At 63.8% G+C, this 57,671-nt stretch carries 47 protein-coding genes and 1 pseudogene (2 of these 48 running past the window's edge); 16 read left to right on the top strand and 32 right to left on the bottom strand.

Annotated features, from left to right (window positions below; all coding sequences use genetic code 11):
- The 3 genes from OKW35_RS07990 to OKW35_RS07980 all read left to right on the top strand — a co-directional run.
- On the top strand, positions 1-2,630 hold the 3' portion of the coding sequence (locus OKW35_RS07990; RefSeq protein WP_429551637.1) for an SNF2-related protein. 1,135 nt of this gene lie to the left of the window's left edge; the window shows 2,630 of its 3,765 coding nt (coding positions 1,136-3,765); its start codon lies beyond the left edge, outside the window; the stop codon is at positions 2,628-2,630.
- A 381-nt stretch (positions 2,631-3,011) separates the two neighbouring features.
- On the top strand, positions 3,012-3,944 hold the full coding sequence (locus OKW35_RS07985) for a metallophosphoesterase (RefSeq protein WP_429551636.1): 933 nt from the start codon (positions 3,012-3,014) through the stop codon (positions 3,942-3,944).
- A gap of 82 nt (positions 3,945-4,026) precedes the next feature.
- Complete coding sequence (locus OKW35_RS07980; protein WP_429551635.1) at positions 4,027-4,464, top strand: hypothetical protein; 438 nt, start codon at positions 4,027-4,029, stop codon at positions 4,462-4,464.
- Between the two features lie 201 nt (positions 4,465-4,665).
- Here the strand turns inward: OKW35_RS07980 and OKW35_RS07975 are convergent, their stop codons facing one another.
- Positions 4,666-6,024 (bottom strand): tyrosine-type recombinase/integrase, encoded by a 1,359-nt coding sequence (locus OKW35_RS07975; protein ID WP_429551634.1) that lies wholly within the window; start codon positions 6,022-6,024, stop codon positions 4,666-4,668.
- 154 nt (positions 6,025-6,178) lie between these two features.
- Between OKW35_RS07975 and OKW35_RS07970 the strand changes: the two genes are divergently transcribed.
- Positions 6,179-6,562, top strand: a complete 384-nt coding sequence (locus OKW35_RS07970) for a hypothetical protein (RefSeq protein WP_429551633.1) — start codon at positions 6,179-6,181, stop codon at positions 6,560-6,562.
- Here OKW35_RS07970 and OKW35_RS07965 read toward each other — a convergent pair.
- Positions 6,541-7,806 carry an IS256 family transposase gene (locus tag OKW35_RS07965; protein WP_090812446.1) on the bottom strand — a complete coding sequence of 422 codons (1,266 nt, stop codon included), beginning with the start codon at positions 7,804-7,806 and terminating at the stop codon, positions 6,541-6,543. The genes OKW35_RS07970 and OKW35_RS07965 overlap by 22 nt on opposite strands.
- A 793-nt stretch (positions 7,807-8,599) precedes the next feature.
- Here OKW35_RS07965 and OKW35_RS07960 point away from each other — a divergent pair.
- Positions 8,600-9,748, top strand: coding sequence for a hypothetical protein (locus OKW35_RS07960; protein ID WP_429551632.1), 1,149 nt, complete (start codon positions 8,600-8,602; stop codon positions 9,746-9,748).
- A 49-nt stretch (positions 9,749-9,797) separates the two neighbouring features.
- Here OKW35_RS07960 and OKW35_RS07955 read toward each other — a convergent pair.
- Positions 9,798-10,129: pseudogene (locus tag OKW35_RS07955) on the bottom strand (methyl-accepting chemotaxis protein); the annotation flags it as partial.
- 354 nt (positions 10,130-10,483) lie between these two features.
- Here OKW35_RS07955 and OKW35_RS07950 point away from each other — a divergent pair.
- Positions 10,484-11,407 carry an AraC family transcriptional regulator gene (locus tag OKW35_RS07950; RefSeq protein ID WP_429551631.1) on the top strand — a complete coding sequence of 308 codons (924 nt, stop codon included), beginning with the start codon at positions 10,484-10,486 and terminating at the stop codon, positions 11,405-11,407.
- A 6-nt stretch (positions 11,408-11,413) separates the two neighbouring features.
- Here OKW35_RS07950 and antC read toward each other — a convergent pair whose 3' ends face one another.
- The 3 genes from antC to antA are packed head-to-tail and all read right to left on the bottom strand — an operon-like array spanning position 11,414 to position 14,334.
- Entirely contained in the window at positions 11,414-12,442 is a 1,029-nt protein-coding gene (antC, locus tag OKW35_RS07945; protein ID WP_429551630.1) for an anthranilate 1,2-dioxygenase electron transfer component AntC, read from the bottom strand.
- Positions 12,443-12,457: 15 nt separating this feature from the next.
- Positions 12,458-12,946, bottom strand: coding sequence for an anthranilate 1,2-dioxygenase small subunit (antB, locus tag OKW35_RS07940; RefSeq protein WP_090802720.1), 489 nt, complete (start codon positions 12,944-12,946; stop codon positions 12,458-12,460).
- Positions 12,943-14,334, bottom strand: a complete 1,392-nt coding sequence (antA, locus tag OKW35_RS07935) for an anthranilate 1,2-dioxygenase large subunit (protein ID WP_429551629.1) — start codon at positions 14,332-14,334, stop codon at positions 12,943-12,945. Before antA ends, antB begins: the two co-directional genes overlap by 4 nt.
- 333 nt (positions 14,335-14,667) lie before the next feature.
- Here antA and OKW35_RS07930 point away from each other — a divergent pair, with 333 nt between their 5' ends.
- Both OKW35_RS07930 and OKW35_RS07925 read left to right on the top strand, forming a co-directional pair.
- Positions 14,668-16,200: a sensor domain-containing diguanylate cyclase gene (locus OKW35_RS07930; RefSeq protein ID WP_429551628.1), complete on the top strand. Its 1,533-nt coding sequence runs from the start codon at positions 14,668-14,670 to the stop codon at positions 16,198-16,200.
- A gap of 149 nt (positions 16,201-16,349) precedes the next feature.
- Complete coding sequence (locus OKW35_RS07925; protein WP_429551627.1) at positions 16,350-17,657, top strand: solute carrier family 23 protein; 1,308 nt, start codon at positions 16,350-16,352, stop codon at positions 17,655-17,657.
- Positions 17,658-17,719: 62 nt separating this feature from the next.
- Here OKW35_RS07925 and OKW35_RS07920 read toward each other — a convergent pair whose 3' ends face one another.
- Positions 17,720-19,375 (bottom strand): Na+/H+ antiporter, encoded by a 1,656-nt coding sequence (locus tag OKW35_RS07920; RefSeq protein WP_184062702.1) that lies wholly within the window; start codon positions 19,373-19,375, stop codon positions 17,720-17,722.
- Positions 19,376-19,687: 312 nt separating this feature from the next.
- Here OKW35_RS07920 and OKW35_RS07915 point away from each other — a divergent pair, with 312 nt between their 5' ends.
- A complete protein-coding gene (locus OKW35_RS07915) occupies positions 19,688-20,974 on the top strand; it encodes an EAL domain-containing protein (protein ID WP_184062700.1) in 1,287 nt (428 codons plus the stop codon).
- A gap of 35 nt (positions 20,975-21,009) precedes the next feature.
- Entirely contained in the window at positions 21,010-21,726 is a 717-nt protein-coding gene (locus tag OKW35_RS07910; protein WP_429362519.1) for a copper homeostasis protein CutC, read from the top strand.
- A gap of 17 nt (positions 21,727-21,743) precedes the next feature.
- On the opposite strand, the gene OKW35_RS07905 is transcribed toward OKW35_RS07910, so the two are convergent.
- The 8 genes from OKW35_RS07905 to OKW35_RS07870 all read right to left on the bottom strand — a co-directional run bounded on the left by OKW35_RS07905 (position 21,744) and on the right by OKW35_RS07870 (position 32,053).
- Complete coding sequence (locus OKW35_RS07905) at positions 21,744-25,331, bottom strand: indolepyruvate ferredoxin oxidoreductase family protein (RefSeq protein WP_429551626.1); 3,588 nt, start codon at positions 25,329-25,331, stop codon at positions 21,744-21,746.
- Positions 25,332-25,574: 243 nt separating this feature from the next.
- Positions 25,575-26,537: an ion channel gene (locus OKW35_RS07900; RefSeq protein WP_429356491.1), complete on the bottom strand. Its 963-nt coding sequence runs from the start codon at positions 26,535-26,537 to the stop codon at positions 25,575-25,577.
- Between the two features lie 226 nt (positions 26,538-26,763).
- Positions 26,764-27,009 carry a hypothetical protein gene (locus OKW35_RS07895; protein WP_184051250.1) on the bottom strand — a complete coding sequence of 82 codons (246 nt, stop codon included), beginning with the start codon at positions 27,007-27,009 and terminating at the stop codon, positions 26,764-26,766.
- Between the two features lie 77 nt (positions 27,010-27,086).
- Positions 27,087-27,317: a hypothetical protein gene (locus tag OKW35_RS07890; protein ID WP_018419210.1), complete on the bottom strand. Its 231-nt coding sequence runs from the start codon at positions 27,315-27,317 to the stop codon at positions 27,087-27,089.
- A 150-nt stretch (positions 27,318-27,467) separates the two neighbouring features.
- The gene (locus OKW35_RS07885) at positions 27,468-28,376 is read right to left on the bottom strand and encodes a carbohydrate kinase family protein (protein ID WP_187612566.1); all 909 of its coding nucleotides are present in this window, start codon (positions 28,374-28,376) and stop codon (positions 27,468-27,470) included.
- Positions 28,373-29,674, bottom strand: a complete 1,302-nt coding sequence (locus tag OKW35_RS07880) for an AGE family epimerase/isomerase (protein ID WP_429551625.1) — start codon at positions 29,672-29,674, stop codon at positions 28,373-28,375. The genes OKW35_RS07885 and OKW35_RS07880 overlap by 4 nt, the downstream gene beginning before the upstream one ends.
- Positions 29,671-30,657: a LacI family DNA-binding transcriptional regulator gene (locus OKW35_RS07875; protein WP_090805561.1), complete on the bottom strand. Its 987-nt coding sequence runs from the start codon at positions 30,655-30,657 to the stop codon at positions 29,671-29,673. Before OKW35_RS07875 ends, OKW35_RS07880 begins: the two co-directional genes overlap by 4 nt.
- Before the next feature lie 370 nt (positions 30,658-31,027).
- The gene (locus OKW35_RS07870) at positions 31,028-32,053 is read right to left on the bottom strand and encodes a bile acid:sodium symporter family protein (RefSeq protein ID WP_184062690.1); all 1,026 of its coding nucleotides are present in this window, start codon (positions 32,051-32,053) and stop codon (positions 31,028-31,030) included.
- Between the two features lie 555 nt (positions 32,054-32,608).
- Here OKW35_RS07870 and OKW35_RS07865 point away from each other — a divergent pair.
- From OKW35_RS07865 to icmF, 4 genes are all read left to right on the top strand, one after another.
- Positions 32,609-33,145, top strand: coding sequence for a hypothetical protein (locus tag OKW35_RS07865; RefSeq protein WP_316251988.1), 537 nt, complete (start codon positions 32,609-32,611; stop codon positions 33,143-33,145).
- A gap of 504 nt (positions 33,146-33,649) precedes the next feature.
- A complete protein-coding gene (locus tag OKW35_RS07860) occupies positions 33,650-34,735 on the top strand; it encodes a porin (protein WP_184062688.1) in 1,086 nt (361 codons plus the stop codon).
- A 151-nt stretch (positions 34,736-34,886) separates the two neighbouring features.
- Complete coding sequence (locus OKW35_RS07855) at positions 34,887-35,819, top strand: LysR family transcriptional regulator (protein ID WP_184051262.1); 933 nt, start codon at positions 34,887-34,889, stop codon at positions 35,817-35,819.
- 118 nt (positions 35,820-35,937) lie between these two features.
- Positions 35,938-39,318: a fused isobutyryl-CoA mutase/GTPase IcmF gene (gene icmF / locus OKW35_RS07850; RefSeq protein ID WP_429551624.1), complete on the top strand. Its 3,381-nt coding sequence runs from the start codon at positions 35,938-35,940 to the stop codon at positions 39,316-39,318.
- Between the two features lie 38 nt (positions 39,319-39,356).
- Here icmF and OKW35_RS07845 read toward each other — a convergent pair whose 3' ends face one another.
- Positions 39,357-40,316, bottom strand: a complete 960-nt coding sequence (locus OKW35_RS07845) for an NAD(P)H-dependent flavin oxidoreductase (protein WP_429356499.1) — start codon at positions 40,314-40,316, stop codon at positions 39,357-39,359.
- A gap of 314 nt (positions 40,317-40,630) precedes the next feature.
- On the opposite strand from OKW35_RS07845, the gene OKW35_RS07840 reads away from it, so the two are divergent.
- Complete coding sequence (locus OKW35_RS07840; RefSeq protein WP_429551623.1) at positions 40,631-41,521, top strand: alpha/beta fold hydrolase; 891 nt, start codon at positions 40,631-40,633, stop codon at positions 41,519-41,521.
- Between the two features lie 49 nt (positions 41,522-41,570).
- Here the strand turns inward: OKW35_RS07840 and OKW35_RS07835 are convergent, their stop codons facing one another.
- Positions 41,571-42,041 carry an Lrp/AsnC family transcriptional regulator gene (locus tag OKW35_RS07835; protein ID WP_429551622.1) on the bottom strand — a complete coding sequence of 157 codons (471 nt, stop codon included), beginning with the start codon at positions 42,039-42,041 and terminating at the stop codon, positions 41,571-41,573.
- Positions 42,042-42,153: 112 nt separating this feature from the next.
- Here OKW35_RS07835 and OKW35_RS07830 point away from each other — a divergent pair, with 112 nt between their 5' ends.
- The gene (locus OKW35_RS07830) at positions 42,154-43,092 is read left to right on the top strand and encodes a DMT family transporter (RefSeq protein ID WP_429551621.1); all 939 of its coding nucleotides are present in this window, start codon (positions 42,154-42,156) and stop codon (positions 43,090-43,092) included.
- A 299-nt stretch (positions 43,093-43,391) separates the two neighbouring features.
- Here OKW35_RS07830 and OKW35_RS07825 read toward each other — a convergent pair whose 3' ends face one another.
- The 15 genes from OKW35_RS07825 to OKW35_RS07755 form a co-directional block, all read right to left on the bottom strand.
- Positions 43,392-44,309, bottom strand: coding sequence for an MBL fold metallo-hydrolase (locus OKW35_RS07825; protein WP_429551620.1), 918 nt, complete (start codon positions 44,307-44,309; stop codon positions 43,392-43,394).
- Positions 44,306-44,779 carry a MaoC family dehydratase gene (locus OKW35_RS07820; protein WP_187612558.1) on the bottom strand — a complete coding sequence of 158 codons (474 nt, stop codon included), beginning with the start codon at positions 44,777-44,779 and terminating at the stop codon, positions 44,306-44,308. Before OKW35_RS07820 ends, OKW35_RS07825 begins: the two co-directional genes overlap by 4 nt.
- On the bottom strand, positions 44,776-45,021 hold the full coding sequence (locus OKW35_RS07815; protein ID WP_429407668.1) for a DUF1289 domain-containing protein: 246 nt from the start codon (positions 45,019-45,021) through the stop codon (positions 44,776-44,778). The genes OKW35_RS07820 and OKW35_RS07815 overlap by 4 nt, the downstream gene beginning before the upstream one ends.
- Positions 45,022-45,026: 5 nt before the next feature.
- The gene (locus OKW35_RS07810) at positions 45,027-45,548 is read right to left on the bottom strand and encodes a YbaK/EbsC family protein (RefSeq protein ID WP_429407666.1); all 522 of its coding nucleotides are present in this window, start codon (positions 45,546-45,548) and stop codon (positions 45,027-45,029) included.
- 34 nt (positions 45,549-45,582) lie between these two features.
- Positions 45,583-46,509: a hydroxymethylglutaryl-CoA lyase gene (locus tag OKW35_RS07805; RefSeq protein WP_429551619.1), complete on the bottom strand. Its 927-nt coding sequence runs from the start codon at positions 46,507-46,509 to the stop codon at positions 45,583-45,585.
- A 116-nt stretch (positions 46,510-46,625) separates the two neighbouring features.
- Positions 46,626-47,567, bottom strand: a complete 942-nt coding sequence (locus tag OKW35_RS07800) for a 2-hydroxyacid dehydrogenase (RefSeq protein ID WP_429407662.1) — start codon at positions 47,565-47,567, stop codon at positions 46,626-46,628.
- 528 nt (positions 47,568-48,095) lie between these two features.
- Complete coding sequence (bioB, locus tag OKW35_RS07795; RefSeq protein ID WP_429551618.1) at positions 48,096-49,196, bottom strand: biotin synthase BioB; 1,101 nt, start codon at positions 49,194-49,196, stop codon at positions 48,096-48,098.
- A 52-nt stretch (positions 49,197-49,248) separates the two neighbouring features.
- Complete coding sequence (bioD, locus tag OKW35_RS07790) at positions 49,249-49,989, bottom strand: dethiobiotin synthase (RefSeq protein ID WP_429551617.1); 741 nt, start codon at positions 49,987-49,989, stop codon at positions 49,249-49,251.
- Positions 49,986-51,170: an 8-amino-7-oxononanoate synthase gene (gene bioF, locus OKW35_RS07785; protein ID WP_429551616.1), complete on the bottom strand. Its 1,185-nt coding sequence runs from the start codon at positions 51,168-51,170 to the stop codon at positions 49,986-49,988. Before bioF ends, bioD begins: the two co-directional genes overlap by 4 nt.
- A complete protein-coding gene (bioA, locus tag OKW35_RS07780; RefSeq protein WP_429551615.1) occupies positions 51,170-52,531 on the bottom strand; it encodes an adenosylmethionine--8-amino-7-oxononanoate transaminase in 1,362 nt (453 codons plus the stop codon). Before bioA ends, bioF begins: the two co-directional genes overlap by 1 nt.
- 352 nt (positions 52,532-52,883) lie before the next feature.
- Positions 52,884-54,191, bottom strand: coding sequence for a dienelactone hydrolase family protein (locus OKW35_RS07775; RefSeq protein ID WP_429356509.1), 1,308 nt, complete (start codon positions 54,189-54,191; stop codon positions 52,884-52,886).
- A gap of 618 nt (positions 54,192-54,809) precedes the next feature.
- Positions 54,810-55,265, bottom strand: coding sequence for a YchJ family protein (locus OKW35_RS07770; protein ID WP_429551614.1), 456 nt, complete (start codon positions 55,263-55,265; stop codon positions 54,810-54,812).
- A gap of 7 nt (positions 55,266-55,272) precedes the next feature.
- Positions 55,273-56,403, bottom strand: coding sequence for an acyl-CoA dehydrogenase family protein (locus tag OKW35_RS07765; RefSeq protein ID WP_429551613.1), 1,131 nt, complete (start codon positions 56,401-56,403; stop codon positions 55,273-55,275).
- Between the two features lie 33 nt (positions 56,404-56,436).
- Positions 56,437-57,114 carry an SDR family oxidoreductase gene (locus OKW35_RS07760; RefSeq protein WP_429551612.1) on the bottom strand — a complete coding sequence of 226 codons (678 nt, stop codon included), beginning with the start codon at positions 57,112-57,114 and terminating at the stop codon, positions 56,437-56,439.
- A 28-nt stretch (positions 57,115-57,142) separates the two neighbouring features.
- Positions 57,143-57,671, bottom strand: the final stretch of a protein-coding gene (locus OKW35_RS07755) for an acetyl-CoA C-acetyltransferase (RefSeq protein ID WP_184051305.1). The gene runs 680 nt beyond the window's last position; the window shows 529 of its 1,209 coding nt (coding positions 681-1,209); the start codon falls outside the window, past its right edge; it ends in the stop codon at positions 57,143-57,145.

Raw genomic sequence — 57,671 nt, 5'->3', positions numbered from 1 at the left:
AAATAGCGGGGCGCATTGCCGCTGGCGCGCAGTGCTGCCATTGGAAGGGCTTCGATCTCGAAATCCTGGGTGACTCCCCGGATCAAGCCGAGAAGCTGCGCTCCGCGTTAGACAGGCTCGCCCAGCCGCGCAAGATCAAAACGTCGGACATCTTCGATCTGCTGCTGTATTCCGAGCGCATCGAAGGCTTCGGCGTCGAGAAGCCCTACTACTCGCCCTTCATCGCTAAGAAGAGCGACGACGACGGTTGGGTGCCGGAGAATATCGACCTTGGCCTGTGGTTCACTGACCCCAAGGGCGAGGCGGTGGCAATACCGCTCGATGGGCGTGACTTGGACAAGTTCCGTAAGGAGATCGAGCAGGCCGAGCAGGAGAGTCGACAGACTTTCTCATTCCCTGGTTGCCCAAAGCCTGTGCCGATTGGCTGGGCTAAAGAGGCTCTCGAAACCTTGGGCAAGGTCAGGGAAGAAGTCAAAGGCGGAAATTACGATCCCGGCAAGGACAAATCGGGTCGCAATGCGGTCGAGCGCACGGGCTTGGTGGTCAAGCCCAACGTGGATGGGCTCGACTACGAAGAGCGACGTGGAGAGCTGTCGGCGGACAAGGCGCCGCCTGCGATGCCATCGAGCCTGCGTCTCGGGATCGAGCTCAAAGACCATCAGCGGGAGGGCTTGGCTTGGCTGCAAAAGATGTGGCGGCATTCACCGTCAGCATGCCGCGGTGCGCTCTTGGCCGATGACATGGGCCTTGGCAAGACCATCCAGTTGTTGGCCTTCATGGCCTCACTGATCGAGGCTGAGCCTCGCGTCGATCCATTTTTGGTCATCGCGCCCGTTTCGTTGCTGGACAACTGGAAAGCTGAGATCGAGAAGTTCTTCGCTGAGGGGGCGATGGATGTTCTCATGCTCTATGGCTCAAACCTCGCGGCCAAGCGCGCGCCGAAGTCCGCGCTTGATGACGGGCTGATTGAACCGGGTTCGCCCAAGCTCCTCGCTCCAGGCTGGCTGGGGTCGGCCAAGGTTGTACTGACGACATACGAGACCCTGCGCGACTTGGAGTTCTCCCTAGCCGCTCAGAAGTGGTCGGTGGTGGTTTGCGATGAGGCTCAGAAGATCAAGAACCCCAACGCGATGGTGACGCGGGCGGCCAAGAAGCAGAACGCCAGGCTCAAGATCGCGTGTACCGGCACGCCCGTCGAGAACACACTCGCTGACCTATGGTGCCTGTTCGACTTCGTGCAACCGGGCTTGCTTGGCTCTTTGAAGGATTTCGGCAGCAAATACCGCAGACCCATTGAGGCGGAGACCGAAGACGAGAGAGAACGCATCGAGGAGCTACGCGTTCTCATCGAGCCGCAGAAACTGCGTCGCACCAAGGCGGAGGTTGCCAAGGACTTGCCTAGGAAGCTCGTGCATGAGGGCTGCCGTAAGCTCCCGCTGTCCGCACGCCAGCGGGCTCTCTATGCGGATGCGGTGGCCCAGTTCAAGTCGCGCGGGCAAGGGCAGGGCAGTGGCCTGCAATCGCCGTTGGGGCTTCTGCAATACCTGCGCCGCCTTTGCTCAGATCCGCGGCCTCCGGGCCACATCGCCACTACCGACGAATCCGTCGAGGTCACTAGGAAGGCTTCGCCCAAGATGCACTGGATGCTTGGGCGGCTCAAAGAAATTGAGGCGTCGAGATCTGGCGACAAGGTCATTGTCTTCTGCGAGTTTCGGGACTTGCAGCGGGTCATCCAACGGGCCATATCCGAGGTGTTCGGCTTTGTGCCTGACGTAATCAACGGGGATACCTCGACCGAATCCGGCTCCGCCAACAGCCGTCAAGCTCGCATTACGGCATATCAGGACGCTCCGGGGTTCGGCGTGATCATCCTTTCCCCACTCGCAGTCGGCTTCGGCGTTAACATCCAAGCCGCCAACCACGTCATTCACTACACCCGCACATGGAACCCGGCCAAGGAGGACCAAGCCACCGACCGCGCATATCGTATTGGGCAGCGAAAGGACGTGCATGTTTACTACCCGGTCGTGGTCGGCGGCGATTTCGGGACTTTCGACGAGAAGCTCGACCTCCTGCTTGAACGTAAACGCGCGTTGTCCCACGACATGCTCAATGGGTCTGGCGATGTGACGCCATCGGATTTTGCCGACATCCAAGCGCCGGGCGGCGGCTCACCATTTAGCGAAGAGCCTTTCGACGCAGCCGATGTCGGTTCCCTAGGGCCGGATGCTTTTGAGGCCTTCTGCGCGCTGTTGTGGAGCAAGCAGGGCTACTCGCGAACGATCAAGACGCCCAAGACGGGTGATGGCGGCGTGGACATCGTGGCCATCGATGGCAATCGCGGCGCTCTCATCCAATGCAAAAGCTCTGGCGTCGAGGGCAAGGATATGGGCTGGGAGGCCGTCAAGGATATCTCGGCCGGATCGGCGGCATATTCGGCGAGATATCCGGGCGTCGAGTTCGAGCTCTTCGCTGCCACCAATCGCCGGTTCAACCAATCGGCCCGACAGCAAGCGTCGCTGCTGAATGTGACGTTGATCGAAGGGGGCGATCTGATCGATTTGCTTTCCAAGCACCCGACCAAGCGCGGCGAGCTCGATCGCTTCGCGATGGCTGGCTGGTCGCGTTGAGGGCAGACATAGCAACGGCTGGAACGTCTTGGCGCGTTTACCTTGGACGGGTATGTATCACGCGACTGCCATCGTCTCTGAGCCAGGTGGGGGCACAGCCATTCCGGAGACGCCATGCGAAAGGTTGGTGTTTCGCTTGGCCCCGATTTTCCGTTCCGGGAAAAATCGGGCAAAGGGTACAGTTAGTGCACCCGCAGCCTGTTTCGACTCGAAAAAAACTCACCGCAGTCGCGCGCAAGTGTTTGATTTACGGATCGGCGCATGCGTTGGGGTGCGGTTGAGGCAAAGAAAGTGGAACAATAGCGAAAGAATTCGGCGCAAAGTTTCTGGTACTTTGACTTTAAAAATGCTTGGCAGAAAAGCAAGCTTGATGGAGCAACTATGGGCTACGACATAATCGGGGACGTTCACGGGCAGGCGGGCAAACTTCGGGCGCTTCTAGCACGATTGGGCTACGCAAATCAAGAGGGGGTGATGCGACACCCTGAGCGAATGGCCATTTTTGTCGGAGACTTCATCGACCGAGGTCCACATCAGCTTGAGGTGCTCGATATTGTTCGCCCGATGGTTGAGGAAGGCAGCGCTCTTGCGACAATGGGGAACCACGAATTCAACGCTATTGCCTGGTATTTGCGTGACCCCGACCAGGACGACGAGTATCTGCGACCTCGCAAGGGCGAGGTAGGCGAGAAAAATCGGCATCAGCATGCAGCGTTTCTGGCTGAAATCGAGCACAAGCCGGACCTTCACGCAGACATCATCGACTGGTTCCTTTCTCTACCGCTCTGGCTCGACTTGCCCGAGTTACGGGTAATTCATGCTTGCTGGCATCCGGAGTTTATGGCCGAGCTTGAGTCACACTTGAAGCCGGGCCGCCTGCTCGACGAAGACATGATGGTCAAGGCCAGTCGCAAAGGCACAAGGGAATATCACCTCGTCGAAACTTTGCTCAAAGGCATTGAAGTCGAGCTTCCGCCTGGCTGCTCCTTTAAAGACAAGTCGGGACATACACGGCGCGAGGCTCGTACTCGCTGGTGGAATGAGGCTGCGAAAACCTATCGTCTTGCCGCTCTGGTCTCTCCTGAGAGCGAACCACAACTGCCAGATACAGACATTCCCGAGGATGCGAGAATCGGCTACGCCGGTGATAAGCCGGTGTTCGTGGGACACTATTGGATGACTGGCGAGCCCGAGATTCTATCGTCCACGGTTGCGTGCGTCGATTACAGCGCTGGTAAAGGTGGTCCGCTCGTAGCGTACCGCTGGAGCGGCGAGCAAGAATTGACTTCTAGCCAGTTCGTTTTGTCGCATTGACTATAAATACTCCAATGAATTCAACTATATAAGAGTTCGTGTGCAGAATAATAGAAAATTTTCGATGATTTAGGAGGGGACTATGGGGCTTCTGAATATATTTGGGAAGAAAAAGCCGAAAACTGCATGGGACGAACTCAACGATAACCCGACATTTCGTCAGCAAAAAGAGCTGTTTGAGCTGATGAGTCGTATGTGCGAGGATGGAGTCGATGCCGACGAAATGCCGAACGGACGAGGAGTGTTCGGCATGTCCGCTGCCAATCCGATCCCTTGCCATACGACGTTTGGCAGCACCGCGTATCTTGGTCGTCTACGTACTTTGGACGGAGTGAAAGTCGGCTACCATCGTCTTGGCTCTGTCTCTGCGGATGTGAGTGCCCATCCAGTCGACGCGTATGAAATATCTCATCCTGATGGAGAGAAGTTGGCCACGATATTCATATCGCCCTATCAGAAGCGGATTTCGAAAAAAGCGCCAGTCGGCTTTAAGCTTGAGGTGTATCCGTGGGATAAATAGGCAGGAAAGGAGCGTTGGGGGCACTTTTGGGAGCATCTTCCTTCCCAGTTCGGCGGATGGTTGCGCCAGCACTGCGGTCGGGAGTTCGATCCTCCGCTTTTATGGCACGGGTAGCAGAGAATAAAACGCATGCTAGGTGGTCCCGCATCCGAGGGGCTTGACACCAGAAACAGTGGCTGAAGAGGCGAACCGTGCCCTTCTTCAGGGCTCAAACTTGATATTTGCCTGCTCGAGCATCCACACTTCAATCTTGTGATGCCACATGCGTAGCAGATCAAGAGGGCGACGCCGATAGTGTTTCTCAGCAATTGCGGACGGCTTATGCCCTTGGATTTGGGCGACAACGCCCACGGGAACCTCAACCCACTCCGACAGCGTGCCGAATGATCGACGCAGGCCATGAAGCGAGAGGTGCGGCAAACCGGTCGGCGCTAATGCACGGTTATGCGCATGACGCGGTTCGGCAATCTTCCCATCCGACGCGGTCTTGCTGGCGAACACCCACTCCGACGGTTCCCACCTCTCGTTCCTTTGTGTGAGACGCGCAGTTTGGCGTTTGTTGGGAGGGGTTTCGTTCAGCCGTTGAAGGTATAACAACAGGCTCGCTAAGTACGGAGTGAGCGGAATAGTGCGACCGCCGGTACCTTCCACTTTGTCGTTCATCGTCAGGCTCCGCCACCGAAAGTCCACGTCTTCCCAGCGCAATGCGGCTAGCTCCTCCCGACGGGCTCCGGTGATCAGAAGCCCTTGAAGGTATGCGCTGATGACTGGATTGGCGATGCCACGTACCGCGCCAAACCAAACAGATAGCTGTTCGCGTTGTAGGCAGTCGTCCTTCGCGGTACTTCGAGGGAGAATGCCCTTAACCTTGGGCGAAGCATAAGCGTCTTGGGGGATGACGCCCGAGTACATATCGTGAGTGTCGCACCACCGAATGAAGGCCTTGAATAGACCGAAGGCATGGCCGGCATTCGTTGGTCCCCGGGGTATTTCGGCCTCAAGCCACTCGGACATGGATGTTGCCGTGATCTCGTTCAACCTGCGCGGCATGAGGGGAGCCAGAGGTCCACGCACTTTCTCTTTCCCGCCGCGCTTTGCAATACCTCCGCCGGGCGATGAGAGGTTGATATGGTCAAGGATGTACCTCTCCGACCGCGGCTTTTTCGTTTTGGGCGAGATCTTTGTCCGCAGATGCTCCAAGTAATGCCCCCACGCTTCGCCTACAGTTACGTCCTGACGCCGCTTCGCTGCCTGCCGAGCTTCGTGCGCGGCCTTCTGCTCTGCCTCTTTTTCGCGCGGATCAACACCACCATCAATAACCGTCTGGAGACTACGCGCTCGCTCCTGAGCCTGGTCGATTGTCCAGCTTCTCGAATCGCCGATCGTAATCCGCACGGTCGAGCCATGGATCTTCCCCTGAAAAATGTAAGCCTTGGCCCCACCAGCTGTGGCGCGCAAGCCGAGTCCTGGAGTCTTGCTGTCCCAGAGAAACGACTGCGACTTACCCTGTTCGCAGCGATGCGCCTCTACCCGAGCCGCAGTGAAGTTTACCTTCGCCACCTAGCCTCCTCGTTCGTAAGCCGCCGATTCCATGTAACCGCCATGTAACCAGATTATGCGGCAATGAAGGTATGCTGATCAATATCAATGAGATGGTGGCATGATAAGAATCATTAAAATACAAACACTTATCGAACTAAATCAACGAAGATCCATGTCGATAAACGTCGACTTGTTCGCATTCGCAATGCGAAGGTCGGGGGTTCGATCCTCCTCCTCCCACCATAAATTGTTTTGCATTGAGAAACACCTCCAAAACTTCGGCGGCGTCACCGATCCGTTCCTTTATGTGCGATCCACACGCGGGGGAATCACGCTGAGGCACGGCGTCGCTTACTCCCTTCGCCGCTTTTATACACTGTTGCAGCAAATGTCGCGCACCCGCTGGGTCGAGCATATTAAGGCTAATCGGCGTAACCACGCCATCCTCGGTGACGCGGACGACTTGGCGGACTTCCTGTTTTGCGCCGAGCTAACGTCAAGAGTGGTGTATGAACATTTTGATGGCGGTCGATTTCAAGCGGCGAGTTTCTGCTGAACCGGTCGATCGTCTTGCACCGGTTCGCCGTCCTTGAAGGCCACACCCTCGAGCAACAGCTTGATCTTTTCCGGGCCGTTGATACGGCGCCAAGTTTTCTCGGCTTCCTCAATCAGCTTGAATGCCAGGCCGAGGAAGGTAGGTCGCGACACGCAGTTACGCGTACGTGTCGTACGGTGGCGCACCGTCGCGAACGTCGATTCAATCGCGTTGGTGGTACGCAGATGCTGCCAATGTTCGGCGGGGAACTCGTAGAAGGCCAGCAAGCTCTCTCGGTCCTTCTTCAGCGTCTCCGCCGCCTTCGGATATTTGGCCGCATAGATCGACACGAAACGATCGAACGCGGCATGGGCTTCGGCACGCGTCGCGGCCATCCAGATCGATTGCATGTCGGCCTTCGCGCGCGCCTGCTGCGACTTGGGCAGCGCGTTGAGCACGTTGCCCATCTTGTGAAACCAACAGCGCTGACCACGCGTTGTCGGAAACACTTCCTCCAGCGCCGCCCAGAAGCCCATCGCGCCGTCGCCGACCGCCAGCCGTGGACCCGCCTTCAGACCGCGCTTTTTCAGGTCGAGCAACAGTTCCAGCCACGATGCTTTCGTCTCGCGATACCCATCGCCGATCGCCACGCGCTCTTTGCTCCCATCCGGCCTCACGCCGATGATCACGAGCAAGCATTGACCGTCCGAGTTCTCGCTGCGCAGCCCGGTGTGAATGCCGTCCACCCACCAGTACACATAGTGTGATTCCGACAAGTCCCGCTTGCTCCAGGCCGCATGATCTTCAGCCCATTGCGCCTTCAGCCGACTCACCACGTTGGCCGACAAGCCCTTGGCGTCATCGCCCACGAGCACCTTTAACGCTTCGCCCATGTCGCCCGTCGAAATACCCTTCAGATACAGCCACGGCAGGGCTGCGCTTACGCGGGGCGACTTCCTCACGTACGGCGGCACGATCGTCGAGTTGAACTTCACGCCGAATCCTGATCGATCACGCACCTTCGGTACCTTCACCTGAATCGGCCCGGCCGCCGTCAACACATCGCGTTCCGGCAAGTAGCCGTTGCGGACCACCGCGCGCTGTCCATGCATGGTCTTGACGTTCGCGAACCGCTCCATCAGCTCTGCCAGCTCCGCTTCAATCGCTTGTTGAATCACTTGCCGTGCCCCTTGACGAACCAAATCGTCCAGCCCCAGGCCGGCGCCCAATAGACCGACAACTGCTTTTTCCGTATCCTTGCTCATGGTGGATGGTTTGTTGTTTGCTGGTTTCCGACTTCGACAATCAGATTCTCAGCTGAAACCTCCACCGCCTTCAACTTCCCGCCTCAACTCCCCCGTACACCAGATTCGACTTTAGCTCTTTTGCGCCTCGCGTCAGTCACTGACCATCGTTGGTGCACACTTGCGTAAGCTGGACGGCCCTCATTGCTTCTACTGTGGGCGGGGAGTTACCGAGGCCGACGTCGATCACTTTGTCCCATTTTCGCTGTATCCAAGGGACCAAGCTCACAATTTGTGCTCGCGCACCTGACCTGCAATCGCAGTAAATCGGACACGCTTGCTGCTAAGCCTCACCTCGAACGTTGGCTTGAAACACTCATGACCCGAGCTGGCGAGCTGGATGAAATCGGCGCGTTAGCGGGCATGGCGAGTGATGGCATTACCGCACACAGAGTAGCGGTGTGGGGCTACACGAACGCCAGTGTCACGGGCGGCCGCGCATGGCTGTCTGCGTCGAGTTATGAGCGGGTGAGTACCGACTACCTTGGTCTTTTCGAAGACTAGACTTTGCTTGGCGCGGCGCTGCAACGGTGGTCTGCCACCATGACATTCCGGGTTCGGCCAATGAGGAGTCTTCCGCGTAACCGACTCCGAGCGACTGATCGACCTTCTGTTGCAGACACCCATAAGCGTCCACGAAATTCGGTGCGATTCTTAATCGCTGCCTCAACTGTAGCCGTTAGTATAGTTAGTATATTTATCCAGCGTTACTGCGTCCGTCACTTGACCTTGCCCGAACCCCACCCATAATCCAATGACCTACTTCGTTGATATTTTCTCGGTAGATACATTCGAGGGCTTTTCAAATACCCCCAAGAATACTGCAGGTTTCCACCCCAACCGCAAGGCTTGGGTTACCAAAATCAAACCCGGCGACAAAATTCTTTGCTACCTTAAGGGGCTGTCCTGCTGGGTAGGCATATTAGAGGTCATGGGGCCGATGGCGGAGGCGGCGCCGAGCAGCGAAATCCTCAGCGAGTACACGCTGCAATTCCCCGTGAAGCCGATCGTCTGGTTGAAGAAAGGCGCACTTCTACCCATTAAGCGTTCCGACGTTTGGGCCGCCCTATCCTTCACGAAGGACGTAACGCCCGGGGCCGGCGGGTGGAATGCCATCCTGCGTAGCAGTGGCGTTCGATTACGGGAACCCGACGGTCAGAAAGTGGAGGAGCTACTTTCTCACCAGTCCCAGCATCCGACTCCTGATGATATCGCTGACGAGACTTGGGAAAAGCACCGCAGCCTGAAGATGATTAATGCCGTGGGAAAGCTTGTGGCGGTGCAGATTCCCCTTGATGAGCAAGAGGCCGAAGCTCCTCAGCCTGAGACGCTTACTCCGAAACCATGCGACATACCAGACCTTGCAAATCTCCCGCCGCAGGTCCGAACTTCCCACAAGATGCAGGCGTTGCTCGCCGACATTGGGATCGCCATGGGATTTGAGGTCTGGATACCGAAGGCTGACAAGGAAGCTGTTCTTTCAGAGATGGGTAACCACGAGCTGTTGGCGGCCCTCCCCTACACGCAGCTTTCCGAACCGGCCATCAAGACGGTCGAACAGATTGATGTTCTCTGGCTACAAAAGAAGACCATCGTGCGTGCCTTTGAAGTCGAGCACACAACCGCGGTCTACTCAGGGATCTTACGCATGGCGGACCTGCTGGCGCTGCAGCCCAACTTCCACACGAGGCTGCACATCGTGGCGCCGGAAGAACGGCGCAAAAAGGTGTTTCAGGAGCTGATGCGGCCGGCGTTCTCGATTTTCCCGCAGGGGCCATTGTCAGCGCTTTGCAGCTACCTACCATATGAGAAGGTGCAGGACCTGGCCGCTAACCCCACTTTGGAATATCTCAAGCAGGAAGTGCTGGACAAATACGAGGAATTTGCGGAGGAAGCGGAGTGAGTTGCCCCGGGCTTGCTAGGCACTCCCTACAATCTTCGTTTGAAGAGGCGCTGACCTCGTTCATCGTCCTCCCCGCTTCGCCAGCGAGCGCCGAGCCGTCGCAGATCCGGCCGACCGACGTCGCGATCGGGTCCTTGATCTCCTTGGCCGTGCTCGACGAACGTTTCGCAAGGCTGCGCACCTCGCTTGCGGCCACCGCGAAGCTGCGTCCTTGCTCACGGGCGCGCCGTTTCGACGACCGCGTTCAGCGCGAGAATGTTGGTCTGAAACGCAACGCCTCGATGATCGCCGTGATGTCCGCGATCTTCGTCGCGCTGTCGCTGATGCGCTGCGTCGTGTTGACGACCTCGGGCCGGCCACCGCGCCGCCCTTCTGCGCAACTTACGACGCAATGACCGATGAAACAGAAGCCTGCACGGTTTTACGCGTATTTAAAATGCGTGATGAATGCATCGCCTTTCGTTTGAATTTCGGTCTCTTTTCCATTTGGCAGCAATTCTCCATGCCAGCACAGCGGTGCTTTACCGGAGGACAATGTTTTATTCATCCACCCGGACCGGTCACGGTTGAGGTAGGCTTAGCCAATCCCCTTATGTCCCCCGTTCTGCGCCCAGATGGACTGTCTCCCCTCGGGGCACGCACCCCAATAGCTCGTCTCCACGTATGTCAACTCCGGACTCCGGCAACCGCGATCTCCGCGCTGCATTGAGCGACCTAGACGGCGCCCGCAACTGGATGGCATCCATCTGCGGCCCCCACGGCCTCCAGGTCAGTCATCCAGAGCGCTTGCGCTTCCACCAGTCCGGCACCGTACTTCGTTCGATGGCGACGACGATAGGCTACGTCGAATACGGCACCGACGTGACGGTCGCGGTGAGCGAGAGCAGTCCGCTGAACTGCTACAGCGTGAGCCTGCCGATGGTCGGTCAACAGGAGCTCGCAGCACACGGCAAGAGGTGGTTGTCGGATCAGGATTGCGGTCTGATCGTCAGTCCGCAGGAATCGCAGGATCTCGCGATCACCGGCAATTGCCGCAAGCTGCACGTCGCGATTCCGCGCTCCGCGCTCCAACAGGTGCTGCAGACGATGCTGCAACGCCCCGTCGAAGCGCCGCTCGTGTTCCAGCCCGACATGGATGCGGCCGCCGGCGATCAGGCATCGTGGTGGCGCATGGTCAAGTTCCTGGCCGGCGAGATGGAGCGCTCGGGACCGTCGCTGGGGCAGCTTTACATGTCCAGCGAGTTCGAACTGACGTTGCTGAAGGGGCTGCTGCTGTCACAGCCGCATAACTATTCGGAACAGCTAACCAACGCGACCGCGCCGACGCCACCGCATTATCTGACCCGCGCGCGCCAGTTCATTCACGACAACGCGCGCGAGCCGATCACGCTCGAAGACATCGAGCGCGCGTCGGGTGTGTCGCGCTTCAAGCTGTTCGACGGCTTCCGTCAATATTTCGGCGGCACGCCGATCGCGTATCTGAAACGCTACCGGCTCGAATCGGCGCGGCGCGATATTCTCGACGACCGCTCGGTGCGCAATATCTCGTCGGTGGCGCTGGGCTGGGGGATGTCGCATCTCGGCCGTTTCTCGACCGAGTACAAGGCATTGTTCGGCGAGTCGCCATCCGAGACGCTGAAGCGCGCGGCGCGGCGTTAGAACGTCCTATCGCGCGTTGCTTTCGCCGAACTTCTCGTAAAACAGCCGGTAATCCTGAATACCCTGTTCGGTGAGCCAGGTCTTGATCGCTTCGACCATCGGCGGTGGTCCGCACACGTACATGTCGAAGCCATTCGATTCGAAAAACGATCGGTCGAAATGCTCGGGAATCAGCCCGGTCTTGCCCGACCATTCCGGCGCCGGATTCATCACGACCGTCTCGACCGCGAATCCTTCGATGCTCGCCTTGTAGCCGTTGATGCGCCCGGTCTCGCACAGATCGGCTGCATTCGTGACGCCGTAGTACAGATGCACCGGATGCGCGACATTGCGTTTCGCCGAGAAGTCGTCGAGCATGCCGAGGAAGGCGGAGAGTCCCGTGCCGCCCGCCACCATCACGAGCGGACGCTCGACCTGGCGCAGATAGAACGCGCCGAGCGGCGCCTCGAACTCGACCGTATCACCGGCCTTGCAACGTTCGCGCAGATAGTTGCTCATCATGCCGTCGGGCAACAGACGGATCAGGAATTGCAACTCGTTGCGCGCGTTCGGATGATTCGCGAACGAGTACGAACGCCATTCTTCGGTGCCGGGCACCTTCACGCGCGCATACTGGCCCGGCAGAAAATCGAGCTGACGCTCATGCGCGCTCGCATCGACACGCAGAATCGCGGTCGTCGCCGACACCAGCTCGACGCCGACCACGCTCGCGCACACGGTGCTCGTGCCGGCGCCTTCGCACAGCGTCGAGTCGAAGTCGAAATAGAACGACGCATCCGACTTCACGCGCGTCTGGCACGAGAGGATCTTGCGCTGCGCGAGGTCCTCTTCGCTGAGCGTTTCCTCGTCGACGTAATCGAGCGTGTAGTCGCCCGATTCGCAGCGCCCCTGGCAGGTGCCGCACACGCCTTCGCGGCAGTCGAGCGGAATGTTCACGCCGTTCTTCAGCGCCGCGTCGAGCAGCAGCTCGTTCGGGCTCAGATCGAAGAACGCGGTTTTGCCATCGGCAAAGCTCAACGCGACCTTATGTTTCATCGTCGTGCTCCCGGCTCACAGATGGTAGAAATCCAGCACCGCGTTGATGTGGTCGTTCAGCAGCAGCACGTGCTTGCGCTTGATCTTCCAGCTATCGCCCGACGCTTGCAGGTCGTACACCGCGCGGCCGTAGAAGTAGTCGGTCGAGCCGTGACGCGTGTACAGCGTCGACCAGTTCACGTTCGCTTCGACGCTCGAATCTTCGCGCTCGCTCAGTCGCACGTTACTGATCTGATGCATCGTGCGCGGCAGCGGTGTCGACGCGGCCGACTTGCCGGTGCGCAGCCGAAACACGCGGTCTTCGAGACCGGCGCGATCCGAGTAGTAAATCAGCGACATGCCCTGTTTCGGATCGGTCGTGTACACGTGCTCGGAATCCCACTGCGGCACATGGAACACGCTCTGCGGATCGAACAGGTCGACATATTCGTCCCATTGCTGCTTGTCGCACAGATCGGCCTTCAGATACAGAAACTGCTCGACGGAGTGTTGGAGTTGGCTCATGCCTGCTCTCCCTGCGATTCGATGGGTTTGTCGAGACCCTTGAGGATCGTGTCGCGCCAGGTGCCGTGCTGGTTCACGTAAATCCCTTCGTGGGTCAGCTCGGTGCCGGTCAGATTCGGCTCGATGCCGAGCAGCGTGGTGTTCGCGGTCGCGCCGCTGGCCCACTTGTGATGCCCGCGCGAGATGTCGCTCCAGCGTTCGAGGCGCGCCTGGAAGCCGCGCTGCTGTTCGCGGAACTCGACGAGATCGTCGGGCGTGCCCATGCCGGACACGTTGAAGAAGTCTTCGAACTGACGGATGCGGTTCTCGCGATCCTTCGCCGACTCGCCCTTCACGCCGATGCACTGGCTGATGACCTCGGTCTTGTTCCACGCGAGCGGCCGCACGATGCGCAGCTGCGAGCTGATCTGGTCCATGAAGAACAGGCTCGGGTAGACATTCAGATTGCGCAGCCGGTGCATCATCCATTCGGCCTTGTCGTGGCCATAGGCTTCGACGAGCCGCGGCATCACGCTCTCGTAGCCGGGACGCACTTGCGGATTCGGCATGTCGCTGAACAGCACGCTGTGGCCATTCCTGAATGCGAACCAGCCGTCGTCGGTTTCGCTGTCGCCGGCGCCGAGCTTGCTGTAGTCGAGCGTGCCGCCGGGGTTATCCCCTTTCTTCGCATTCGCCTCGATGCGGTGCTGCACGGTCGCTACGTAGTTGTAGTGCACGGTGCTCACGTGATAGCCGTCGAGACCGTTCTCGTTCTGCAGCTTCCAGTTGCCGTCGAACGTGTAGGTCGACTTGCCGGGCAGCACTTCGAGCTCGCCGGTCGGCGACTGCGCGACCATCATGTCGAAGAAGATGCGCGCGTCGCCGAGATAGTCTTCGAGCGTGTCGATGCCGTCGACGTCGAGGCTCACGAACACGAAGCCCTTGTAGCTCGCGATGCGCGCTTTCTTCAGGCCGCGCACCGACTTGTCGAAGTCGTCGCAGTATTCGCCCGGCGCCTTCACCTTCACGAGCCGGCCGTCGTTCTTGTAGCACCATGCATGGAACGGGCACGTGAAGGTCGACTGGTTGCCCTTGGTCATACGCGTGAGCGTCGCACCGCGGTGCTGGCACGCGTTGATCATCGCGTTCAGGTTGCCGGCGCCGTCGCGCGAGATGATCAGCGGCTGGCGGCCCGCGCGCATCGTCAGGAAATCGTCCTTGTTGGGGATCTCGCTTTCGTGGCACGCATAGATCCAGGCCTTCTCGAAGATGTGCTCCATCTCGAGCGAGAACAGCTCGGGCTCCGTGAACATTTCGCGGGCAATCCGGTACACGCCTTCCGCGGGGCGGAAGTCCAGACAGCCGCTGACGAATTCGCGCCATTCCGAGGCGCTGCGCTTCTCGCTCATGATGTCTCTCTCTCCTTGTGTCCAATCGTTTGAACGTGACAGGCTCGATTGAATACCCAAGTGGCGAGGCCAACTATCCAGCCAATTCGCATTTGCTATCCGAATAATTGGACCGCGCCTGGATAATCTGGCGATCGGGCGCAACCCCCGCCGGACGGGACTTCTGGCGTGCCGTTCCGGTGCATGCGGGCAAACACCCGGCTACGCAAACGTTTGCCTGCGCGCCATGTCTGCTACGCTCACGTTTTCGTAGGTCGCGTTTTTGACGGTGATTGCCGAGACGCGGCCGCTTCTTCACGCGCGACGTTCAGCGCATGTCAGAACCAAAAACGCATGGTGACGCGCCGACCGAACAACGTGATTGCGATCAGTGTCTTGCTGGCTGGCGCGATCCTCGCGATCGCCGTGTCGCTGCTCGCACAGATGCGCGAAGATGCGTTGCGGCGCGCGCAGGACTCCGTCGCCAACATATCCCTGCTGGTCCAGCGCGACGTGTCGCGCAATCTCGAGATCTACGACCTGTCGCTGCGCGCGGCGATCGACGGACTGAAGCAGCCGGGCGTGCTCGATCTGCCGCCGGAGATCCGCCAGATGGTGCTGTTCGACGGCTCGATCAGCGCAAAGGACATGGGCTCGGTATTCGTGCTCGACGAGAACGGCAACGTGCGCTTCGATTCGCGCGCGTGGCCGCCGCGCGCAAGTAACCATGCGGACCGCGACTACTTCAAGGCGCAGCGCGCTTCGCCCGACGTCGGCCTGTACATCAGCCATCCGTTCAGCCCGAGCGGCACCGACGATGACCTGCGCATCGCGCTGAGCCGGCGCATCTCGAGGCCGGACGGCAGCTTCAGCGGCGTGGTGGTCGGCACGCTGCGCCTCACGTATTTCCATCGGCTGTTCGACGGCATGAAGCTCGGGCCGAGCGGCTCGATGGCATTGATGCTCAGCGACGGCACGATGTTGATGCGCCGTCCTTACGATTCGAAAACGATCGGCATCAACCTGACCGGCACGGCCAACTTCTCGCGCTTCATCAAGCGGCCGAGCGGCGACTTCTTCGGCACGGCGGCGATCGATCGCGTCGAGCGCTGGTATGCGTTCCGCCATATCGACGGCTTTCCGCTGATCCTCGACGTCGCGCTCTCGACGCGCGACATCTACGTCGAGTGGCGGCGGCGCGCATGGATCATCGGCACGCTGATCGGCGCGCTCGACGTGACGATCATCGCGCTCGCGATCCTGTTCTCACGCCAGTTGCGTCTGCGCCGCGCGGCCGAGGAAGAGTTGCGCGAACTGGCGCGCACGGACGGGCTGACCGGCCTGAACAACCGCCGCGCCTTCGAGGAGCACGTGAACGACGAATGGCGACGCGCGCAGCGCACCGGCCGGCCGCTGTCGCTGCTACTGATCGATGTCGACAACTTCAAGGGCTTCAACGACCTGTACGGCCATTCGGCCGGCGACGAAGCGCTGATCGGCGTCGCGCGCTGTATCGCGCAGAACGTGCGACGTCCGGGCGATACGGCCGCGCGCTTCGGCGGCGAGGAGTTCGCGGTGCTGCTGCCGGACACCGACGCGACGGGCGCGCAGCGGATCGCCGAGCAGATGCGCGCGGCGGTGCAGGCGCTGCAATGCCGCCATGTGGCCAGCACGCATCACGTGCTGACGGTGAGCGCAGGCGCTGCGACCGCGCAGGGCGCGGCGCTCGCGACGAGCCGCGCGCTCGTCGACGCCGCCGACGAAGCGCTGTATCGCGCGAAGGATGCCGGCCGCAATCGGGTGATGCTGTACGGCGCGCCGACGGACCACTCCGCACGCGACGGCGCCGCGGTGACGCCGGACCCCGACCCGCGCCGCGCGAATTGACGCGCTTCCAGGGCTCGTTTCCCGAGCCACTTGTCGGCCCGCTTGCCAGCCCTTATTGCTCTCCGTAAACTCGCGCGTAACTTTTGCCGGACCCACGCCGCAGCGTGTGATCGGCACACACCACGCCGACCCTGAGGAGAATCCCCGCGATGGCCGCATCCTATTTTCCCCGCTGGCGCCGCCAGCCTGCCGGCGCCGAAGGCGGCATCGTCGGCATCGACGAACGGCTCGGGTGGCCGCAGATGTTCGCGATGGGCGTCCAGCACGTCGTCGCGATGTTCGGCTCGACCGTGCTCGCGCCGCTGCTGATGGGCTTCGATCCGAACCTGGCCATCTTCATGTCGGGGATCGGCACGCTGCTGTTCTTCGTGCTCGTCGGCGGGCGCGTGCCGAGCTATCTCGGTTCGAGCTTTGCGTTCATCGGCCTCGTGATCGCGGTGACCGGCTACGGCGGACACGGCGCGAACCCGAATATTGCGGTCGCGTTGGGCGGCATCATCGCGTGCGGCGTCGCGTACGGGGTGATCGGTCTGATCGTGGCGGCGGTCGGCACGGGCTGGATCGAAACGCTGATGCCGCCGGTCGTGACCGGCGCGATCGTCTGCGTGATCGGTCTGAACCTCGCGCCGATCGCCGTGCATGGCGTGAGCGGCAGCAATTTCGAGTCGTGGATGGCGCTCGTCACGGTGCTGTGCGTCGGCGCAGTCGCGGTGTTCACGCGCGGCATGCTCCAGCGTTTGCTGATCCTGGTCGGCCTGCTGCTTGCCTACGTCATTTACGCGATCGTCACGAACGGCCTCGGCATGGGCAAGCCGATCGATTTCTCGATCGTCGCGAACGCCGCGTGGTTCGGCATGCCGCACTTCATGTCGCCGGTGTTCGACCCGCACGCGATGACGCTGCTCGCGCCGATCGCGGTGATCCTCGTCGCCGAAAACCTCGGCCACATCAAGGCCGTCAGCGCGATGACGGGCCAGAACCTCGACCGCTATATCGGCCGCGCGTTTCTCGGCGATGCGCTCGCGACGATCGTGTCCGGCTTCGCGGGCGGTACCGGCGTGACCACGTACGCGGAGAACATCGGCGTGATGGCGGTCACGAAGATCTATTCGACGCTGGTGTTCGTGATCGCCGCGTTGATCGCGCTCGTGCTCGGCTTCTCGCCGAAGTTCGGCGCGGTGATCCAGACGATTCCGGGACCGGTGCTGGGCGGTGTGTCGATCGTCGTATTCGGGCTGATCGCGGTGACGGGCGCGCGCATCTGGGTCGTCAACAAGGTCGACTTCTCCGACAACCGCAATCTGATCGTCGCGGCCGTCACCCTCGTGCTCGGCGCCGGCGACTTCTCTCTGAAGCTCGGCGGCTTCGGGCTCGGCGGCATCGGCACCGCGACGTTCGGCGCGATCATCCTGTACGCGCTGCTGAGAAGAAAGCCGACGCAAGGGCCGGTGGCCTGAGCGTCTTTTATCGGCACTGGCATGTCAAGCGCCGGTGCCGATGCCAATGCGGCAGCCACCTCCTACCTTTTGCGCGCGGTCAGCGCCGTCTCCGACAGATCCACCTCGCGCATCAGCTTGTACAGCGTCTCGTCGTTGATGCGCTGGGTGTCGCGCAGGTCGAGCAGCGTCTTGCGCTCGGCGCGCATCGCCGCGAGCTTCATGCGGAATTCGAGGGCATCGGCACGGCGCGCGAGTTCGCGTGGCGCCTGTTCGTCGTCGAGCGTCGCGAGCCGGCGCCGGTACAGGTCCATCACCCGCGCGGTTACATCGGTCGCATACGCCTGAGCCGATTCCTCGAGGTCCGCGCATTCCGTGTCGTGCAGATGATCGACCGCGCGAATCGCCGACTGCGCGGCGAGCGTACGCGCGAGTGCTTCCTCTGCGGCATGCGGGTCCTTGCCGCGCCGCCAGCCGCGCAGCAGCAGCGGCAACGCGACCACCGCCACCAGCAGCGACACCAGGATCACCCCCGACGCGATGAAGATCGCGAGATCGCGTCCCGGCAGCGGCGTGCCGTTCGGCAGCACCTCCGGCAGCGACAGCACGCCCGCGAGCGTCACCGCGCCGCGCACGCCGGCCACCGTCGTCACCGACACCATGCGCAACCCGGGCACTGCGTTCGCGACGCCGTGCTTCGTCGCGCCGCGGCTCGCGAACCAGCGCAGCAGCCACACCCACGCGAAGCGCATCGCGTACAGCGCGAGCGCCACCGCAACGATATAGCCGATCAGCAGCGCGACCTGCGCGTCGTTGGTTTCGTGCGCGTCGAGCAGCGCGCGGCCGAGGATGTGCGGAAACTGCAGGCCGAGCATGATGAACACCATGCCGTTGAACACGAACTCGATCATCGTCCACGTGCTCGAGGCCCGCACGCGCGAGGCGACCTGCCATTTTTCCGTGATGCTCGCGTAGTTCATCATCATGCCGGCGGAGACCGCGGCGAGAACGCCCGACAGCTCGAAGCGCTCGGCGGTCAGATAGGCGGCGAACGGGATCAGCAGGGTCATCACGACGCCCGGCGCGGGATCGCCTTCTTCGGTGAGATTCAGGAAGCGCGCGGACACGAAGCTGAACACCGCGCTCACCGCCGCGCCGACCGCGAGGCCGCCCACCGCGATGATCACGAAGCTCACCGACGCTTCACGCAGCGAGAACGCGCCGGTCAGCGCGGCGGCGATCGCGAACTTCAGCGCGACGAGGCCTGACGCGTCGTTCATCAGCGCCTCGCCTTCGAGGATATGCATCAACTGGACCGGAATCTTGCCCTTGCCGGCGATGCCGGACAGCGCGACCGCGTCGGTCGGCGACAACACGGCGGCGAGGGCGAATGCGACCGGCAGCGAGATCTGCGGCACCAGCGCGTGCACGAAGTGACCGACCACCAGCACCGTCATGAACACGAGGCCTAGCGCGAGCATCAGGATCGCGCGGCGCGCCATGAAGAACTCGCGCTTCGGGATGCGCCAGCCGTCCGCGAACAGCAGCGGCGGAATGAACAGCAGCATGAAGATTTCCGGATCGAACGCGACGTGCAATTCGAGGCGCGGCCACGCGAGCATCGCGCCGATCGCGATCTGCACGAGCGGCAGCGGCAGCTTGAACGGCAGCGCGCGGGTCAGCATGCCGGACGCGGCGACGGCGAGTAGCAGGATCAGGACGGTAAAGACAATTTCCATCGTGTGTTTCGGGGGATGCAGGGTTGTCCCGGGAGAGGGCGCGATGCGCAGGGTCGAGTGTAGCCCGGCGGCGCGCGCAGTTGCCGCGAGCTTCGCCGCGACGTGGCCTGCGAATCCGTGCACCGCAACGGTGCGTGCGACGCCCACTGGCGGCGCACGAGCGCTGTCGCCGGTGCAATCTTTCGAGCGAGTTATAGCGCAGTGTGCGCCAGCGTGCGCATGGACCTTGCTTAACCGGTAACGATGACGCACATTTTGAGAGCTCGTTGCCGGTCGCGTTCGGACCGGCCGGCTCTCGCGTGAGAGGATTGCATGACGATTGCGCAACAGGACAGGGCGGCGAGCGTGCCGCACGGCTTCGAGGTCGAGGTGAGCTCGGGCCTTCAACGCTATTCGGTGCAGCACGGCGAACTGACGCTTACCAGCGTGTTCCAGCCGATTTTCAGTCTGTCGCACCTGCGCGCGGTCGGCTATGAGGGCTTGCTGCGCGCGCACGACGCGCTCGATCGCGCGGTGTCGCCGCTCGATGTGTTCGGCGAGGCCGCGCGCCTCGGCGACGCGCTGCAGGTCGACCGGCTGGCGCAGACGCTGCATCTGGAGAACTTCAAGGTGCTCGGCGCCGAGCGCGAATGGTTGTTCCTGAACGTGCACCCGGGCGTGCTGACCGACCCGTATCTCGCGGCCGCTTTGCTCGCCAATCTGCGGCGGCTCGATCTGTCGCCACGGCGCGTCGTGCTCGAAGTGCTCGAGCAGAGCGCCGAAGATCTCGATCGACTTGCCGACGCGGTGCGCGAGTTTCGCGAGCGCGGCTTCCTGATCGCGCTCGATGATTTCGGCGCCGGCCATTCGAACATCGAGCGGATCTGGCAACTGAATCCCGACATCGTGAAGCTCGACCGCGTCATGCTGTCGCATGCCGCGCATCGCGCCGACATGGCGACGATCCTGCCGGGGCTCGTGGCGATGCTGCATGAAGCGGGCAAGCTCGTGCTGATCGAGGGCATCGAAACCGAGCACGAAGCGCAGATGGCGCTCGCCTGCAATGCCGACTTCGTGCAGGGCTTTTTCTTTGGCCGGCCGAATCCGGGTGTTGCCGATCCGATCCACGCGGCGGTTTGCATCGGCGAAGTCACCGAGCGTTATCGTGAGCAGGCCGAGGCACGCGAGCGGCGCAGCGCGAGTCGGCTCGCCCCGTATCTGCGCGCGTTCGAGCGCGCCGCGGAGCGTCTCGCCGCCGGTGAGCCGCTCGACGAGGTGTGCTGGAATTTCCTCGCGCTCGATCACGTGGCGCGCTGTTTTCTGCTCGACGCGAAGGGGCGCCAGGCCGGCCGCAACGTCGTGCTGCGCGCCGATCGCGCGGCGCACGAAACGCGCTTTCTGCCGCTCGCCGACGCGCAGGGCGCGAACTGGCTGCGTCGGCCGTACTTCAGCGTCGCGATCAATGCGCCGGAGCGGGTGCACGTGACGCGGCCATATCTGTCGATCAACGAGGCGTTGCCGTGCGTGACGCTGTCGGTGGCGACGCGCGTCGGCAGCGAGACTTGCGTGCTGTGCGGCGATATCGACTGGGTCGAAGACGAACGCGACGCGCGCATCTGACATGATGTCGTTTTCAACGACACCAGGTTGCGCTCATGTCCGTGCTGCTCGAAGTGATTGCCACGACCGTCGCCGATGCGCGCGCTGCCGCGCAGGCCGGTGCCGACCGTCTCGAACTCGTGACCGCGATGGGCGAGGGCGGATTGACGCCGAGTGTGGGGTTGATCGAGGCGGTGGTTTCAGCGCTCGGCGTCCGGGCAGCCGGCGTACCCGTGAACGTGATCGTGCGGCCGCATAGCCGCGCGTTCGTCTACGACGCCGACGACTACGCGGTGATGCTGCGCGACATCCGGGCCGTCAAGGCGGCCGGCGCGAACGGCATCGTGATCGGCATGCTCGATGCGGAGCGGGCGATCGACCGCGAAGGTCTCGCGCGCGCGTGCGAAGCTGCCGATGGACTCGCGATCACGTTCCATCGCGCGTTCGACGAGGCGCGCGATCTGCGCGAAGCGCTCGACGTATTGCTCGGTTTCGAGGCGGTGACGAATGTGCTGACGTCGGGCGGACAGCCGTCGGTGCTGCGGGCGCAAGCGACGATCGGCGAACTGCTGCGGCAGGCTGCCGGTTCGCATTGCACGGTGCTCGCCGGTGCCGGCTTGACGGTCGATGCGGTCGCGGAGTTCGTAAGCAAAACGCACGTCGAGGCCGTGCATTTCGGCTCCGGCGTGCGCGTGAACGGCAACGGACTCGCGCCGGTCGATCCGGCGAAGGTGATGCAGGTGAGGGCGCTGCTCGACGCAATGCAACGGTGAGCAGCGCAACGAACCACTTACTTCGCGACCACCACCGGAATGCCGCGCAACTGTCCGGCGCCCTTCATCTCCTCGAGCGACTTCTTCACCGCGACACCCGTCGCCGCATCGATGCCGAGGCGCGCGGCGAGGTCACGCTCACCACGCTTGACCCCCGCCAGATTCGCCAGCTTCACGTGCCCATACCCGCGCACGCGCGCATGCAGTTCAGCGAGTTTCGCGACGTCGTCGAAATGGCTCGCGTCGAGTTTCGCTAGCGCACGTTGCAGCGTGGTTTCGTAATCGCTCGCGAGCTCGCGCTCCATCTTGCGCTCGAGCGTGCGGCCGAACGGATCGAGCGCAGAGCCACGCAGACCGCGCCATTTCGCGAGCAGGCCGAGCACGGGCCACATCCACTGACCATAGGTTTTCTTCGTCGGCACGGCGCCGGGCTGCGCACGCGTGAGCGTCGGCGGCGCGAGGTTGAAGCGGATCGTGAAGTCCTTGCCGGCGACGCCCTCGAACTGCGCTTCGAGCGCATCGCGGAAAGCGGCATCCGTATGCAGACGCGCAACTTCGTATTCATCCTTTACCGCGAGCAGCCGGTAGAACGTGCTCGCGACCGCGCGCGTCACGCGCTCGCTCGCCGCATCGACGGCGGTTTCCGCGCGCCGTGCCGCATCGACGAGCGAGCGATACCGCTTCACATAAGCCGCGCCGCCATACGCGAGCAGCCGTGCTTCGCGATGGGCGATCAGCTCGTCGAGCGTATCGACCCGCACGCTCGGCTTCGGTGCATGACGCGACTGCCACAGCGATTCGAGCGCGGCGGGATCAGCCGCGGCCATGCGCCCGATCGAGAACGCGAGCTGGTTCATCTGCACGGCGACGTTGTTCAGTTCGATCGCGCGCATCATCGCGGCGAACGACACCGGCACGAGACCGAGTTGCCACGCGAAACCGAGCATCAGAATGTTCGCGCCGATCGTATCGCCGAGAAAACGCGTTGCGAGCGCTTGCGCGTCGCAAGTCGACATACGCTCTTCGCCGGCCGCGTGACGCATCTTGTCAATCAGCGCGTCGGCATGCAGCGTCGCATCCGGGTTCTGCACGAAGCTCGCGTTCGGAATCGCATGCGTGTTGACGACGATGCGCGTGCGGCCATGTCGCACCGTCTGCAGTGCATCGGCACTCGCGCCGACGACCATGTCACAGGCGAGCAGCACGTCGGCCTGCTGCGTGTCGATGCGGACCTGGTTCAGCCATTCGTCGCGGGCGGCAAAGCGCACGAACGACAGCACCGCGCCGCCCTTCTGCGCGAAGCCCATGAAGTCGAGCACCGACGCGCTCTTGCCTTCGAGGTGCGCGGCCATGCTGATCAAGGCGCCGACCGTCACGACGCCGGTGCCGCCGACACCCGTGATGAGGATGTCGTACGGCGCGGCATCGAGTTGCATCGCGGGAATCGGCAACGCGTTGACGTGCGTGGCGAGCGCCTGCGGATCGAACGCGTCGCCCGCGGCTTTTTTCAGCGTACCGCCTTCGATGGTGACGAAGCTCGGGCAAAAGCCGTTCACGCACGAGTAGTCCTTGTTGCACGACGACTGATCGATGCGGCGCTTGCGACCGAGCGCGGTTTCCACCGGTTCCACCGACAAACAGTTCGACTGCACGCCGCAATCGCCGCAGCCTTCGCAGACTTCTTCGTTGATGAAGAGCCGTTTGTTCGGGTCGGGGAATTCGCCCTTCTTGCGGCGCCGGCGTTTTTCGGCCGCGCAGGTCTGGTCGTAGATCAGCACGGTCACGCCGTCGGTGTCGCGTAACTCGCGCTGCACCGCGTCCATCTCGCTGCGATGGTGAAACGTCGTGCCCTGCGGAAACTGGCCGTGATGGCCGTCGTATTTCTCCGGCTCGTCGCTGACCACGACGAAGCGCGACACGCCCTCGGCTTCGACCTGCCGCGCGATCTGCGGCACCGAGATGCTGCCGTCGACCGGCTGGCCGCCCGTCATCGCGACCGCGTCGTTGTAGAGGATCTTGTAGGTGATCGTCGCGTTCGCGGCGACCGCCTGGCGGATCGCGAGAATGCCGGAGTGAAAGTAGGTGCCGTCGCCGAGATTCTGGAATACGTGGCGGGTTTTCGTGAACATCGAATGCGCGGCCCAGTCGACGCCTTCGCCGCCCATCTGAATCAGCCCGGTCGTGTCGCGCTCCATCCACGACGCCATGAAATGACAGCCGATGCCCGCCTGCGCGATCGAGCCGTCCGGCACTTTCGTCGACGTGTTGTGCGGGCAGCCGGAGCAGAAGTACGGCGTGCGCTTCACGCTGTCCGCCGCATTCGACAGGATCTGCGGCGCGACCAGATCGACGACGCGTTCACGGCGATCGAGCGCCGGCTTGTGCTTCGCGAGCCAGTTCGCGAACACCGGGAGAATGCGCGACGGCCGCAATTCGCCGAGCGACGACAGCAGCAACGTGCCATCTTCGGCGTGCTTGCCGATCACGACCGGCCGTGTGCCGTGTGTGCGGTTGTACAGATAGTCCTTGACCTGTTGCTCGATGACCGGGCCTTTCTCTTCGATCACGAGCACTTCGGACAGACCCGACACGAACGCGTCGATGCGCGTCATCTCCAGCGGAAACGACAGCCCGACCTTGTAGATGCGCACGCCGGCCGCGTCGAGATCGGCGACCGTCAGATCGAGCCGGCGCAGCGTTTCCATCAGATCGAGATGCGCCTTGCCGCAGGTGACGATGCCGACATTGGCGTGCGGGCTCGGCGCGATCCATTTGTCGATGCTGTTCATGCGCGCAAACTGGCGCACCGCGTCGAGCTTCGCATGCAGACGCGCTTCGATCGTCAGGCTCGGCAGATCGGGCCAGCGGTTGTGCAGACCGCCGGCTGGTGCTTCGAATTCCGGTGGCGGTGTCCATTCGGTTTGCAGCGCGTCGAGATCGACGGTCGAGCCCGATTCGACGGTCTCCGAAATGGCCTTGTAGCCGACCCACGCGCCGGAGAAGCGCGACAATGCCCAGCCATACAGGCCGAATTCGAGCATGTCCGCGATGTTCGACGGATTCACGACCGGCATGTGCCAGCCGATCAACGCGAAGTCGCTCTGATGCGGCATCGACGACGACACGCAGCCGTGATCGTCGCCCGCGACCACCAGCACGCCGCCGTGCGGCGACGAGCCGTACGCGTTGCCGTGCTTCAAGGCATCGCCCGCGCGGTCGACGCCCGGGCCTTTGCCGTACCACATCGCGAATACGCCATCGACGGTGCGCTCGGGATCGGCTTCGACGCGCTGCGTGCCGAGCACGGCGGTGCCGCCGAGTTCTTCGTTGATCGCGGGCAGAAAGCGGATGTCGCTCGCGGCGAGCAGTTTTTTCGCCTTCCACAACTGCTGATCGACCATGCCGAGCGGCGAGCCGCGATAGCCGCTGATGAAACCGGCCGTGTTCAGGTTGCGGGTCTTGTCGAGCGTGCGCTGCATCAGCGCGAGGCGCACGAGCGCCTGCGTGCCGGTCAGAAAGATCCGGCCGCGCGTCGCGGTGAGATTGTCGGAAAGCTTGTAGTCGGCGAGTGCGGGCGTGCCGTCGATGGGCAGGCGAGCGGTCATGGGGGAGTCTCCAATGTTCTGGCTTCGCGCGCGGGCGGTGGGGTCACGGATGCCGCGCAGCGAAAGAGACTCTATTTTTTAGCGCTCGTGAGAGTGAATTATTTCTTCTTTAATCGGGCGTGCGCGAATGGGCGCGACGAGTCGCGCGTTTCGGCCCGCTTTTGAGCCGGATTTGCCACGCGGCGGCGCGCTTCGGGTATGCCCTAGGGTATCGTGAGGCGGCGAATGGGACGATGGCTATTGCTATTGCGCCGTGTTCGCCGCGATGTCCGGTTGGAGCGGTGCCGCATCGAGCGGCACGATTTCGTCGAAGTGCGCGTAGTCGATGTGGCTCACGCCGTCGCGCTCACTCATGATGTCGACGAACCGGTGCTGCCAGACGATCTGGTCGCAGGTCCACATGTGGCGCGCCTGCATGGTTTGCGACGTCGATTCGTCGATGCCTTCGAGCGTGAGCAGCAGCGAAACGTCGCGGCCTTTCAACGATTCGGCGTTTTCGCCGAACAGCGGGCTCGCTTCGTCGATGATGTGCATCAGCGTCCAGCCGAGCTTGAAGACCGGGTGCTGGTCGCGCACCAGCGCGAGGTCGTAGAGCTTGCGCAGCGTAAAGCCTTCGATCGAGGTCTCCAGACGCATGATGCGCAGCCGCGCGCGTGCCTCGGCGATCACGTTCTGACGCGCGTTGGCCGAGCGCACCATCAACGTCATGCGGCCGTCGATCGGCCGGATCACCGCGTAGCGCGCGAACATGATCTTCGCGTGCGGCCGCGAAAAGCGCGCGAAGATCAGTCCGGTCGCCAACGCGATGCTCGACATGCCGATGAAGATTTCGAGCGTCGCGATCCAGTGCGCGTAGACGGTTTGCGGATGCATGTCGCCGTAGCCGACCGTCGCGAGGGTTTCGACGCTAAAGAAGAACGCACCGCCGAAGCCCTTCGGAAACTGATTCGCGATCGGAGCGTCGCCGAGCATGTAGAGCGTGGCGAACACGATGTTGAGCAGCAGGAACAGCAGCGCGAGCGACACGAAGAACCCCGGCCAGCGCACGCCGAGCGCGCGGTGATACAGGTCTTGCCACAGCGGCGTCGGCATGCCGTGCGCGATCACCACGCGATCGTCGAGACGCATTTCGCGACTGCCGTGCGCGCGGCGCCTCGCGTCGGTGTCGCCGAGCGTGGAAAAACGGTCTGACGGTTCGCTTGCCATCACGCGCTCGTGGGAATGAAGACGTGGACAGCGTAGCATGGCGCGCTGCGCGAGTTTCCGCGCGGTGCGAAGGCAGCGCGGCGCGATGTATCGCCAGGGTGCGAGGTTGCGCGATGCCGTCGTTGAAATGCTTCCGGGCGCGTCCCGGAATTCAGGCTGGGTCAGGTCGCATCACGCGCGGCGTGCGGGTCGGGCGCAGCCGCGCGCCACACCCACCCACTCGCCGTCACGGAAACACGTGCGGCTTCGGAATTCCCGCGCCATGCTCGATATCGTCGACCGCCTGCCGATGCGCACTTTCCACCGCTTCGGCCTGCTCGGCATAACCCGCGTCGCCGCCGACCGTGGTCCACGCCTTGACGGCCTTCTCGCGATGACGGATTTCGTATTCCGCGTCCCAGCGCGCGCCACTGAGTTCGAGCGGACGAACGTGAATCGAATACACGCCGTATTGGAACAGCTGTTCAGCCATGATCGCCTCCAGCCGGCCGATCCGGCAGCGGCGCGCCGATGCGCGAGGACGCGCGACGCGCTGCCCCTTGGTTCGGCCTACAGTTCGATTTCCCCGAGGATACGATGTGCGAGCGCTTTGGCTTCTTCGAGCGCTTCTCCCGGCGTCGACGACGTCGAGTCGACTTCGTAGAGCGTGGTTTCCTGATCGGCGCTGGGTTCGCCTTCGTCGCGCGCGAGGGTGACGACACCTTGCCAGGCGTCATGTGCGACTTCTCTTATCGACGCGGTGGCCGTGTAGAGCCCTTTGGTGTAGGTGACGTCCTCCATGGCCTCGCTCCTTTTCGCAAAGGTTTCGATGTTTTCATCCTAGCACGGCGTGGCGGGATCGGTTCCCGCCCGGGGCAGCTTCGGACCGCGCGACGTGCTCATCCGTTACGCTACGCGCGCCCCAGGGCAGCAGAATTACAGCGCCGCGTTTTATAGCAGCGCGACCACCTCGTCGAGCGTCGGCGCATGCGCGCCGGCGTGGCCGCAAGCCGCCGCGCCGGCCGCGAGCGCGAACGCGAGATGCTCGGGCCACCCGCGTTGCGGCGCGCTCATCAGGCTGAACAGCAGACCGCCGATCGACGCATCGCCCGCGCCGACCGTATCGACCACTTCGACGCGCGGCGGCTTCGCCTCGATCACCGCGGCGCCGTCAAGCAGCATCGCCGCTTCGGGGCCGCGCGTGACGAGCACGGTGGCGGCGGGATTCATCGCGCGCAACTGCGCGAGCGCGGCGGCTTCGTCGCTGGTCTTGAAGATCATGCGCAGGTCTTCGTCCGATACCTTGATCAGATCCGCGAGCGCCGCCATCTTGCGCAGCGTCGGCTCGTAGCCGTGCTCCATCAGGTTGCGATAGTTCGGATCGAAGCTGATCTTCACGCCGTGCGAACGCAACTCGGCGGCGAGTTGCGCCAGTGTGTCGCCGAGCGGCTGACGCACGAGGCTGATGCAGCCGAAGTGCGCCCACTTCACCGCGTTCATCCAACCGGCGGGCAGCTTCGCCGGCTCGAACGCGAGGTCGGCGCCGTTCTCGCCCATGAAGAAGTACGCGGGCGGATGCGTCTGATGCACGATCGCGAGCAGCGGCGGACGCTCGACGCGCTGCAGGAAGCGCATGTCGAGGCCGGCCGCGACGCTCGCGTCCCACAGCTCGTCGGAAAAGTTATCGACGCCGAGCGAGCCCGCGCACGCGGTCGGCAGGCCGAGCCGCGCGACGCAGCGCGCGGCGTTCCAGCCCGCGCCGCCCGGACGCGACAGCCAGTGCGATGCGCCGGTGCGCACGAGATCGGTCAGGATGTCGCCGGCGGATACGAAAACGGGGAGGTTGGTCGTCGCGCTCATTGTGCTTTCTCCGCGGAAGCCGCTGCGGCGGGAGCGGCTGATTCAGCCGCAGCGTTTTCGCCGAGCGCATGGGCGAGCACTTCGTAGCACGCGCCCATCGTGTGATAGTCGGTCTTGCCGGCCGGGCTCTTTTCGTCGCTGTACTTGCGGTTGTCGCAGGTGAGGATGCGATACCAGGCGCCGTACTTGTGGTCCACGAAGTGCGTCCAGCTATAGCGCCAGATCTCGTCGTACCAGTCCCAGAAGCGCTCGTTGCCGGTGCGCTTGCCGAGCAGCGCGGCGGTCGCGAACGTTTCGGCCTGCACCCAGAAGTACTTGTCGTGATCGCACACGGTGCCGTCGGGGCCGAAGCCGTAATAGAGGCCGCCGTGGTCTTCGTCCCACGCGTGCGTCATCGCGGCGTCGAACAGTTCGATCGCGCGCGGCAGCAGCCACGGCAGCGGACGGAAGCGTTCGAGAATCAGCAGCAGCTTCGCCCATTCGGTCTGATGACCGGGCTGGAAGCCCCACGGACGGAAGATGTTCGAGCTGTCTTCCTCGTTGTAATGCCAGTCGACCGACCAGTCCGCGTGAAAGTGCTCCCACACGAGCCCTTGCGACAGCTTCGCCTGGCGCAGCGTGATATTCGACGCCACGCGCTCGGCGCGATCGAGATACACCAGATGACCGGTCGCTTCGTGCGCGGCGAGCAGCGCCTCGGTGGTATGCATGTTCGCGTTCTGCCCGCGATACGTGCTGACATGCCAGTCGGCCGACGCGTCGTCGGCATAGAGGCCGGCGGCGGCGTCCCAGAAGCGGTGCTCCATCAGCTCGAAGGTCGCGCCGATCATCGGCTTCGCTTCCTCGATGCCGGCCATCGCCGCGTGCGAGTACGCGAGCAGCACGAACGCGAGGCCGTAGCAGTGGCGCGTCGCGTCGAGCGTGCGCTGTTTGCCGTCGCGCCATTCGATTTCCCAGTCGTAGCCCTCGTGCTGCGAGTCCCAGTGCGCGTCGCGCAGAAAGCGCAGGCCGTGGCGCGTGTATTCGAGGTGCTTCGGGTCGCCGAACTGCCGGTACGCCATCGCGTAGTTGAACACGTAGCGGCAACTGCTGACCAGGTGGCGCGTGGTGCGGTTGTAGATCGAACCGTCGTCGCGCAAGAAGTGGTAGAAGCCGCCGCTCGGGTCGAGCACGTTCGGCGCATAGAAGCGCAGCGTGTCCTCGATGTGCGTGAGCAGAAACTCGCGCTTGCGGAAGCTGGCGAACGGCGGCGCCTTCGCGGCGTCGCTGGAAAGTTGAAGCGGATCGGTTAGCGTCATGGCGTTTTCACCAAAGTACTGGCACGGGCAACGAGTTGAACGGGCAAGCGGACTTCGAGTTCGGCGGGCGAGTCTTCGAGCAGCAGTTCGACGCCGCGTCGGCCGAGCGCTTCCTTGTCGACCGCGATCGTCGATAGCGGCGGGGTAGCGTGGGCGGCGGCGGGGATGTCGTCGAAACCGATGATCGCGATGTCGTCGGGCACGCTGAAGCCGCGCGCGAGACACACGCGCAGCGCGGCAAGCGCGGCGGCGTCGTTGAACGCGAATACGGCGTCGGGGCGCGGGCCCGGCGCGTCGAGCAGGCGCTGCATCGCGCGCGCGGCGCCGGTGTCGGGATCGAGCCCGGCGTCGATGTTCACTTCGAGCGACGGATCGAACAGCAGCCCCGCTTCGAAGAATGCGCGCCGGTAGCCGAGCGCGCGCTCGGCGATGCTGAAGTGCGCGAGCGAGCCGCCGATGAACGCGACGCGCTTGCGCTGCTGCGCGAACAGATGGCGCATTGCGAGCGTGGCGCCGCCGGCGTTGTCGAGATTGACCGAGCGCAAGCCCGGCGACCATAGATCGATCAGCACCAGCGGGCGTTGCATCGCGACCAGCGTGGCGAGCGTTTCGGGCTCGACGAAGCCGGCGATCGCGACGGCGTCGGGCGCGTGCAGGCGCATCTGGTGAATCACGTCCTCGGTCGGCCCGGCAGTCAGCACCGACGGCACGATGCCGCGCTCGCGGCACGCGTCTTCGACACCGTGCAGCACGTGCGAGAAGAACGGGCTCGCGGCGAAGTTGTTGTGCTGACGATGCAGCAGGAAAGTTAGCCGGCGGATGCGCGGACGCAGTTGCGCCGAGTCGTAGCCGAGCTGGCGCGCCGCTTCGACGACGCGTTCGCGCGTGGCCTCGGAAAGGCCCGGCTGATTCTTGAGCGCGCGCGACACGGTGCCGATCGAAACGCTGGCCGCGCGGGCGACGTCGCGGATGGTTGTAGCCATCGAATGAAGCTGCCGCGCGAGGCGAGGCAGCACGGGTTCAGGTCGGGCGATTGTATAGTAAAACGCAGCTAAAGCCGCCCGCAAAACGCCAGCATGACACCAGTAAATACCCGTATTTTATGGACTTGTTGGAAATTAAGATGTTTAGTAAAACAGACTAAACAGTAGGCGGGCCGCTGTTTTCGAGACGGTCCGAGAATCGTCCTATGCCATCCGGCCGAGGCGACAGCGAGAGCGTTTGCGCGTGAAATAACGACAAAGGCCAGTGAAGAGCCAAAAGAAAAGCCGCCCGAAGGCGGCTTGCTTCACACGATCAAAACGACGCTCAGGGAGGGCGCTTATGAATGTCCTGTTTGCATTGCGTGTGTTTTCAACGGCGCGCGACGGCGGCGGCGGGTCGCCGCGCCGCGGCATTGCTCTCGCCGCTGAGGTCGCGGGCGCCCCAGCGTTGCGCGAGCGCGGCGCAGACCATCAGCTGGATCTGGTGGAACAGCATCAGCGGCAGCACCACGGCGCCGACCGCATGCGACGCGAAGATCACCTTGGCCATCGGCACGCCGGCGGCGAGGCTCTTCTTCGAGCCGCAGAAGATGATGGTGATCTGGTCCGCGCGGCTGAAGCCGAGCCGCTTGCTCGCGAAGATCGTCACGGCCAGCGCGAGCGCGAGCAGCACGGCGCTCACCACGACGAGGCCGCCGAGCGCCGACAGCGGAATCGTGTGCCACAGGCCTTCGGTGACGGCCTCGCTGAACGCACCGTAGACGACGAGCAGGATCGAGCCCTGGTCGACGAACTTCAGCACGCCGCGATTCTTCTCGATCCACTTGCCGATCAGCGGGCGCAGCAGCTGGCCGGCAACGAACGGCACGAGCAGTTGCAGCACGATGTTGCCGATCGTATGCCACGGCGACGCACCGCCGCTCGCGGCCTGATTCGTCACGATGACGCTGACGAGTGCTGGAGTGAAGAAGATGCCGAGCAGGCTCGAGGCGGACGCGCTGCATACCGCGGCCGGCACGTTGCCCTTGGCAATGGACGTGAACGCGATCGACGACTGGACCGTCGACGGCAGCGTGCAGAGGAAGAGGACGCCGGCGTAGAGCGACGGCGTGACCAGCGGCGAAAGGACCGGTTTAAGCGCGAGGCCGAGCAGCGGAAACAGCGCGAACGTGCTCAGCAGCACCACGAGGTGAAGGCGCCAGTGCGTCGCGCCCGCAATGATCGCCTCGCGTGACAGCTTGGCGCCGTGCAGGAAGAACAGCAGGCCGACCGCGATGTTCGTCACCCAGTTGAACCCCACGGCGGCCTGCCCATGAACGGGCAGGAAGCTGGCGAGGATCACGGTGCCGACGAGGCACAGGGTGAAGTTATCGGGCAGGAATTTCGGGCGGGCCATGTCGCAATCTCGATTCAATGACGCGGTGTAAGCATGGGACGGGTCTGTCAGGCGTGGTCCATGCCAATGGAAAGCGGCTATTGTTGTCGAAAGCCGATTGAAAATGCAAATTCATTTGCCGAATCGATTAATGAAGTTTGCGCATTGACTCCCCAATCAGTCCGAGCCCATTCGTGCGACGTGCCAGGTCTCAGTATTGGCGAGGTGCTTTCTCGCGACAAACCGTTTAACCATTGACGTTGCAAGCGGCGTTTATTTGCAACAAACGGCACCCGCGCGGGCCAGGCGAAAACGCCGGCCAGCAAGCCGCCGAGGCGCGTCCGCACGAGGGCTCCGGCGCGGAAAAAGGCCGCAGTAACAGGGTGTTACATCCACCGACGAGACCTAACACTTTTTGGCTCGACACCCTTTGCCCCCGACCATAAATTACTCGTTCAAAGGCCGCAGGGATGCCCTGCGCCGCGACAGGAACGCGGCGCTTTTCTCCTCCCGCAACAGGTCCATCGCAGCTCGAACGGTGGATTTCAGGCAAGTCTTCGGGCGTGAGAGTCACAGGTGGACGGGTTGTCGAGAACGAGGCACTGGGCGTGGGGCGCGGTCATCGCCGTGCTGTGCTCGTTCGCCTATGCGAAGGAGCCGGGTGGGCCGCATGGCGGCGGTGCCGCCGCGGGCGGCGCTTATTCGCGCGACACTGCCGGGCGCGCGCCGCGCATGGAGATGCGTGGCGACGGCCGTTATGCCGGTGCGCGCGGCGCACCTGCTCCGCGCGGCTCGCGCAATGCGATGGCTTCTCGTGACGCACGCGCGCAGCGCGGCAACCCGAATATCGCGGACGCCAATTTCGGTTATGGCTTCGGCAGCTACGAGTCCGGCATGCGCCGTGTCGGCGATCCGTCCGGTTATGCGGGCGCGATCACGCCGGTCAGCGCGGAGTCGCGTCCGGTGCCGCATCCCCCGTCCAACATGCCGATGCGCAACGGCTCGATCCGCGCCGACGTCGCCCGCTACAACGAAGAGCGGGGCGCAGCGCGCCCGATGCAACGCCCAGCCGACGATCCGCGTCAGCCGGGCGGTTCACCGTACCGGAATTAGCTGAGCGCGATTTCGCAAACCACCGCACCGCCCCAACCGCAGTCCCGAAACCCGTCTTCCAGATCCTTCCCGCGATCCCTCGCGCGGCTTCGCGCGCCTTCCTCTGCGCCGTAGCCCCGAATCTGACGTTTCGACGCCACACTTTTTTGAAAACACCCGGCATCGAATTACCGGTCAGCGTCAAATCTTGGCATTCTGCCGCGTCGCGCCATCGGCCCGTCATTTAAGGCGTTCAAGCACGCTGTGGCGCGCCGTTCGCCGCATGCCGCATTGCGTCCAAGGGGCGGCGCCAGTCCGCTCTGAAGCGTCATATCAAGCCGATAACCGACCAAACTAATCAGACCGATATACCCGCAATAAGCAGCGATATTTTTGTTTATAAAAATGGTCCGCAAAGATGGGACCCGCCCAGATTGACTCGACGATCGAACGGATAACAACGACGTTTCGCGCGAGCGCCCCCTTTCGCACAGCCACACCCTTTTGACAAAGATTGGAGAACCCATGAACACAAGCCTCAGCAGCGCGCTGAAGACTACTCTCAAGGCCACCGCATGCGTCGTCGCGCTGGCGAGCGCGTCGTCGGCGTTCGCGCAATCGAGCGTGCAGCTCTACGGCCAGGTCGACGAATGGGTCGGCTCGCAGAAGTTTCCGGGCGGCAAGACCGCGGTGGTCGTGTCGGGCGGCGGCATGTCGACGTCGTACTGGGGCTTCAAGGGGACCGAGGATCTGGGCAACGGCTACAAGGCGATCTTCACTATCGAAGGCTTCTTCCGCGCGCAAACCGGCGAGTACGGCCGCTTCACCGGCGACACGACGTTCTCGCGCAACGCGTACGTCGGCATCGAATCGCCGTACGGCACGGTGACCGCCGGCCGCCTGACGACGCCGCTGTTCGTGTCGACGATCCTGTTCAACCCGTTCGTCGATTCGTACTGGTTCTCGCCGATGGTCTATCACGTGTACCTCGGCCTCGGCACCTTCCCGACCTACACGACCGACCAGGGCGTGACCGGCGACTCGGGCTGGAACAATGCGGTGTCGTATACGTCGCCGAACTTCAACGGCCTTTCAGCGACCGCGATGTACGCGCTCGGCAACACGACCCAGAACGGCGCGAAGAAGTGGAGCGGCCAGGTGCTGTACTTCCACGGCCCGTTCGCGGCGACCGCGGTGTACCAGTACGTGAACTTCAACAACGTGCCGGGCGACCTCGGCAGTTTCGAAACGTCGGGCGTGCCGGGTCTGCGCAGCCAGAGCGTCGCGCAGGCGGGCGTGTCGTACGACCTGAAGTTCGTCAAGCTGTACGGCCAGTACATGTACACGTACAACGACCAGCAGGTCACGAGCTGGCACGTCAACACGGGACAGGGCGGCGTCACGGTGCCGTTCGGGCCTGGCTCGGTGATGGCTTCGTATGCGTATTCGCGTAACGGCGGCGGTTCGAACCAGACGCGCCAGACGGCGGCGGTCGGCTACGACTATCCGCTGTCCAAGCGCACCGATGTCTATGCCGCGTACCTGTATGACCACATCACCGGTCAGTCGAGCGGCAATACATATGGCGCGGGGTTGCGCGCGAAGTTCTGAGCTCGGCCCACGGTGTCACCGCAAAGCCCGCGTTCCGCCCGGAACGCGGGCTTTGTCGATTTCGGGCGCTGCCGAATATGAGCGTTTGCTGCCGTCCTTTTGATAAACCCGGCAAAATGACGTCGATTGATTCCTGAAGCGAGCGACTGAGATGGACACCCTCGTCAGCATGAAAGTGTTTCGCCATGTGGTCGAAGCCGGCAGTTTCGTCGGCGCGGCGGAGAAGATGGAGATGTCGGCGGCGATGGCGAGCAAGCACGTGATGCATCTGGAGCAGCAGCTCGGCGCGCGGCTCCTGAACCGCACCACGCGCCGCGTCGCGCCGACCGAGGCAGGCCGCGAGTACTACGAGCGGCTGAGTCAGGCGCTCACCGAGCTCGACGAAGCCGGCCAGGCGGTCGGCGCGGCAAGCGTCGTGCCGCACGGGCGGCTGCGGGTGTCGTCGCTGTCGGCGTTCGGCCTGAATCACGTGATGGCCGCGGTCGCGGACTACGCCGCGCAGTATCCGCAGGTCACCGTCGATATGACACTGTCCGACCGCGTCGTCGAGCTGATCGACGAGGGCTTCGACGTCGCGATCCGCGCGTCGCCGGGCGGGCTCAAGTCGTCGTCGCTGATCGCGCGGCAGATCGCGACCGCGCATCTGGTGCTGTGCGCATCGCCCGCCTATCTGCGCAAGCATGGCACGCCGAAGAGCGTCGCCGATCTCGCGCGCCACAACTATCTGCAGTACGCGGGCGTATCGGCGCTCGAAGTCGCGACCGGCGACGCGGGCTCGCGTGTGCGCCTGTCGGGCAACCTGATCGTCAATCAGCTCGAGGCGCAGCGCGTGGTCGTGCTACATGGCGCGGGCATCGCGATGCTGGGCACCGAGGTGATCGGCAGCGATCTCGCCGAAGGGCGGCTCGTGCCGCTGCTCGTCGACCAGGTGCCGCCGCGGGAGCTGCCGATCCACGTCGTCTACACGAGCCGGCGGCATCTATCGGCCAAGGTGCGCTCATTCGTCGATTTTCTGGCGGCGCGGTTCGCAAACGAATCGCTGTGGCCGTCGCTCGACCAAATCAAGGCGTTGGCGGTGCGGTAGCGTTTCGCGAAGCACCGGGCATACGTCGCCAATCGCCCGCCCCGCGCCCCGGCGCCGTGTTACCCCGTTTCTATATACTGATTGTGAACACCCATCAGTTAAATGATCTGGGGGAGACATGACCGATCTGTCCACGCCGCAGCGTGCCGGCAGCCACGAACTGCCCGCGGGCCGGCGCCTGCGCTTCGTCACCGCCGCCGCACTGTTCGACGGCCACGACGCGTCGATCAACATCATGCGGCGCATCCTGCAGGCAAGCGGCGTCGAGGTGATCCACCTCGGCCACAACCGCTCAGTCGCCGAAGTCGCGACCGCCGCGCTCAACGAGGACGCCGACGGTGTCGCCGTGTCGAGCTATCAGGGCGGCCACAACGAATACTTCCGCTACCTGGTGGATTTGCTGCGTGCAAGCGGCGGCGAGCGCATCAAGGTGTTCGGCGGCGGCGGGGGCGTGATCGTCCCCGAGGAAATTGCCGCGCTCGAACGCGACGGTGTCGAAAAAATCTACTCGCCGCACGACGGTCAGCGGCTCGGTCTGCAAGGCATGATCGACGACATGATCGCGCGCTGCGTCGAAGGGGCGCGCGCGGCCGACGCGGCGCGGCCGACGCCGGTGCGCGAATGGCTCGCCGAACTGGCCGCGCGGCCGTTGCCGCGTTGCGGTGAGGCCCATGCTCCGCACGCTGGCATTGCTGCTGGCTCGCACCCCGCCGATCCCGCCGCGCCGATCTTCCGCCGCCTCGCGCAACTGATCAGCGCGTTCGAAGCGAACAGCGTCGACGCCGCCGCGCGCGACCAGCTAGCGACGCTCGCGCAAGCGCCACGCATCCCGGTGCTCGGCATCACCGGCACCGGCGGCGCGGGCAAGTCGTCGCTGACCGACGAGCTGATCCGCCGTTTCCGGCTCGACTACGGCGACTCGCTGAACATCGCCGTGCTCGCGATCGATCCGTCGCGCCGAAAATCCGGCGGCGCCCTGCTCGGCGACCGCATCCGCATGAATGCGATCGGCGATTGGGGCGACGGCGCCCGCATTTATATGCGCTCGATGGCGACGCGCGAGGCATCGACCGAACTCTCCGATTCGCTACCCGCCGCGCTGATGCTGTGCAAGGTGGCGGGCTTCGATCTGATCGTCGTCGAGACGTCGGGGATCGGTCAGGGCGATGCGGCGATCGTGCCGTTCGTCGACGAATCGCTGTACGTGATGACGCCGGAGTTCGGCGCCGCGAGCCAGCTCGAGAAGATCGATATGCTCGACTTCGCGAGCTTCGTCGCGATCAACAAATTCGATCGCAAGGGTGCGCAGGATGCGCTGCGCGACGTCGCGAAGCAGGTGCAGCGCAATCGCGGGGACTTCGCGACATCGCCCGACGCGATGCCGGTGTTCGGCACGATCGCGTCGCGCTTCAACGACGACGGCGTGAGCGCGCTGTACCGGCGCATCGCTAATGCGCTGCGCACGCACGGCCTGCGCGAGGGCGGCGCACGGCTCGGCGCGGCCGAAGGCCTGCGCTTTTCGAGCAACCTGCATGCAATCGTGCCGCCCGCGCGCGTGCGCTATCTGGCCGACATCGCGCAGACGGTACGCGGCTATCGAGCGCGCGCCGACGCGCAGGCGCAAATCGCGCGGGAACGCTGGCAGATCGTCGAGACGCGCCGCATGCTCGGCGAGGCGGGCAGCGACGCAGCGTCGCTCGATGCGCTGATCGACCAACGCGGCGCCGCGCTCGGCGAGCGCGAACGCAAGCTGCTCGACGCGTGGCCGCAAACGGTGGCCGCCTATGCGGGCGACGAACATGTGGTGCGCATCCGCAAGCGCGAAATCCGCACCGCGCTGACGGTCACGACCCTGTCCGGCTCCGAAATCCGCAAAGTGTCGCTGCCGAAATTCGTCGATCACGGCGAGATCCTGCGCTGGCTGATGCTCGACAATCTGCCCGGCTATTTCCCATTCACCGCTGGCGTGTTTCCGTTTCGTCGCGAGAACGAGGACCCGACGCGCATGTTCGCGGGCGAGGGCGATCCGCAGCGCACGAATCGTCGCTTCAGGCTGCTGTCGGAAGGCATGCCGGCCAAACGGCTATCCACCGCGTTCGACTCGGTGACGCTGTACGGTGAGGAGCCGCACGAGCGCCCGGACATCTACGGCAAGGTCGGCAATTCGGGTGTGTCGGTCGCCACGCTCGACGACATGAAGACGCTGTATGACGGCTTCGATCTGTGCTCGCCGGATACGTCGGTCTCGATGACGATCAACGGCCCCGCGCCGACGATCCTCGCGATGTTCTTCAACGTCGCGATCGACCAGCAGATCGCGCTGGGCGAGCAACAGCAAGGCCGCCCGTTGACCGAAGCCGAACTCGCCGCAACGCGCCGCGCCGCGCTCGAAAACGTGCGCGGCACCGTGCAGGCCGACATCCTGAAAGAAGACCAGGGGCAGAACACCTGCATCTTCTCGACCGAATTCAGCCTGAAGGTGATGGGTGACATTCAGGCGTATTTCGTCGAACACGGGGTGCGCAATTTCTATTCGGTGTCGATTTCCGGCTATCACATCGCCGAGGCCGGCGCGAACCCCATCTCGCAGCTCGCGTACACGCTCGCGAACGGCTTCACCTACGTCGAGGCGTATCTCGCACGCGGCATGTCGATCGACGACTTCGCGCCGAATCTGTCGTTCTTCTTCTCGAACGGCATGGATCCGGAGTACACGGTGCTCGGCCGCGTCGCGCGACGCATCTGGGCGGTCGCGATGCGCGAGCGCTATGGCGCGAACGAGCGTAGTCAGAAGCTCAAGTATCACGTGCAGACGTCGGGCCGCAGCCTGCACGCGCAGGAGATCGATTTCAACGACATCCGCACGACGCTGCAGGCGCTGATCGCGATCTACGACAACTGCAACTCGCTGCACACCAATGCGTTCGACGAAGCGATCACGACGCCGACCGAGGAATCGGTGCGCCGCGCAGTTGCGATCCAGCTGATCATCAATCGCGAATGGGGGCTCGCGAAGAACCAGAATCCGAATCAGGGCAGTTTCGTGATCGACGAGTTGACCGACCTGGTCGAGGAGGCTGTGCTCGCCGAATTCGAGCGGCTGACAGAGCGCGGCGGCGTGCTCGGCGCGATGGAAACCGGCTATCAGCGCGGACGGATTCAGGACGAGTCGATGCTGTACGAGCATCGCAAGCATGACGGTTCGTATCCGATCGTCGGCGTCAATACGTTCCTGAGCGCGCATCCGCATGAAGCGCCGCGGCCGCTGGTGCTCGCGCGTTCCACCGACGCGGAGAAGCAGAGTCAGCTGCGGCGGTTGCGCGACTTCCAGGCGCGCCACCTCGACGCCGCGCCCGAGGCGCTCGAACGCCTCAAGCGCGCGGTGATCGACGACGGCAACGTGTTCGCGGTGCTGATGGACGTGGTGCGCGTGTGTTCGCTCGGGCAGATCACCCACGCGCTGTTCGAGGTGGGCGGGCAGTATCGGCGGAATATGTAGGCCGCGAGCGGGCGCCCCGGCCCGCTCCGTTCTTCACCTCAGCGCGCGATGCCGAGCCGCGCCTTCGCGTCGTTGTATTCCTTCTTCAGACGCCGCACGAGCTCGGCGACGTCCGGCACGTCGTCCATCAGGCCGACGCCCTGGCCCGCGCCCCAGATGTCCTTCCACGCCTTCGTCTTGTCGCCGCCGAAGTTCATCCTGGTCTTGTCCGATTCGGGCAGCGCGTCGGGATCGAGCCCCGCGTTCGTAATGCTCTCGCGGATGTAGTTGCCGTGCACGCCGGTGAACAGATTCGTGTAGATGATGTCCGACGCCTTCGCGTTGATGATCGCCTGCTTGTAGCTGTCGACCGCGTGCGCTTCTTTGGTGGCGATGAAGCGCGTGCCCATGTACGCGAGGTCCGCGCCCATCGCCTGCGCGGCGAGAATCGAGCCGCCGTTCGCGATCGAGCCCGACAGCACGATCGGGCCGTCGAAAATGCGCCGCACCTCGCCGACCAGCGCGAACGGCGAGGTGGTGCCCGCGTGGCCGCCCGCGCCGGATGCGACCAGAATCAGCCCGTCGACGCCGGCTTCCAGCGCTTTCTGCGCATGACGCAGATTGATCACGTCGTGCAGCACGATGCCGCCGTAGCTATGCACCGCATCGACGATCTCGCGTGCCGGCGCGCGCAGGCTGGTGATGAAGATCGGCACCTTGTGCTCGACGCAGACGCGCACGTCGTGCTCGAGCCGCGCATTCGACTGGTGAACGATCTGATTGACCGCGATCGGGCCGATCACCGCATCCGGGTTCGCGGCTTTGTGCCCGGCGAGTTGCGCCTGGATCTGCGTCAGCCATTCGTCGAGCAGTTCGGCCGGGCGCGCGTTGAGGGCAGGGAACGAGCCGACGATACCGGCCTTGCACTGCGCCAGCACGAGTTCGGGATAGCTGACGATGAACATCGGCGAAGCGACGACGGGCAGCGCGAGGTTTTGCAGAACGGCGGGCAATGCCATGGTGCGAGTCTCCAGGTTGGGCCAACCGGTGCGACGTGCGCCGGCGAATAGATGAATGAGTTTAGCGACACGGCTTGCGGCGTGTTGACCGGCGAATGCGTGTGGCAATCGAACGAAACCGGCATGTCGAAGTCGCGCCAAACATTTAAGAACGGTCGTTCGATTATAGGCGATGCGGGCGACCCGCGCGCGGTAGGCCCGTTTGGAACGGTTCGAAGGAGTATTCAGGTTCCATGTCTGCGTGGGATATCCCACCTCGCACGGACCTGTTGGCCTTCTACAATGCACGGACCTCAAACGATCAACGAGACGTCATGGCCTTCGAAAATTTCACGTCTTTTCGCGTCGCCGTGGGCGATGTCGACATTTTCGGAGTGAAGGGCGGCGCCGGGCCGCCTCTGCTTCTGCTGCACGGCCATCCGCAATCGCATCTGATCTGGGAACGCTGCGCCGCGCCGCTCGCGCAGCACTTCACGGTGATCGCAACCGATCTGCGCGGCTATGGCGCGTCGGGCAAACCGCCGAGCGATGCCGCGCACGCACCGTATTCGAAACGCGTGATGGCCGCCGACCAGGTCGCGGTGATGCGCCACTTCGGCTTCGAGCGCTTCCTCGTCTGTGCGCACGATCGCGGCGCGCGCGTCGCGCACCGGATGGCGCTCGATCACGCCGACGCGGTCGAGCGTTTGATGCTGCTCGATATCGCGCCGACACTCGCGATGTATGAAGCCACCGACCGCGCGTTCGCAACGCACTACTTCCACTGGTTCTTCCTGATCCAGCCCGAGCCGCTGCCCGAAACGTTGATCGGCGCAAATCCGGCTGCCTATGTCGACGCGGTGATGGGCGGACGTCACGCGGGTCTCGCTCCGTTCGATCCCACTGCGCTCGACGCGTATCGGGCGGCGCTCGCGCAACCGGGTGCGGTGCACGCGATGTGCGAGGACTATCGCGCGTCGGCGAGCATCGACCTCGAACATGATCGCGCCGATATCGAGCGCGGCAACAAGATCGGCTGTCCGCTGCGGGTGCTGTGGGGCGACAAGGGCGTGATCGAAAAATGCTTCGATGCGCTCGACGAATGGCGGCATGTCGCGCGCGACGTGAGCGGCCGAGCGCTATCGTGCGGGCACTATCTGCCCGAGGAAGCGCCGGACGAACTGGTCGCCGAGATGCTGTCGTTTTTCGAGGCGGTCGAACGATAAGCATCGGGCCGCTTCGCGCGACCTTCGTTTGACCTGCGCTCGACCTTCGTTAGCCGAGCGGCGGCAGCCGTCGCGCGACCGGCGTCGACTTGACGATCGCCGTGCTGGTCTCCGCGCGCTCGGTCACTTTCGACAGGATCTCGTCGAGCTGCTCGATCGAATGCAGGTACAGGCGGCAGATGAAACAGTCGTCGCTGGTCACCTTGTCGCATTCGACGAACTCCGGAATGCGCCGGATCACTTCCTCCACCAGATGCAGCTGCCCGGGCAGCGGCTTCACGCGCACTACCGCCTGCAGCGTGAAGCCGAGCGCGCGCGGATCGATCTGCACGGTGAAGCGCTCGATCACGCCCTGCGCTTCGAGCCGCCGCACGCGTTCGGCCGTGCTGGGCGCCGATAAGCCGACGACGCGCGCGAGTTCGCTGACCGGCTGGCGCGCGTCCTGCGCGAGCGCGGCGAGCAGTGCGCGGTCGGTGTCGTCGAGTGCGACCGGCGTGATCGATGCAAGGCGTTTGCTCATGATGGCCTTCGTTTATGAGGTGCAAATGCGGTAACGCTTAAGTTTAGCCATGTATTCGCGCGGGTGGATTAATTACACTGCCAGTTATGCAGTCACAATCCGGGATCGAATCATGGCTTCAAACAAGGCTTCCGTCACGACCTCGAGCAGTTCGCCCAGCGACATCCGCCGTGGCGCGGCGGAGATGAGCGTCGCGATGCTGATGTCGGGCACGATCGGCTGGCTCGTCGTGTCTTCGCAGCAAAGCCCCTTCAACGTGGTGTTTTTCCGCTGCATTTTCGGCGGCGCGACGCTCGCGCTCGTGTGCGCCGTACTCGGCCTGTTCCGCCGCGAGCTGTTTTCGTGGAAGATGCTCGGCCTCGCGTTGCTCGGCGGCGCGGCGATCGTCGTGAACTGGGTATTGCTGTTCGCCGCGTATTCACGCGCGTCGATCTCAATGGCGACGGCCGTCTACAACACGCAGCCGTTCATGTTGGTCGGGCTCGGCGCGCTGGTGTTTCGCGAGCGCATCAGCGCATCGACGATCGCGTGGCTCGTGGTCGCGTTCGTCGGGCTCGTGTTCGTCGTGAAGGTCGAGCCGGCCGTGCTCGCGGTGCCGGGGCAGTATCTGGTCGGCGTCGCCTATGCGGTCGGCGCGGCGGCGATGTACGCGGTGTCGTCGATCATCACGAAGCGGCTGAAGGGCACGCCGCCGCATCTGCTCGTGCTGATTCAGGTATCGCTCGGCGTGCTGTTGCTCGCGCCGTTCGTACGCTTCGACGCGTTGCCGGCAAACGGCGCGCAGTGGCTCGAACTGATCGTGCTCGGCGTCGTCCATACCGGTCTCATGTACGTGCTGCTGTATGGCGCGATCCAGAAGCTGCCGACGTCGATGACGGGCGCGTTGTCGTTCATCTATCCGGTGGTCGCGATCATCGTCGACCGGCTTGCGTTCGGACAGACGCTCGCATGGATTCAGGTGCTCGGCGCCGCGCTGATTCTGCTGGCGGCGGCGGGCGTCAATCTCGGGTGGCGGATCGTGCCGCAGAGAAAGCGCTTATCGTCCACGTGATGCCGATTCGACATTCAATCGGATATTGCTACGGATCCCGGAACAACGCGCAAGCGTTCAAGCGCCTAACGCCGTTTGATGACAGATCATGTATGCATTCGTAAAACGTGGCGTCAAATTTCTGTAGGGAAATCACCGATGCGATGCAAAAACCCACACGCGTATCATCGACAGCGACGCTGATCACGTCCAACAGATGTTCCGCCGCTCGCTTCGTCGAGCGGTTTTCTTTTTGGCAGCACGGTTTTGCGTTCCGGTGCGCTTTTCCACCGCGCCGGTCGAACCGGTCACATCACAGTTCAATGCCGCGCGAGAATGCGCGTGCCGTCCACTTCGAGCGGTCCATCGTTCGCCGCGAGCTCCCCGACCATTCCCTTCAGCAACGCGGGCCATTCGCCGCGCGGCTTCAGCATCGAGGCGGCGGTGCGCATCACGGCCGCGTCGTCGAGCATGCGCAAAAGCGTGTCCACGCTCATCTCGCGGACTTCGAGCAGCTTGAATACGATCAGCACCTTCAGCGCGTTCCTTGCGTTGCGCGCGGGATCGGCGCGCAACCAGGCGACGCGCGACATCGCGCGTTCGAGCGCCGCTTCGACCTGCGTGAACGGCGCGCCGTGGCCTGGGACGACGACGCGCACGTCGAGCGTTGCGATCAGGTCGAGCACGGCTTGCTGCTCGGCGAAGCCGCTTTCGCCTTCGAGTTCTGGAAAGATCACACCGAAGCCGTTTTCCCACAGCGCATCCGCGCTGATCAGCAAGCGTTCGTCCGCGCAATAGAGCATCAGCGAATGCGGATCGTGGCCCGGCGCGCCGAGCACCTGCCAGTCGAGTGCGCCCAGCCGCAAACGTGCGCCGGGTGCCAGCGTGCCGGTGAAGCCGAAGCGCTCGCAGGTTTGACCAGTCGCGCGAAAGCTGAGGCGAGTTTCGTCCCAGCCGCGCACGGCATCGGCTTCGGATGACGGAATCAGCGTGCGGCACGGCCACGTTGCCTGCAACAGTGCGTTGCCGCCGCAATGATCCGAATGCAGGTGCGTGTTGACGATCAGATCGAGCGACCGCGTGCGCAACGCATTGCGTACCAGCGCGACCGTTTGCGATGCGTGCGTCGCATAGCCGGTATCGACCAGCGCGGCGCATGTGTCGTCGACGAGCAGCACGTTGTTCGACGACAGCCAGCCGCGTTCGAAAACCCGGATCGATGCGGGCAGCGCGATCATGGCGTGGCCGTGCTCGCGTGCGCGTTTGCGACTGCGTCGGGCTTCGGCATCACGAGGATCGTCGAGGTTCCCGTCAACATCAGCTCGCCGCGCTGATTGACCACCGAACCTTCGAGATAGGTCAGATCGCCGTTCAGGCTCGGCTTCCAGTGAGCGTCGCGCACACGCCACGTGATCGTCAGCGTGTCGTGCGCCTGCACTGCCTTCTTCAGCTTGATATCGAATTCGAGGCCGAGCGGTTGCGCGTAAGTAGAGAAATGCGTGGCGAGCAGCGCCATGAAATACGCGGTGGGTTGCGTGCCCGACGCGATCAAGCCTCCAAAGCGGCTTTGCGCGGCATACGCTTCATCGTGATGCAACGGGTTCAGATCGACGACGAGCGTCGCGAACGATTTGATCGAATCCACCGACAACTCGAGCGTCGAACTGAACGTCTCACCGGGCGTCACGATGCGCGGCGCGGCGTTCATTGCTTCTCCTTCGTCGTCGATGTCGTGCGCAGCGCCATTAACGTCGCGTGGCGCACTTCGATCGCGTCCCACACCGCGCGCTTCGCGTCGTTGTCGAGCGTCGACCAGCTGGCGATTTCGTCGATCGTGCGCAGGCATCCTTCGCACCAGCCGGTCGATGCATCCATCCTGCACACGCTGATGCACGGCGACGGCACGCAACCGCCGTCGTCCGTGTCGTCGTAATCGTTGCCGCTCGCCATCGTGTTCAGGCCGGCTCGCGCAACGCGACATCGACGACCGGCGCGCCTGTGAGCGAGATCAGCTCCTGCGCCGTCAGATTGAACACCGCGTGCGGATGACCGGCGGCCGCCCACAGGCTCTCCAGCTCGAGCAGATCCGCATCGATCAACGTGACCGGCTCGGTCGCGTGACCGACCGGGCACACGCCACCGATCGCATAGCCGGTTTTTTCGCGCACGAACTTCGCGTCCGCGCGGCCGATCTCGCCGACCTGCGCGGCCACTTTCTTTTCGTCGACACGATTCGCGCCGCTCGCGATCACGAGCACCGGCGCGTCGTCTTCGCGGCGCCGGAACAGGATCGACTTCGCGATCTGCGCGACCGAGCAGCCGAGTCCGGCGGCCGCTTCGGCGGAAGTCTTGCCGGTTTCCGGCAGCATCACGATTCGCCCCGCGTGACCGCGTTCGCGCAGCAGCAGCGCGACGCGGCGTGCCGAGTCGGGCAGCGCGGCGAAATCGTCGGAGTCGAAGGACGCGAGGTCGTTCATTGTTTGGGACCCTGAATGAAAATGGATGCTGCGGTTATACGCAGGTGTTTGCTTCGCTGCCCGCCTTCGCGAGCAGCGCTTTACCGGCGCGCGACACGTTGGACCGGCCGATCGCGTTCGAAATGAAGTCACCGATTCCGACCACTTGCGCGAGGTCGATACCGGTCTCGATGCCGAGGCCGTTCATCAGATACAGCACGTCTTCGGTCGCGACGTTGCCGGTCGCGCCCTTCGCATACGGACAGCCGCCGAGCCCCGCGACCGATGCATGAAAAATCTCGACGCCTTCGAGCAGCGCCGCGTAGATGTTCGCGAGCGCCTGGCCATAGGTGTCGTGGAAGTGTCCCGACAGATGCTCGCGCGGAAACGCTTCGGTCACGGCCTCGAACACTTCGCGGGTGCGCTTCGGCGTGCCGACGCCGATCGTGTCGGCGATATCGATCTCGTCGCAGCCGAGCGCCGCGAAGCGCTTGACGACGTCGACGACCGACGCAACCGGCACTTCGCCCTGGTACGGACAGCCGAGCGCGCATGACACGCTGCCGCGAATCCGCAGCTTATGTTGTTTCGCCGCCGCGGCGACTGGCGCGAATCGCTCGATGCTCTGCGCGATGCTGCAGTTGATGTTCTTCTGCGAGAACGCCTCGCTCGCCGCGCCGAAGATGACGATCTCGTCGGCGTGCGCGGCGAGCGCGCCTTCGAAACCGCGCAGGTTCGGCGTCAGCACCGAGTAAATCGTGCCGTCGCGGCGTTCGATGCCGGCCATCACGTCGGCGCCGTCGGCCATCTGCGGCACCCATTTCGGCGACACGAACGACGCTGCTTCGACGTTGCGGAAGCCCGCCGCCGACAGACGGTTGATCAGCTCGATCTTGGTCGCGGTCGGCACGAATTCCTTCTCGTTCTGCAGCCCGTCGCGCGGACCCACTTCGACGATTTTCACTTGCTTCGGTAAGGCCATGATGTGTCTCCGATCCGATGCGGTTTGATCGCTGTCCCATCCGGGATGGGTGCTGCCGCGTTGCTGCAATTCAAGTCAGCCCGCACGCCTGCGACGCGTGCGGGCGCAGGTTTCACTCAGTAGCCGCGTTCCAGTTGCACTGCGCCGCTCACCTGCTCGCCGCGCATCATCGCGCCGATCTTGTCCGCGACCTGCGCGACGCTGTCCTCGCGCAACGTCAGCGCCGACGTGTGCGGCGTGATCGTGACGCGCGGCTCGCGCCAGAAAGGATGATCGGCGGGCAGCGGTTCCTCGCGGAACACGTCGAGCGTCGCGGCGGCGAGCTGGCCGCTCGCGAGCGCAGCGAGCAGATCCGCTTCGACGAGATGCGCGCCGCGCGCGACGTTGATCAGATATGCGCCGCGCGCGAGCTTCGCGAAGACTCGCGCATTCAGCACGCTTTCCGTGTCGGGTGTATGCGGCAGCAGATTGACGAGCACCTTCGCGCCGTCGAGGAAGCTATCGAATTGCGCGTCGCCGGCGAACGTCGCGATGCCATCGATCTGCTTCTCGCCGCGAGTAAAGCCGCGCACCGGCAGGCCGAACGAAGCGAGCGTTTGCGCGACCTGCGTGCCGAGCACGCCGAGCCCGAGCACAGCCACCGTGAACGTTGCGCGCGGATGCGGCTCGAGCACTTTCCAGCGGCGCTCGCCTTGCAGCACCTGATATTCGTCGAAGCGGCGCAGATAGCGCAGCACCGCATGCGTCACGTACTCGGCCATCTGCGAGCCCATGCCGGTATCTTCGAGGCGAATCAACGGCACCTCGGGCGGCAACGTGCCCGGATGCGCGCGTTCGAGCGCGAGAATCGCATCGACGCCAGCGCCGAGATTGAAGATCGCGCGCAGCGTATTGCGTCCGGCCAGCATCTCGCGCGGCGGACGCCAGACCACCGCGAAATCGGCTGGGCCGGTGTCGCCGGGCTTCCATTCGCGCAGCTCGGCGGCGGGCAGAGCGCGCGCAAAGTCGTGCAGCCACGCGGCGGCTTCGGTGTGCGGTGCGTAGAAGAGTATTTTCATGCGGTGCGGAGTGCGTCGGCGTCGATGTGGGCGTGAGCGGGACGGACCCGGAGCGCGCGACGGCAATCGGACGACGCGTGCGGGATCGGGTCTCCTCCCGGTATGAACAGGCTTCATTCTACTTTTTCGACGCAAATCGCGCGCGTTTGCGCACGCACGTGCGCTTCGAGATGCATGCCGTGGTGGGCGTCGAGTTCGCGCGTACCCGTGCATTTCTTCGTTTGCCCGATAACGAAAGCACAAAAACCTGGTTCATCGATGCGCGACCGGGCGGGACAATGATTGCCTGGATTCCTTGCGCAGCGAGGCACGCACATGCTTTCATGCACCCGATCGATTGCGACAATTCCTAATTTGACGCAATTTGTATATTGATTAGGTTTCTTGAATTGCTGATCAAAGCTTCGCCATGAAAAACACCCCGAAGATTGGATCAACGTCCAACTTTCGGGGTGAATTTCGCCACTATGCGGCGACGCAGACCATTAGTTCGTGCACGCAGCGCATGCGGCTCAGCGGTTCCGCGACTCAATTCGCCACGCCGTGATCCCCATTCCCATGCGCACACCCATGCTCGCACTCGCTCTGCTCGACCGGCATCTGCTGCGCAGCCTCAGCGCGAATCCCCAGGCGCGCGAGCAGCTTGCGATCCGCTTCCGCCTGCGGGTTGCTCGTGGTCAGCAACTGATCGCCGTAGAAAATCGAATTCGCGCCTGCGAGGAAGCACATTGCCTGCAACGCCTCATCCATCTGCTCGCGTCCGGCCGATAGACGTACCATCGCGCGCGGCATCGTGATGCGCGCAATCGCGATCGTGCGCACGAATTCGAACGGATCGATCGCTTCGGTCCCGCTCAGCGGCGTGCCTTGCACCTGCACCAGATTGTTGATCGGCACCGATTCCGGATACGGCTCCATGTTCGCGAGCTGCGCGATCAGCCCCGCGCGTTCGCGGCGCGATTCGCCCATACCGACGATGCCGCCGCAGCACACGTTGATGCCCGCGTCGCGCACGCGTTCGAGCGTGTCGAGGCGATCCTGGTACGTGCGCGTCGAAATGATCTGGCCGTAGAACTCCGGCGACGTATCGAGATTGTGGTTGTAGTAGTCAAGGCCCGCATCGCGCAGCGCTTGCGCCTGGTGCGGTTCGAGCATGCCGAGCGTCACGCAGGTTTCGAGGCCCATCGCCTTCACGCCGCGGATCATGTCCTTGATCGGCTCCAGGTGGCGGTCCTTCGGATTGCGCCACGCGGCGCCCATGCAGAAGCGCGTTGCGCCGTTCTGCTTTGCGACCTGCGCGGCGGCCAGCACTTCGTCGACCGGCATCAGCTTGTCGGCCGCGAGACCCGTGTCGTGATGCACCGATTGCGGACAGTATGCGCAATCCTCTTCGCAGCCGCCGGTCTTGATCGACAGCAGCGTCGACAGTTGCACCGCATTGGCGTCGAAATGCTCGCGATGCGTTTGCTGCGCGCGAAACAGCAGGTCGTTGAACGGCAGTTCGTACAACGCGACGATATCGGCGACGCGCCAGCGCGCGAGCGGCTTCGCTTCAGTGGCGGCTGTGGTCGGATTGCTGTTGGCGGCGCTCGGTTCGGTGGTGCCCGCTGCGATATTCAGTTGTGTCATGTGATCGATCCTCGTAAACGGATGAATTTGGGTTCGGCGCTGCGGGGCAGCGCTATGCCGCGCGCAATTGGCGCAGCGTTTGCAGAAGCCGTCGAATGTCGAGCTGTTGCGCTGCAAGCTCCAGCGACGGCGGGCTGATATGCGGCACGACGCCGAGCAACGGCGCGTCGTACGCTTGCGCGAAATGCGCGCGAATCGACGCGATGTTTTCGTCGGGAAAGGTCATGTCCGGGTCGATGCGATTCGCGACCCAGCCCGCGAGCGTTAGACCGCGCGCGGCGATCGCTTCGGCAGTCAGCAGCGCGTGGCTGATGCAGCCCAGCCGCATGCCGACCACCAGCACCACCGGCAGCTTCAGCGCGACGGCGAGATCGGCGGTGTCCTGCGTCGCGGTCAACGGCACACGAAAGCCGCCGACACCTTCGACAACGACCACCTCGGCGAGCTTCAACGCCTCGCGATGGCACGCGGCGATGTGCTCGAGATCGAACGAGACGTTTTCCAGCGCCGCCGCGATGTGCGGCGCGGCCGGTTCCCTTAGCAGATACGGCGTGCGCATGGCGGGCGGCAGCAGCACGCTCGACGCGGCATCGAGCTGATCCGCGTCCTCGTTGTGCAGCACGCCGTTCACTTCGAACGCGCCCGCCGCGATCGGCTTCATCGCTGCTGCCTGCAGGCCTTCGCGCACGAAGCCGCGCAATAGCGCCGACGACACGAAGGTCTTGCCGATTTCCGTATCGGTGCCGGTGACGAACAGCGACAGCGCGCCGTCATCGTTAATCATGTTGCTCATGCCGCGCGCGCTCCGACCTGTTGCAGGCCGGCCTCGAGCCGGTCGAGATCCGCATGGGAGTGCGCGGCCGACAGCGAGATGCGCAGGCGCGACGTGCCGGTCGGCACGGTCGGCGGACGGATCGCGGGCACCCACAGCCCCGCGCGATCGAGGGACGCGGCGATGTCGAGCGTCGCATCGTTCGCGCCGATGATCAGCGGTTGCACGGCCGTATGTGAATCGACGGGTAGCCACGGCGTCGCCTTCAGCATCGCGCGCGTGCGTTCGATCAGTTGCTGGAGATGCGCGCGGCGCGCATCGCCCTCCACGCCACCGATGATGCGCAGACTCGCCGACACCGCATGCGCGGCCGCCGGCACCGACGCGGTCGTGAAGATATACGGACGCGCGCGCTGCACGAGCCATTCGATCACGGTCGCATGCGCGACGACGAACGCGCCGGAGACACCCGCCGCCTTGCCGAGCGTGCCGATCGAGATCAGATGCGGCGAGCGCAGCGCGGCCTGCGCGATCGCGCCACGGCCTTGCGGACCGAGCACGCCGAAGCCGTGCGCATCGTCGACGATCAGCCACGCGCCGTGCCGCTCGGCGAGTTCGAGCAAACGCGGCAGCGGCGCGATGTCGCCGTCCATGCTGAACACCGTGTCGGACACGATCACCTTGACGTCCGCCTCCGACGCTTCGAGCATCGCGCTCAATGCATCCACGTCGCAGTGCGGATAGATCTGCACGTCCGCGCGCGATAGCCGCGCGCCGTCGATCAGCGAAGCGTGATTGAGCGCATCGGAGAACAGCGTCGTGCCGCGGCCCGCGAGCGCGGTCAGCGTCGCGAGATTCGCCATATAGCCGGTGCTGAAATACAACGCGCGGGCGTCGTCGAGAAAGCCGCCGGCAAATTCGGCGAGATCGTCTTCGAGTTGCGCATGCGCACGCGAATGACCGCCGAGCAGATGCGAGCCGCCGCTGCCCGCGCCATACAGGCGCGCGCCTTCGGCGATCGCGTCGATCAATTGCGGATGCGCGGCAAGGCCCAGATAGTCGTTGCTCGCGAAGCCGATGATTTCACGGCCGTCGACCGTCATGTGCGCGGCGCATGGTGTGTCGGTGGTGCGTCGGCGTCGGCGCAGGCCGCGCGCGTCGATTTCCTTCAGGCCTTCGGCGAGTGTGTCGAGCAGATGCATCAGCGGGTCTCCGCGAGCGTGGCGTCGAAGGTGTCGCGCGTGCGCGTGGCGAGCAGCGCGAGTTCTTCGTCGTCGAGGATGTACGGCGGCATCAGGTACACGGTGGTGCCGATCGGGCGCAACAACAGCTCGCGTTGCAGCGCGTTTTCGAAGAAGCGGCGCGAGAACGTTTTGGCTTGCTGAGGATCGTCGATCATTGCGTCGAACGCGAAGATCGTGCCGCGCTGACGCAGATTGCGCACCTGCGCGTGCTCGACGAGCGGCGCGAGCGCGGCCGCGAGGGTCGCCGATTTGCGTGCGTTGGCGGCGAGCACGTCGTCGCTCGTGAACAGATCGAGCGTCGCGAGCGCGGCGCGGCACGCGAGCGGATTGCCGGTGTACGAGTGCGAGTGCAGGAAGCCGCGCGCGGTGTCGTCGTGATAGAAGGCCGCGAAGATCTCGTCGCGCGACAGCACGATCGACAGCGGCAGATAGCCGCCGCTGATGCCTTTGGACAGACACAGGAAGTCCGGCCACACGCCCGCCTGTTCGCACGCGAAGAACGTGCCGGTGCGGCCGCAGCCGACTGCGATTTCGTCGGCGATCAGATGCACGCCGTACCGGTCGCACAACGCGCGCAATCCGGCGACGTACGACGCGTCGTGCATCGCCATGCCGGCCGCGCATTGCACGAGCGGCTCGACGATCAGTGCGGCGATGCGGTTCGCGCGCGCTTCGAACAGCGCGCGCACATGGTCGAGCGCGCGGCGCGCGACGTCGGCGGCGGTTTCGCCCGCTTGCGCGAGCCGTGCATCGGGCGAGGCGACGACGTGGGCGTGACGAATCAGCGGGTCGTACGCGTCCTTGAACAGCGCGACGTCGGTCACGCCGAGCGCGCCGATCGTCTCGCCGTGATAGCTGTTGGCGATGCAGACGAATTCCTGCTTGTCGGCGTAGCCCCGGTTGCGCCAGCTGTGAAAGCTCATCTTCAGCGCGATCTCGACCGCCGACGCGCCATCCGACGCGAAGAACGCGTGGCCGAGCGTGTTGCCGGTCAACGCGTGCAGACGTTCCGCGAGTTCGACGGCGGGCTCGTGCGTGCAGCCAGCGAGCATCGCGTGTTCGAGCGTATCGAGCTGATCTTTCAGCGCCGCGTTGATGCGCGGGTTCGCATGACCGAACAGATTGACCCACCACGAACTGATCGCGTCGAGATAGCGATGACCGGCGCGATCGTACAGCCACGCGCCTTGACCGCGCGCGACGGGGATCAGCGGCAGACGTTCGTGGTGCTTCATCTGCGTGCACGGATGCCACACCGCGCGCAGGCTGCGGGCGACCCAATCTTCAGGGGCGACCGGGGGGACTGCTGACTTTTCCAAAGAGGTACTCCAGGGTGCTTTTTTGCCACGCACGCAAGCCTCGGCGAGTGCGCGGGGTCGAGATTAGCGGTTTATTTGGTCGCGCGCATCAACCTCGAAATGCTCGTTTTTCGCGGTGGCGTCGAGGTTTAGCATCGTTCGATGCAGCTCGTTCGAGTTCGTGAGGGAAGCTCGCCAATCGACGGAGATAGCGACGTCAAAGTAATGGGCTGTTACTGGCCAGAATTTGGGGTGACGAGGTGTTTTTTGCGGGGGAACTGAGCGCACAAGAAAAAGCCCGCCAATACGGCGGGCTTGCGGCACATCAGAATCAGGCGCGATTCACGCCTCGATTCACGGCTCTATTCGTACTTCACTCCCGGCTCGCAATCGCTTTGCGCCCATTGGCATCGGCATCGCTTGCATCCGCCGTCTGCGAGTTCTGATTGCCCCACACGACCGCGTTATCGACCGCATACAACCGGCACGGATCGGAGCTCTGCTTCTGGCAATTCGTCACCGCCACCGACATCGGATCGTCGCCGCCCTCGGCCCACGACCACGCGCCCGAATCCGACACCGCGAACGCGCGGCTCGGATACTGATGCAGGAAGTTGCGATAGCCATTGCGGCCCTCGTTGTCGAGGTACGGCACCGAGTCGACCGCGTCGAGCGCGGCGAATCCGGTTGCCTTCGGCGCGGCCGGATCGGCGACGTGATACTGCACGGCAGTCGGCATACCGGCGCGCGCGAGGAACGCTTCGACGGCCGGCCACCATACGTGCACGCCGTCGCGGTCGCCGACCAGCCGATGCGCGTCGTTCTTGTAGTGGCCGAAGTCGACCATCTTCGCGCTGGCGCCGTGTGCGCCGTACGCGGCGTACATGCCCGCGACGAGCGGCGCGTTCCACACCGAATCGTTATCGCCATAGAGCCACAGCGACGGCACCGCAGTCTTTTCGCCGTACGCGCCGAATGCGCGCGTCAGATTGCCTTGCCAGTCTTCGCAGGCGTCCTGGCGCAGGCCGCCCGAGAAATTGATCAGCGCGCGCACGCCGGGCGCCGCTTCGGTCCCGTATGCGATCGTCGCAAGACCGCCATGCGAGGTGCCGGCCACCGCGATATGCGTCGCGTCGACATAAGGTTGCTTCGACATGTAATCGATCGTCGCTGCGACGTCGCCGGCCTGGCCAAGGCCGTTGCGCTCGACGTCGCAGCCGTCCTGCTCGTACACGCCGTCCGAGTGACCGAAGCCCTGGCGGTTCGGCGCGACGACGACGTAACCGCGGCGCACGAATTCGCGCGCGAACGGCAGCGGGTCGCTGCGTTCCTGCGTGCGCGGGTCGCCCGGAATCTTGCCGTGGTTGAAGACGATCATCGGGAACGGGCCGGGGCCGTCCGGCTTGTAGATCGTGGTTTCAAGCGTGACCGTGCCGGCGGCGTCGACCGGTACGCGGATGATCCTTTCGTTCAGGTGAGCGGTGGGCAGGTAGACGTCGTCGTCCAGCGCGAGGCGCGGCACGCGGGCGCGCGACAGCGGTCCCTGGATGTCGCTCGACGGCGTCGCGTCGTGTGCGGAAAGGGACGAGTAGGCGAGCGGATCGGCATGCGCGATCGTGACAGCACACGTGGCCGCGGCGCAGATCGCCGCACACTTCGTCAGAACCTTGCTCAACACCATTGACGCACCTGCTTTAAAGACGTGTCCTGAACTCCGTGCTGTCCGGTTGCGCAAAACGCGGCTGACATTCAGCTTTCGTTCGCGATTTCGACACAAACAGACTCACTCGCGAACGTTGCGGGAAGCGCACGCACGCAAATCGAGATCGCACGGGATGAACCCAACGGCCGACGCGACCCCACGCGTCGAGGATGAACGTCACTTGATGCTGTCGGAGTCCGCGCGGCTCGCGTTCGATCAGCGGCCGGTCAGCCTTCCTTTGCATGTTGCGGAGCCGGTATGACCCGCTCTCGCAATGTGACGTCATGAAACTACGGACTCATCCTGGCACGACAATTTTGTTTTGTGCAATCAAGGAGAACCCGTGACGAAAAAATTGCTGCATGTGCGAACGAGGCTTCAAAGCCTTGCCGGGCAAGGGCCGGGGACATGTGGCGGGAAGCGGCGAGTAAAGGTCGTGTCAGTGCTGTGGTGCGAGGCCAACGAAGAAGCCCGCGAGAAAGGAACGAAAAAAGGCCTATGCAAAGGCCTTTATAAAGTTTGTGGAGGGCAAGTGAAAGACACGAGAAAGCTTCGGCGCGTAATGCAGCGATTACTTAATCGTCGCGTGCTCTTCATTTACTCATTGACGTCGCCATCGACATAACGCCAGCGGCCATCATCGCCGCGCACGAATCGACTCGATTCATGCAACCGATAAGCACGTCCTCCCACTTTGTAGCGGGCGATGAATTCGACGGTCGCGTGATCGGCATCGCTTTCGGCGAAGCCTTTGATCTGCAGTCCGAGCCAACGGGGCGCGTCGGGCGCGGTGGGATCGACGTCGAGATCGGCGGGGCAGGTGCTGGGGTCCCACGTCGCGCGCAGGTAGTCGGTTGCACCGAGCACGTACGCGCTATAGCGCGAGCGCATCAGTTCGAGCGCGCGCGGCGCCGCTTCGCCGCCGTCGATATAGCGGCCGCAGCATTGCGCGAAACGCGGGGCTTTGGTCGCGGTGCCCCCGCGTGCGTCGGGCGCGGCGCCGCCGCACGGACAGTCGACCGGTCTTTGCAGTGACAACAATGGCTTGTTCATTGAAATTTCAGTTGAGCGCGCGAGCGATCAGGATCTTCTGGATGTCGCTCGTGCCTTCGTAGATCTGGCACACGCGCACGTCGCGGTAAATCCGCTCGACCGGGAAGTCGCTCAGATAACCGTAGCCGCCGTGAGTCTGCAAGGCGGCCGAGCAGATGCGCTCGGCCGCTTCGGAGGCGAACAGTTTTGCCATCGCGGCTTCGGTCAGACACGGCTGGCCCGCGTCCTTCAGCGATGCCGCGTGCCAGATCAATTGACGCGCGGCTTCGAGTTGGGTCGCCATGTCGGCAAGGCGAAACTGCACCGCCTGGTGCGAGAACAGCGGCGCGCCGAAGCTCTCGCGTTCTTTTGCGTAAGTCAGCGCCGCCTCGAACGCGGCGCGTGCCATGCCGACGCTTTGCGCGGCGATACCGATGCGCCCGCCTTCGAGACCCGACAACGCGATCCGGTAGCCTTCGCCTTCCGCGCCGATCAGGTTCGCGGCCGGCACGCGGCACGCCTCGAATACGATTTGCGCGGTATCCGACGAATGCTGGCCGAGCTTGTCTTCGACCCGCGCCACCACGTAGCCCGGCGTGCCGGTGGGCACGATGAACGCGCTGATGCCGCGCTTGCCAGCGGCCTTGTCGGTGACGGCCATCACGATCGCGACGTCGCCGTTCTTGCCGCTCGTGATGAACTGTTTGACGCCATTCAGCACGTACGCGTCGCCGTCGCGTGTCGCGGTGGTGCGCAGCGCCGACGCATCCGAGCCCGCTTGCGGCTCGGTCAGGCAGAACGCGCCGAGCATCTCGCCGCGCGCGAGCGGCGTGAGCCAGTCGCGCTTCTGCGCGTCGTTGCCATAAGTGAGCAGGATGCTGCACACGGGGCAGTTGTTCACCGAGATCGCGGTCGACGTGCCGCCGTCGCCGGCCGCGATTTCTTCGAGGATCAACGCGAGCGCGAGCGCGTCCATGCCCGCGCCGCCATACGCTTCGGGCACCAGCACGCCATAAGCACCGAGCTCGGCGAGCTGCCGGTGCACGTCGTGCGGAAAGGTGCGCTCGCGGTCCCATTGCGCCGCGTACGGCGTGATTTCTTCGCGCACGAAGGTGCGCAGCGCGTCGCGCACCATCAGGTGATCCTGATCAAGCACCATGAGCGTGTCTCCGGTCCCATGCAACGTAGTTGTCTACCAGTCGAGCTGCGTGCCGTCGTGCTGAAAGAAGCGGCCGTGGAACGCGTCGCGCGATGCCGCCGCCTGCGCCAGCACCTCGCGCATGCCCGCCACGCTGCGCGCGGGATCGAGCGCGGCCTGCGCGCCGCCCATGTCGGTGCGCACCCAGCCGGGATGCAGCGACACGCAGGTCGCGCGCTGCGTGTCGAGCGACGCGAGCTTCAGCACGGCGTTCAGCGCCGCCTTGCTCGCGCGATATAGCCAGCCGGTCGTGCCGCTTGCATCGGCGATGCTGCCCATGCGACTCGAAATCACCGCGAGCACGCCGTCCGTTTCCTCGACGAGCGGCAGCAGGATTGGCAGCAGCTGCATCGGGCCGCGCACGTTCGTGTGCATTACGTGATCGAAGTCCTCGGCGGTGATCGTTTCGATGCCTTCGGTGCGCGGACCGTACACGCCCGACACCAGGATTGCGGCATCGAGCCGTTCGCCGTCGAGCTTCCAGCCGAGCGCCGCGATGTCTTCGGGCGCGGTGACGTCGAGCGCGAAGGTTTCAGCGCCGAGTTCGCTGAGCGCATCGAGCGCGGCGCCGTCGCGCGCGGTCGCGAGCACGCGCCAGCCGCTCTGCCTGTACTGCCGGACGAATTCCTGGCCGATGCCACGCGATGCACCGACGATCAACACTGTTTTCATCGTATTCCTCGAAGATTTTGTGGATGCATCAGATCAGTTCGACACCCATCGCGGTCGCCTCGCCGCCGCCGATACACAGCGTCGCGACACCGCGCTTCAGACCGCGATTCTTCAGCGCGCCGATCAGCGTGACGAGAATGCGCGCGCCCGAGGCGCCGATCGGATGGCCTAACGCGCACGCGCCGCCGTTCACGTTGACCTTGTTGTGCGGTAAATCGTGCTCTTTCATCGCGGCCATCGTGACGACCGCGAACGCTTCGTTGATCTCGTACAGATCGACGTCGCCGGCGCGCCAACCGTTCTTTCCGAGCAGCTTGCGGATCGCGCCGACCGGCGCGGTGGTGAACTTCGCGGGCGCCTGCGCGAACGTCGAATGACCGACGACGCGTGCGAGCGGCGCCACGCCGAGCCGTTTCGCGGTCGACTCGCGCATCATCACGAGCGCGGCCGCGCCGTCCGAGATCGACGACGAGTTCGCCGCCGTCACGGTGCCGGTCTTGCTGAACGCGGGCTTCAGCGTGGGGATCTTGTCGAGGTTGGCCTTGAACGGCTGCTCG

It is taken from the genome of Paraburkholderia sp. MM5477-R1 (genome assembly GCF_050436385.1).
GTDB lineage: Bacteria > Pseudomonadota > Gammaproteobacteria > Burkholderiales > Burkholderiaceae > Paraburkholderia > Paraburkholderia tuberum.
The sequence above is the reverse complement of the archived record's forward strand: the minus strand, read 5'-3'. Positions and strand labels throughout refer to the sequence as shown.

Coding starts and splice junctions, on each gene's coding strand:
- OKW35_RS07985 (WP_429551636.1), top strand. CDS start 3,012: ATGGGCTACGACATAATCGGGGACGTTCACGGGCAGGCGGGCAAACTT.
- OKW35_RS07980 (WP_429551635.1), top strand. CDS start 4,027: ATGGGGCTTCTGAATATATTTGGGAAGAAAAAGCCGAAAACTGCATGG.
- OKW35_RS07970 (WP_429551633.1), top strand. CDS start 6,179: ATGTCGATAAACGTCGACTTGTTCGCATTCGCAATGCGAAGGTCGGGG.
- OKW35_RS07965 (WP_090812446.1), bottom strand. CDS start 7,806: ATGAGCAAGGATACGGAAAAAGCAGTTGTCGGTCTATTGGGCGCCGGC.
- OKW35_RS07960 (WP_429551632.1), top strand. CDS start 8,600: ATGACCTACTTCGTTGATATTTTCTCGGTAGATACATTCGAGGGCTTT.
- OKW35_RS07950 (WP_429551631.1), top strand. CDS start 10,484: ATGGCATCCATCTGCGGCCCCCACGGCCTCCAGGTCAGTCATCCAGAG.
- antC (WP_429551630.1), bottom strand. CDS start 12,442: ATGAAACATAAGGTCGCGTTGAGCTTTGCCGATGGCAAAACCGCGTTC.
- antB (WP_090802720.1), bottom strand. CDS start 12,946: ATGAGCCAACTCCAACACTCCGTCGAGCAGTTTCTGTATCTGAAGGCC.
- antA (WP_429551629.1), bottom strand. CDS start 14,334: ATGAGCGAGAAGCGCAGCGCCTCGGAATGGCGCGAATTCGTCAGCGGC.
- OKW35_RS07930 (WP_429551628.1), top strand. CDS start 14,668: ATGGTGACGCGCCGACCGAACAACGTGATTGCGATCAGTGTCTTGCTG.
- OKW35_RS07925 (WP_429551627.1), top strand. CDS start 16,350: ATGGCCGCATCCTATTTTCCCCGCTGGCGCCGCCAGCCTGCCGGCGCC.
- OKW35_RS07920 (WP_184062702.1), bottom strand. CDS start 19,375: ATGGAAATTGTCTTTACCGTCCTGATCCTGCTACTCGCCGTCGCCGCG.
- OKW35_RS07915 (WP_184062700.1), top strand. CDS start 19,688: ATGACGATTGCGCAACAGGACAGGGCGGCGAGCGTGCCGCACGGCTTC.
- OKW35_RS07910 (WP_429362519.1), top strand. CDS start 21,010: ATGTCCGTGCTGCTCGAAGTGATTGCCACGACCGTCGCCGATGCGCGC.
- OKW35_RS07905 (WP_429551626.1), bottom strand. CDS start 25,331: ATGACCGCTCGCCTGCCCATCGACGGCACGCCCGCACTCGCCGACTAC.
- OKW35_RS07900 (WP_429356491.1), bottom strand. CDS start 26,537: ATGGCAAGCGAACCGTCAGACCGTTTTTCCACGCTCGGCGACACCGAC.
- OKW35_RS07895 (WP_184051250.1), bottom strand. CDS start 27,009: ATGGCTGAACAGCTGTTCCAATACGGCGTGTATTCGATTCACGTTCGT.
- OKW35_RS07890 (WP_018419210.1), bottom strand. CDS start 27,317: ATGGAGGACGTCACCTACACCAAAGGGCTCTACACGGCCACCGCGTCG.
- OKW35_RS07885 (WP_187612566.1), bottom strand. CDS start 28,376: ATGAGCGCGACGACCAACCTCCCCGTTTTCGTATCCGCCGGCGACATC.
- OKW35_RS07880 (WP_429551625.1), bottom strand. CDS start 29,674: ATGACGCTAACCGATCCGCTTCAACTTTCCAGCGACGCCGCGAAGGCG.
- OKW35_RS07875 (WP_090805561.1), bottom strand. CDS start 30,657: ATGGCTACAACCATCCGCGACGTCGCCCGCGCGGCCAGCGTTTCGATC.
- OKW35_RS07870 (WP_184062690.1), bottom strand. CDS start 32,053: ATGGCCCGCCCGAAATTCCTGCCCGATAACTTCACCCTGTGCCTCGTC.
- OKW35_RS07860 (WP_184062688.1), top strand. CDS start 33,650: ATGAACACAAGCCTCAGCAGCGCGCTGAAGACTACTCTCAAGGCCACC.
- OKW35_RS07855 (WP_184051262.1), top strand. CDS start 34,887: ATGGACACCCTCGTCAGCATGAAAGTGTTTCGCCATGTGGTCGAAGCC.
- icmF (WP_429551624.1), top strand. CDS start 35,938: ATGACCGATCTGTCCACGCCGCAGCGTGCCGGCAGCCACGAACTGCCC.
- OKW35_RS07845 (WP_429356499.1), bottom strand. CDS start 40,316: ATGGCATTGCCCGCCGTTCTGCAAAACCTCGCGCTGCCCGTCGTCGCT.
- OKW35_RS07840 (WP_429551623.1), top strand. CDS start 40,631: ATGGCCTTCGAAAATTTCACGTCTTTTCGCGTCGCCGTGGGCGATGTC.
- OKW35_RS07835 (WP_429551622.1), bottom strand. CDS start 42,041: ATGAGCAAACGCCTTGCATCGATCACGCCGGTCGCACTCGACGACACC.
- OKW35_RS07830 (WP_429551621.1), top strand. CDS start 42,154: ATGGCTTCAAACAAGGCTTCCGTCACGACCTCGAGCAGTTCGCCCAGC.
- OKW35_RS07825 (WP_429551620.1), bottom strand. CDS start 44,309: ATGATCGCGCTGCCCGCATCGATCCGGGTTTTCGAACGCGGCTGGCTG.
- OKW35_RS07820 (WP_187612558.1), bottom strand. CDS start 44,779: ATGAACGCCGCGCCGCGCATCGTGACGCCCGGTGAGACGTTCAGTTCG.
- OKW35_RS07815 (WP_429407668.1), bottom strand. CDS start 45,021: ATGGCGAGCGGCAACGATTACGACGACACGGACGACGGCGGTTGCGTG.
- OKW35_RS07810 (WP_429407666.1), bottom strand. CDS start 45,548: ATGAACGACCTCGCGTCCTTCGACTCCGACGATTTCGCCGCGCTGCCC.
- OKW35_RS07805 (WP_429551619.1), bottom strand. CDS start 46,509: ATGGCCTTACCGAAGCAAGTGAAAATCGTCGAAGTGGGTCCGCGCGAC.
- OKW35_RS07800 (WP_429407662.1), bottom strand. CDS start 47,567: ATGAAAATACTCTTCTACGCACCGCACACCGAAGCCGCCGCGTGGCTG.
- bioB (WP_429551618.1), bottom strand. CDS start 49,196: ATGACACAACTGAATATCGCAGCGGGCACCACCGAACCGAGCGCCGCC.
- bioD (WP_429551617.1), bottom strand. CDS start 49,989: ATGAGCAACATGATTAACGATGACGGCGCGCTGTCGCTGTTCGTCACC.
- bioF (WP_429551616.1), bottom strand. CDS start 51,170: ATGCATCTGCTCGACACACTCGCCGAAGGCCTGAAGGAAATCGACGCG.
- OKW35_RS07775 (WP_429356509.1), bottom strand. CDS start 54,191: ATGGTGTTGAGCAAGGTTCTGACGAAGTGTGCGGCGATCTGCGCCGCG.
- OKW35_RS07770 (WP_429551614.1), bottom strand. CDS start 55,265: ATGAACAAGCCATTGTTGTCACTGCAAAGACCGGTCGACTGTCCGTGC.
- OKW35_RS07765 (WP_429551613.1), bottom strand. CDS start 56,403: ATGGTGCTTGATCAGGATCACCTGATGGTGCGCGACGCGCTGCGCACC.
- OKW35_RS07760 (WP_429551612.1), bottom strand. CDS start 57,114: ATGAAAACAGTGTTGATCGTCGGTGCATCGCGTGGCATCGGCCAGGAA.